General features: G+C 39.4%; 49 protein-coding genes and 5 pseudogenes (1 of these 54 cut by a window edge). 4 read left to right on the top strand and 50 right to left on the bottom strand.

All coding sequences use genetic code 11. The features are described 5' to 3' along the window. From trmFO to LO754_RS04590, 35 genes and pseudogenes are all read right to left on the bottom strand, one after another. Positions 1 to 982: the 5' portion of an FADH(2)-oxidizing methylenetetrahydrofolate--tRNA-(uracil(54)-C(5))-methyltransferase TrmFO gene (gene trmFO, locus LO754_RS04755; protein WP_231785701.1), read on the bottom strand. 332 nt of this gene lie to the left of the window's left edge; only the first 982 of its 1314 coding nucleotides appear in the window; its start codon is at positions 980 to 982; its stop codon lies beyond the left edge, outside the window. Between the two features lie 18 nt (positions 983 to 1000). After that, a pseudogene (gene topA, locus LO754_RS04750) lies at positions 1001 to 3078 on the bottom strand (type I DNA topoisomerase). A gap of 91 nt (positions 3079 to 3169) precedes the next feature. Further along, positions 3170 to 4066 (bottom strand): DNA-processing protein DprA, encoded by an 897-nt coding sequence (dprA, locus tag LO754_RS04745; RefSeq protein ID WP_025218789.1) that lies wholly within the window; start codon positions 4064 to 4066, stop codon positions 3170 to 3172. 221 nt (positions 4067 to 4287) lie between these two features. After that, positions 4288 to 5190: a succinate--CoA ligase subunit alpha gene (gene sucD / locus LO754_RS04740; protein WP_024362047.1), complete on the bottom strand. Its 903-nt coding sequence runs from the start codon at positions 5188 to 5190 to the stop codon at positions 4288 to 4290. A gap of 17 nt (positions 5191 to 5207) precedes the next feature. Further along, positions 5208 to 6368: an ADP-forming succinate--CoA ligase subunit beta gene (gene sucC, locus LO754_RS04735; RefSeq protein ID WP_024362048.1), complete on the bottom strand. Its 1161-nt coding sequence runs from the start codon at positions 6366 to 6368 to the stop codon at positions 5208 to 5210. A gap of 162 nt (positions 6369 to 6530) precedes the next feature. After that, a pseudogene (locus tag LO754_RS04730) lies at positions 6531 to 6830 on the bottom strand (EscU/YscU/HrcU family type III secretion system export apparatus switch protein). Beyond that, positions 6827 to 8722 carry a hypothetical protein gene (locus tag LO754_RS04725; protein ID WP_229388759.1) on the bottom strand — a complete coding sequence of 632 codons (1896 nt, stop codon included), beginning with the start codon at positions 8720 to 8722 and terminating at the stop codon, positions 6827 to 6829. Before LO754_RS04725 ends, LO754_RS04730 begins: the two are co-directional and overlap by 4 nt. 15 nt (positions 8723 to 8737) lie before the next feature. Continuing rightward, a complete protein-coding gene (gene rnhB / locus LO754_RS04720; RefSeq protein ID WP_229388758.1) occupies positions 8738 to 9493 on the bottom strand; it encodes a ribonuclease HII in 756 nt (251 codons plus the stop codon). Positions 9494 to 9773: 280 nt separating this feature from the next. Then, positions 9774 to 10649 (bottom strand): ribosome biogenesis GTPase YlqF, encoded by an 876-nt coding sequence (gene ylqF / locus LO754_RS04715; RefSeq protein ID WP_229388753.1) that lies wholly within the window; start codon positions 10647 to 10649, stop codon positions 9774 to 9776. A 121-nt stretch (positions 10650 to 10770) separates the two neighbouring features. Beyond that, a complete protein-coding gene (lepB, locus tag LO754_RS04710) occupies positions 10771 to 11337 on the bottom strand; it encodes a signal peptidase I (RefSeq protein ID WP_231785700.1) in 567 nt (188 codons plus the stop codon). 106 nt (positions 11338 to 11443) lie between these two features. Beyond that, the gene (gene rplS / locus LO754_RS04705) at positions 11444 to 11788 is read right to left on the bottom strand and encodes a 50S ribosomal protein L19 (RefSeq protein ID WP_024362054.1); all 345 of its coding nucleotides are present in this window, start codon (positions 11786 to 11788) and stop codon (positions 11444 to 11446) included. 126 nt (positions 11789 to 11914) lie between these two features. Beyond that, the gene (gene trmD, locus LO754_RS04700) at positions 11915 to 12643 is read right to left on the bottom strand and encodes a tRNA (guanosine(37)-N1)-methyltransferase TrmD (RefSeq protein WP_024362055.1); all 729 of its coding nucleotides are present in this window, start codon (positions 12641 to 12643) and stop codon (positions 11915 to 11917) included. Then, positions 12643 to 13158 (bottom strand): ribosome maturation factor RimM, encoded by a 516-nt coding sequence (gene rimM / locus LO754_RS04695; protein WP_024362056.1) that lies wholly within the window; start codon positions 13156 to 13158, stop codon positions 12643 to 12645. The genes trmD and rimM overlap by 1 nt, the downstream gene beginning before the upstream one ends. A gap of 222 nt (positions 13159 to 13380) precedes the next feature. Further along, positions 13381 to 13614, bottom strand: coding sequence for a KH domain-containing protein (locus LO754_RS04690; RefSeq protein ID WP_004269410.1), 234 nt, complete (start codon positions 13612 to 13614; stop codon positions 13381 to 13383). A 15-nt stretch (positions 13615 to 13629) separates the two neighbouring features. Then, positions 13630 to 13902, bottom strand: a complete 273-nt coding sequence (gene rpsP, locus LO754_RS04685) for a 30S ribosomal protein S16 (protein ID WP_024362057.1) — start codon at positions 13900 to 13902, stop codon at positions 13630 to 13632. 94 nt (positions 13903 to 13996) lie between these two features. Continuing rightward, positions 13997 to 15355: a signal recognition particle protein gene (ffh, locus tag LO754_RS04680; protein ID WP_024362058.1), complete on the bottom strand. Its 1359-nt coding sequence runs from the start codon at positions 15353 to 15355 to the stop codon at positions 13997 to 13999. 12 nt (positions 15356 to 15367) lie between these two features. Then, a complete protein-coding gene (locus LO754_RS04675; RefSeq protein WP_024362059.1) occupies positions 15368 to 15703 on the bottom strand; it encodes a putative DNA-binding protein in 336 nt (111 codons plus the stop codon). A 190-nt stretch (positions 15704 to 15893) separates the two neighbouring features. Then, a complete protein-coding gene (gene ftsY / locus LO754_RS04670; RefSeq protein ID WP_231785699.1) occupies positions 15894 to 17141 on the bottom strand; it encodes a signal recognition particle-docking protein FtsY in 1248 nt (415 codons plus the stop codon). Further along, positions 17138 to 18241 carry a chromosome segregation SMC family protein gene (locus LO754_RS23670; RefSeq protein WP_488209311.1) on the bottom strand — a complete coding sequence of 368 codons (1104 nt, stop codon included), beginning with the start codon at positions 18239 to 18241 and terminating at the stop codon, positions 17138 to 17140. The genes ftsY and LO754_RS23670 overlap by 4 nt, the downstream gene beginning before the upstream one ends. 197 nt (positions 18242 to 18438) lie before the next feature. Then, a complete protein-coding gene (smc, locus tag LO754_RS23665) occupies positions 18439 to 20718 on the bottom strand; it encodes a chromosome segregation protein SMC (RefSeq protein WP_435892051.1) in 2280 nt (759 codons plus the stop codon). A 3-nt stretch (positions 20719 to 20721) separates the two neighbouring features. Then, a complete protein-coding gene (gene rnc, locus LO754_RS04660) occupies positions 20722 to 21486 on the bottom strand; it encodes a ribonuclease III (RefSeq protein WP_024362062.1) in 765 nt (254 codons plus the stop codon). 274 nt (positions 21487 to 21760) lie between these two features. After that, positions 21761 to 21997, bottom strand: coding sequence for an acyl carrier protein (gene acpP, locus LO754_RS04655; protein ID WP_024362063.1), 237 nt, complete (start codon positions 21995 to 21997; stop codon positions 21761 to 21763). Positions 21998 to 22057: 60 nt separating this feature from the next. Continuing rightward, a complete protein-coding gene (gene fabG, locus LO754_RS04650; protein ID WP_231785698.1) occupies positions 22058 to 22804 on the bottom strand; it encodes a 3-oxoacyl-[acyl-carrier-protein] reductase in 747 nt (248 codons plus the stop codon). After that, complete coding sequence (gene fabD, locus LO754_RS04645; protein WP_025218784.1) at positions 22797 to 23750, bottom strand: ACP S-malonyltransferase; 954 nt, start codon at positions 23748 to 23750, stop codon at positions 22797 to 22799. Before fabD ends, fabG begins: the two co-directional genes overlap by 8 nt. 19 nt (positions 23751 to 23769) lie before the next feature. Beyond that, positions 23770 to 24762: a phosphate acyltransferase PlsX gene (gene plsX / locus LO754_RS04640; protein WP_024362066.1), complete on the bottom strand. Its 993-nt coding sequence runs from the start codon at positions 24760 to 24762 to the stop codon at positions 23770 to 23772. Next, positions 24759 to 25337, bottom strand: coding sequence for a transcription factor FapR (gene fapR, locus LO754_RS04635; RefSeq protein WP_024362067.1), 579 nt, complete (start codon positions 25335 to 25337; stop codon positions 24759 to 24761). Before fapR ends, plsX begins: the two co-directional genes overlap by 4 nt. A gap of 127 nt (positions 25338 to 25464) precedes the next feature. Beyond that, positions 25465 to 27510, bottom strand: coding sequence for an ATP-dependent DNA helicase RecG (gene recG, locus LO754_RS04630; protein ID WP_231785697.1), 2046 nt, complete (start codon positions 27508 to 27510; stop codon positions 25465 to 25467). A 312-nt stretch (positions 27511 to 27822) separates the two neighbouring features. Continuing rightward, positions 27823 to 28743, bottom strand: a complete 921-nt coding sequence (sdaAA, locus tag LO754_RS04625) for an L-serine ammonia-lyase, iron-sulfur-dependent, subunit alpha (RefSeq protein ID WP_231785696.1) — start codon at positions 28741 to 28743, stop codon at positions 27823 to 27825. A 14-nt stretch (positions 28744 to 28757) separates the two neighbouring features. Beyond that, a pseudogene (sdaAB, locus tag LO754_RS04620) lies at positions 28758 to 29419 on the bottom strand (L-serine ammonia-lyase, iron-sulfur-dependent subunit beta). Positions 29420 to 29767: 348 nt separating this feature from the next. Next, the gene (locus LO754_RS04615) at positions 29768 to 31423 is read right to left on the bottom strand and encodes a DAK2 domain-containing protein (RefSeq protein ID WP_231785695.1); all 1656 of its coding nucleotides are present in this window, start codon (positions 31421 to 31423) and stop codon (positions 29768 to 29770) included. Between the two features lie 18 nt (positions 31424 to 31441). After that, positions 31442 to 31804 (bottom strand): Asp23/Gls24 family envelope stress response protein, encoded by a 363-nt coding sequence (locus LO754_RS04610; protein ID WP_231785694.1) that lies wholly within the window; start codon positions 31802 to 31804, stop codon positions 31442 to 31444. A 543-nt stretch (positions 31805 to 32347) separates the two neighbouring features. Continuing rightward, positions 32348 to 33975 (bottom strand): annotated as a pseudogene (locus LO754_RS04605) (M20/M25/M40 family metallo-hydrolase). A gap of 39 nt (positions 33976 to 34014) precedes the next feature. Continuing rightward, entirely contained in the window at positions 34015 to 35385 is a 1371-nt protein-coding gene (locus LO754_RS04600; RefSeq protein WP_231786282.1) for an amino acid permease, read from the bottom strand. A gap of 158 nt (positions 35386 to 35543) precedes the next feature. Continuing rightward, complete coding sequence (locus LO754_RS04595; RefSeq protein ID WP_231785693.1) at positions 35544 to 36305, bottom strand: dimethylarginine dimethylaminohydrolase family protein; 762 nt, start codon at positions 36303 to 36305, stop codon at positions 35544 to 35546. A 17-nt stretch (positions 36306 to 36322) separates the two neighbouring features. Continuing rightward, positions 36323 to 37195 carry a dimethylarginine dimethylaminohydrolase family protein gene (locus LO754_RS04590; protein ID WP_024362076.1) on the bottom strand — a complete coding sequence of 291 codons (873 nt, stop codon included), beginning with the start codon at positions 37193 to 37195 and terminating at the stop codon, positions 36323 to 36325. Positions 37196 to 37407: 212 nt separating this feature from the next. Here LO754_RS04590 and LO754_RS04585 point away from each other — a divergent pair, with 212 nt between their 5' ends. Both LO754_RS04585 and rpmB read left to right on the top strand, forming a co-directional pair. Then, positions 37408 to 38148, top strand: a complete 741-nt coding sequence (locus tag LO754_RS04585) for an IclR family transcriptional regulator (protein WP_024362077.1) — start codon at positions 37408 to 37410, stop codon at positions 38146 to 38148. A gap of 207 nt (positions 38149 to 38355) precedes the next feature. Continuing rightward, the gene (gene rpmB, locus LO754_RS04580; protein ID WP_024362078.1) at positions 38356 to 38544 is read left to right on the top strand and encodes a 50S ribosomal protein L28; all 189 of its coding nucleotides are present in this window, start codon (positions 38356 to 38358) and stop codon (positions 38542 to 38544) included. A gap of 119 nt (positions 38545 to 38663) precedes the next feature. Here rpmB and spoVM read toward each other — a convergent pair whose 3' ends face one another. The 15 genes and pseudogenes from spoVM to LO754_RS04505 form a co-directional block, all read right to left on the bottom strand. Continuing rightward, positions 38664 to 38768, bottom strand: coding sequence for a stage V sporulation protein SpoVM (gene spoVM / locus LO754_RS04575; protein ID WP_103977638.1), 105 nt, complete (start codon positions 38766 to 38768; stop codon positions 38664 to 38666). A gap of 18 nt (positions 38769 to 38786) precedes the next feature. Further along, complete coding sequence (locus LO754_RS04570) at positions 38787 to 39440, bottom strand: thiamine diphosphokinase (RefSeq protein WP_025218777.1); 654 nt, start codon at positions 39438 to 39440, stop codon at positions 38787 to 38789. Continuing rightward, the gene (gene rpe / locus LO754_RS04565) at positions 39437 to 40105 is read right to left on the bottom strand and encodes a ribulose-phosphate 3-epimerase (RefSeq protein WP_024362080.1); all 669 of its coding nucleotides are present in this window, start codon (positions 40103 to 40105) and stop codon (positions 39437 to 39439) included. Before rpe ends, LO754_RS04570 begins: the two co-directional genes overlap by 4 nt. A gap of 2 nt (positions 40106 to 40107) precedes the next feature. Continuing rightward, positions 40108 to 40992: a ribosome small subunit-dependent GTPase A gene (rsgA, locus tag LO754_RS04560; RefSeq protein WP_024362081.1), complete on the bottom strand. Its 885-nt coding sequence runs from the start codon at positions 40990 to 40992 to the stop codon at positions 40108 to 40110. An 11-nt stretch (positions 40993 to 41003) separates the two neighbouring features. Next, positions 41004 to 42971: pseudogene (pknB, locus tag LO754_RS04555) on the bottom strand (Stk1 family PASTA domain-containing Ser/Thr kinase). Positions 42972 to 42973: 2 nt separating this feature from the next. Further along, positions 42974 to 43723 (bottom strand): Stp1/IreP family PP2C-type Ser/Thr phosphatase, encoded by a 750-nt coding sequence (locus LO754_RS04550; protein ID WP_231786281.1) that lies wholly within the window; start codon positions 43721 to 43723, stop codon positions 42974 to 42976. A gap of 6 nt (positions 43724 to 43729) precedes the next feature. After that, positions 43730 to 44872, bottom strand: a complete 1143-nt coding sequence (gene rlmN / locus LO754_RS04545; RefSeq protein ID WP_024362084.1) for a dual-specificity RNA methyltransferase RlmN — start codon at positions 44870 to 44872, stop codon at positions 43730 to 43732. After that, positions 44872 to 46233: a 16S rRNA (cytosine(967)-C(5))-methyltransferase RsmB gene (gene rsmB / locus LO754_RS04540; protein WP_231785692.1), complete on the bottom strand. Its 1362-nt coding sequence runs from the start codon at positions 46231 to 46233 to the stop codon at positions 44872 to 44874. Before rsmB ends, rlmN begins: the two co-directional genes overlap by 1 nt. Further along, positions 46230 to 47171, bottom strand: coding sequence for a methionyl-tRNA formyltransferase (gene fmt, locus LO754_RS04535; RefSeq protein ID WP_024362086.1), 942 nt, complete (start codon positions 47169 to 47171; stop codon positions 46230 to 46232). Before fmt ends, rsmB begins: the two co-directional genes overlap by 4 nt. Before the next feature lies 1 nt (position 47172). After that, positions 47173 to 47667: a peptide deformylase gene (gene def / locus LO754_RS04530; RefSeq protein ID WP_024362087.1), complete on the bottom strand. Its 495-nt coding sequence runs from the start codon at positions 47665 to 47667 to the stop codon at positions 47173 to 47175. 122 nt (positions 47668 to 47789) lie between these two features. Then, on the bottom strand, positions 47790 to 50204 hold the full coding sequence (gene priA / locus LO754_RS04525) for a primosomal protein N' (protein WP_231785691.1): 2415 nt from the start codon (positions 50202 to 50204) through the stop codon (positions 47790 to 47792). Next, entirely contained in the window at positions 50201 to 51208 is a 1008-nt protein-coding gene (coaBC, locus tag LO754_RS04520; protein ID WP_231785690.1) for a bifunctional phosphopantothenoylcysteine decarboxylase/phosphopantothenate--cysteine ligase CoaBC, read from the bottom strand. The genes priA and coaBC overlap by 4 nt, the downstream gene beginning before the upstream one ends. Before the next feature lie 131 nt (positions 51209 to 51339). Then, positions 51340 to 51567 (bottom strand): DNA-directed RNA polymerase subunit omega, encoded by a 228-nt coding sequence (gene rpoZ, locus LO754_RS04515; protein WP_024362090.1) that lies wholly within the window; start codon positions 51565 to 51567, stop codon positions 51340 to 51342. Between the two features lie 4 nt (positions 51568 to 51571). Next, positions 51572 to 52189: a guanylate kinase gene (gmk, locus tag LO754_RS04510; RefSeq protein WP_024362091.1), complete on the bottom strand. Its 618-nt coding sequence runs from the start codon at positions 52187 to 52189 to the stop codon at positions 51572 to 51574. A 43-nt stretch (positions 52190 to 52232) separates the two neighbouring features. Continuing rightward, positions 52233 to 53108, bottom strand: coding sequence for a YicC/YloC family endoribonuclease (locus LO754_RS04505; protein ID WP_024362092.1), 876 nt, complete (start codon positions 53106 to 53108; stop codon positions 52233 to 52235). A 304-nt stretch (positions 53109 to 53412) separates the two neighbouring features. On the opposite strand from LO754_RS04505, the gene LO754_RS04500 reads away from it, so the two are divergent. Further along, positions 53413 to 55107 (top strand): NFACT RNA binding domain-containing protein, encoded by a 1695-nt coding sequence (locus tag LO754_RS04500; protein ID WP_231785689.1) that lies wholly within the window; start codon positions 53413 to 53415, stop codon positions 55105 to 55107. A gap of 731 nt (positions 55108 to 55838) precedes the next feature. Beyond that, entirely contained in the window at positions 55839 to 57524 is a 1686-nt protein-coding gene (locus LO754_RS04495) for a methyl-accepting chemotaxis protein (protein WP_025218772.1), read from the top strand. The last annotated feature ends 147 nt before the right edge of the window (positions 57525 to 57671 follow it).

Here is a 57671-nt window from a genome sequence, read left to right as displayed (position 1 = left end):
ACTGATATGTTTTCTCTAAAACTTTCGGTGAATTAATGAAAGTATTTCTGTGCATTACACCATAGCGTACGATTTCAACATTTTCTAGTCCAGGAATTAGTTGTAGTACTTCCTTTTGCGGCCTCCACTTTAAGTGAGTTTGGAAACCTACTATATTGTAAAGGGTACCCGCTGCATCATCTTGGCGCAATTGTACTACCGCATATGGTCGTTTACCTGTTTTTGGATCTTCAAGCCCTACTGGCTTCATCGGTCCAAATAACATTGTTTTTTCACCACGAGCTGCCATTACTTCGATTGGCATGCAGCCTTCAAAATAAATTTCTTTTTCAAATTCTTTTAATGGCACAACTTCTGCTTCAATCAATGCTTGGCGGAAACGATCGAATTCTTCTTTTGTCATAGGACAGTTTAAATAAGCCGCTTCACCTTTATCATAACGAGATTTTAAATATACTTTATCCATATCGATGCTATCTTTTTCAATAATTGGTGCAGCTGCATCATAGAAATATAAATAGTCGAGACCTGTTAATCCTTGAATTTTTTCAGCTAGTGCTTTTGAAGTCAGTGGGCCTATTGCAATAACCGTAATGCCCTCTGGAATTTCTGTAACTTCTTCATGTATTACTTCCACTAGTGGGTGATTTTTTACCGCTTCCGTTACATAGCCTGCAAACTCATGACGGTCAACTGCAAGTGCACCACCTGCTGGTACTGAGCATGCATCAGCTGCTTTTAAAATAACAGAGTCTAATAAACGCATTTCTTCTTTAATAACACCTACTGCATTTGTCAGTGTATTAGCACGTAACGAGTTTGAACAAACAAGCTCTGCAAATTTATCAGTATGGTGGGCAGGTGTTTGTTTAACAGGGCGCATTTCATAAAGTTTAACTTTTACTCCACGTTTAGCAATTTGCCAAGCCGCTTCACTTCCTGCAAGGTCAGCACCTATTACATTTACAACTAGTTCAGTCATGTTCTTACCATCTTCCTATCATTGTGTTGGTGTCTCTTCATAGTCACATTTCGTACACTGAATTTGTACACCTTTTTTTAATTTTTTCTCTACTAATAATGCACTACATTTCGGGCATGGTCTACTAATCGGTTTATCCCATGATACAAATTCGCATTCTGGATATTGATTACATCCATAAAATAAACGCTTTGTTTTACTTTTACGCTCAACAATTTCACCTGTTTCACAAGAAGGGCATTTAACCCCGATTGGCTTCATAATTGCTTTTGTATTTCGGCAATCTGGGAAGTTCGAGCAAGCCATAAATTTTCCATAGCGCCCCAGTTTGAATACCATTGGTGAACCACATTTTTCGCAATCCTCACCAGCCGGTTCATCTTTAATTACTACTTTCTCCATTTCAGCATCCGCATGCTTGACATGAACTTCAAAGTCTTTATAAAAATCATCGATTACTTCAACCCATTTACGACTACCTTCTTCAACATCATCGAGATCTTGTTCCATTTTTGCTGTAAATTCGATATTGATGATATCAGGGAAAAATTCCAGCATTTGTTGGTGGACAATTTCACCTAGCTCTGTCGGCATAAATCTTTTGGCATCAAGCACAACATAGCCGCGGCGTTGAATTGTATCGAGGGTCGGTGCATATGTCGACGGTCGTCCTATTCCTAACTCTTCCATTGTTTTCACAAGACGCGCTTCTGAATAACGCGGTGGAGGCTGTGTAAAATGTTGCTTCGGTTCGATTTCAAGTGATGTCACCTGATCGCCGATTTCCATTTCCGGTAGAAGTTTCGTCGTTTCTTCTGTTTGATCATCTGTACCTTCAATATAGAGTTTCATAAATCCGGCAAATTTGACCTGTGAACCGTTTGCACGGAATAAAGCATCATTATTCTGAAGATCTACAGCCACTGTATCTAAAACAGCAGGGGCCATTTGACTCGCAATAAAGCGCTCCCAAATCAAACGGTATAAGCGTAGCTGATCGCGACTAAGCACTGTTTTTAACTCATCCGGTGTTCGCATCGTACTTGTTGGACGAATGGCTTCATGGGCATCTTGCGCATTCGATGCTTTTTTGGCCTGCTTTGTTTCTGTCGAGATATATTCTTTCCCATACTTTGTCTCAATATAAGAAACCGCTTCCGCTTTTGCAGTTTCAGATATACGCGTTGAATCTGTACGCATGTACGTGATTAAACCGACTGTACCTTCTTTTTTACCAATATCAATACCTTCATACAATTGCTGTGCCAGCATCATCGTTTTCTTCGCACGGAAATTTAACTTTCGCGCTGCTTCTTGTTGTAAAGAAGATGTCGTAAAAGCAGGCGCAGCATTTCGTTTACGTTCTTTTTTCGTCACATTGACAACTTCAAATGCTGTACCTTTGACATTTTTTAAAATCGACTTTACTTGCTCTTCATTCGATAATTTGATTTTTTCTTTGCCGTTACCGTAATACAGTGCATCGAATGTCTTTTTGCCCTTTTCAAAAGAGCCTTCAATCGTCCAATACTCTTCTGGTTGGAAGTTTTTAATTTCATTCTCACGATCAATGATCATACGAAGTGCAACCGATTGTACGCGACCTGCTGATAAGCCCTTCTTTACTTTTTTCCAAAGAATTGGGCTTATATTATAGCCTACTAGACGATCTAACATCCGACGTGTTTGTTGAGCATCCACTAAGTCCATATTAATGGCACGTGGGTTTTTAAAGGAATCTAAAATCGCATCTTTTGTAATTTCATTAAAAACAACTCGACAGTCTGAATTAATATCAATATTTAATGCCGTCGCAAGGTGCCAAGCAATCGCTTCTCCCTCGCGGTCTGGATCGGCCGCTAGATAGACTTTCTTCACTTTTTTAGCCGCAGACTTCAGTTCCTGTAAAACAGGTCCTTTTCCGCGAATTGTAATATATTTAGGTTCGTAATTATTTTCAGTATCTACACCCATTTGACTTCGTGGTAAGTCACGCACATGTCCAACAGATGCTTTTACTTTATATTTTTTCCTAAATAACGTTCAATTGTTTTTGCTTTTGCTGGTGATTCTACAATCACTAAATAATCCGCCATCTATGTCTCCCCCTTAGCGAGGTCTATTGCTAATTTTTTAAGTTACCTGTTGCAAAATGTATAACAGATTTTAAGATAATGCAACTTTTTTTCAATTTTTGCTAGAAAAGAGCGAAAGTGTTTCAACGATTTGGTGACCATCGCACACGGGTATAGCTCCTTCTATAAGTAATTTATTTGTCCCTTTTGACTGCTCTTTATTAATCGGTCCTGGAACGACAAATACATCTTTGCCTTGCTCTAATGCGCATTCTGTCGTAATTAACGTCCCACTTTTTAGCGCAGCCTCCGTGACAACGATTGCTTGAGTCAGACCACTTATTAGCCGGTTACGCATAGGAAATTGCCATTTTGCCGGTCGCATATAAGGTGGATACTCTGTAACAAGTAAATGGTTTTCTGCCATGTGCTGAGCAAGTGCTTGGTTTTCCTTAGGATAGACATAATGAAAACCATGACCTAACACGGCAATTGTTTGTCCACCAAATTTAATCGTCGCTTCATGAGCCATTGTATCAGCACCTCGTGCAAGCCCACTGACAACCGTATATTCGTGCGCAACAAGCGGAGGGACGATTAAGTCCATTGCCGTTCTTGTATAGGCTGTAGCCTTTCTAGAGCCTATTATAGCTATCCGTTTATCTCTTGCTAGCAGTGCAGACTGACCTTTCACATACAATACAGTAGGTGGACTAGGTATTTCAAATAATTGCGCCGGGAAATATGGGTGATTAAATGGTATGGGGAAAATATTTGCTTGTGCGTAAGCCTCTTCAAATGGCAAGTGTCGAACACGTTGAAAATTCCGAATCATTAGCAGCGCTTTTTGCCATGTTATTTGCAATGCACCCGCAATCTCTTCAGGGTGCGCTTCTTCAAAATAACTCAATACATCCACCGGGGACAATAATTGTTGAAGTTTTTGGAGTGGTAATGGATATATATAATGCATAGCTAGTAATCTCTGTGTATCTACTGAGAAAATCATTTAAAAACCTCCTTTATAATAGAAGAAATTAAATGACCGCAATTTATTTCAGCACAAAAAAAATAGAATATGACCCGTCCTGTAGCTTCGCCTTGTCGACTTTTGTTGTGTGCGTTTAGCATGTAACTGTACAAACACCGCCGTTTGTAAAGCTACGAACAGGTTTACCATCTACCGAGACAGAGAAAAAGATGTAGCCACAATGTGCTACATCTTCCATTTTAATGGGTTTTACATTTTTCGTATAGCCCTTTTTCTTTAATTACCTTAATAAGTGTTTCGCCGATAACAGAAGGTGTTTCAGCAACTTCAATACCAGCTTCGTTCATTGCTTTAATTTTTTCAGCAGCCGTTCCTTTACCGCCAGAAATAATGGCACCTGCATGTCCCATACGTTTCCCTGGAGGTGCTGTTTGTCCACCAATAAAGCCAACAACCGGCTTTGTCATATTTGCTTTAATCCACTCAGCTGCTTCTTCTTCAGCAGTACCACCAATTTCCCCAATCATGACAACTGCATATGTTTCAGGATCATTGTTGAATGCTTCAAGGGCATCAATAAAGTTAGTCCCATTTACAGGGTCTCCTCCGATACCTACAGCCGTTGTTTGACCAATACCAGCTTGCGTCAATTGGTGTACCGCTTCATACGTTAATGTACCAGAACGTGAAACTACACCAACATGCCCTTTTGTATGAATATAACCAGGCATAATACCAATCTTACACTCATCAGCCGTAATAACACCTGGACAGTTTGGACCAACTAGGCGTGTTTTTTTGCCTTCCATAAAGCGTTTAACCTTCACCATGTCAAGGACAGGAATATGTTCTGTAATACAAATTGTTAATTCTAGCTCAGCATCAACAGCTTCTAAAATGGCATCTGCTGCAAAAGGTGCTGGTACATAAATAACCGATGTTGTTGCACCTGTTGCTGCTACAGCCTCAGCTACAGTATTGAACACAGGTACGCCTTCAATTTCAAGACCTCCCTTACCAGGTGTTACGCCTGCTACGATTTTTGTACCATAATCAAGCATCTGCTTCGTATGGAATAGCGCTGTTTCGCCTGTAATCCCTTGTACAATTACCTTTGTATCTTTATTAATAAATACAGCCATTGTTCTCCCTGCCTTCCTTAGCCTACTAGTCCCACAATTTTTTGTGCACCGTCAGCCATTGAGTCTGCTGCCACGATGTTTAAACCTGATGCATTTAAGATTTCTTTACCAAGCTCTACGTTTGTACCTTCTAAACGTACTACTAACGGTACAGATAAACCGATTTCTTTGGCTGCTGTTACTACACCATCAGCGATAATGTTACACTTCATAATGCCGCCGAAAATATTAACGAAAATACCTTTTACATTTGAGTCAGAAAGGATAATTTTGAAAGCTTCTGTTACTTTCTCGGCTGTTGCGCCGCCCCCTACATCAAGGAAGTTAGCGGGGCTACCGCCATAGTAACTAATTGTATCCATCGTTGCCATTGCTAGACCCGCACCATTTACCATACAGCCAATGTTGCCATCTAGTGAAATATAGCTAAGATCATATTTCGATGCTTCGATTTCTTTTGGATCTTCTTCATCAAAATCGCGTAATTCGACAATATCTTTATGACGATACAACGCATTGGCATCAAAATTAAATTTAGCATCTAGTGCTACAACCTCTCCTTGTCCAGTGACAACAAGTGGATTAATTTCTACTATTGAAGCATCTTTGTCGATAAATGCTTGATATAAACCTAACATTAATTTAACAGCTTTCCCTACTAGGTTTGCTGGAATATTCATATTAAACGCCATACGACGTGCTTGGAAGCTTGTTAGTCCAATTACTGGATCAACAACTTCTTTGAAGATTTTTTCTGGATTTGTTTCAGCTACTTCTTCAATATCCATACCGCCTTCTTCTGAACCCATAAATGTTACACGAGAAGTAGCGCGGTCTAATACTAAACTTAAATAATACTCTTTTTGGATATCAGAGCCCTCTTCAATATACAAGCGTTTTACTTCTTTACCTTCTGGACCTGTTTGATGAGTTACTAAAATTTTACCTAATAACTCTTTTGCGTATGTACGCACCTCATCAAGGTTTTTTGCGATTTTGACACCACCAGCTTTACCGCGTCCACCTGCATGAATTTGCGCCTTGACCACGGTTACATTTGAGCCAAGTTCCTTCGCTACCTTCACTGCCTCATCAGGGGAAAAAGCAACTTTTCCATTGGGTACTGCAACACCATATTTTCTCAGAATCTCTTTCCCTTGATATTCATGGATATTCATAATACATCCTCCCATCAAACATTTGCATAAAATTGTTTTACTAACATAATCTATTCTAACGAAAGATTCTGATAAAGTCTACACTTTGTCTTTTGTTCGAATTTTATCTAAAATTATGACGTTTTCTTCTACTTCGTGTACTAAAACAGAGAATTCTTGAAATCAGAATTCTTTATTTTTTCTATATTTTTGCTATGTTGTTGGTCTAGATGATAGATAAAAGCAAACACTTCAGCCACCGCTTGATATAATTCTTCAGGTATTGACTCATTTAAATCTAATTGTCCAAGTAATTGAACAAGATTCGGATCCTCATATATCGGCACATCATGTTCACTTGCACGGTAATATATTTTCAGCCACTTTCCCTTTTCCTTTTGCTACGACAGATGGGCTATCAAATTGTCCTTGTTTATAAGTGAGGGCAATCGCTTCTTTACGCGTCTTTTTTTCTTCACTCATATGCGGAAATCCACCCCACTAATTTCCTCCTGCTGTTGTACTACAGGGGTTGTTTTTTCAAGTTGGGCTTTTTCAAATTGTTTAATAAAGACTCCCGATAGCTGATAATTTTTTTTTGCAAGCCCTAATTTCAATGCTGTTTTTAGAGGTTCTGCCTGAAAAGCAATATCTGAATTTTCATTAAATACTGTGACAGTGACGACACGATTTTGAACTTGCATATCAATTACGGTTTCTTTCATTGACTCCATTTGTAAATAAAACAATATTCGTGCGTAGTTGGCATCAATCTTTCCGTCTTCTTTCATACGCCCATTCCATTGTAACGTGGCATCCATTTTCTTTCCAAAAAATTCAAGGGGCACTTGCATCACGAGCTGGTGTTGATGACCATTTTCTCCTGACACAAGTTGCATCCCATTCATGCGTGTCATTAAAAGCTCAGCTGCTTCCCTTAGTTGTGGCGTTATTTGAGCTTCTTGAAGCAATGTATGAAGCTGTGGTTTTAATTGGTGTGCAATTGCTTGCAAATCCGCTGATTTACTACTAAGCGTAGCCTCGTAACTAATGCCTAAACTTTTCAATACCGTTTTAAGGGCATGCTCCATCGCTTTACTATCCATTGAATTTCGTACATGTGCATCAGCTTCTGTAAGCATGCGTTGAATAGTTGGTTGTGGTGCCTCCGTACTTTGTTTTACAAGATTTCGCATCAGCGCGTCATTTTGTACTGGAATTGTCGACTCTTGCTTAAACAGTGATAATAAATGTTCTTTTACAGAAAGCGCATTACCATCTTGCGTAAATAACCGTTCGGGTGCATTGTGAGCGAACGCTTTGATTAGTTGTTCTTGCATTTGCTTCGCAAAAATTTCCAATGTTTGTTTATTAGTTGGTAATTGGTTAAATCGATCAATCATTTGGTTCAGCTGTTGCTTTTGCTCATTGCTCAATAAATTTTGGCTCGCTGTCCAAGATTTTAGCTGTTCAATAAGCTGTTGCTTATTTTCTGGTTTTGTTGCTAAAATTGTTTGGATTACTTGGCCAGCCTGCTGAAGTTGACCTTGTTGCACAGCTTTTGCTTCATTTAGAGACGACCAATTTTGTAAAGTTGCTTGTTGCGGTAAAATACCCGCTTCTTTTAATAGAGTTAAAGCTTGTAATCGTTCACTTGTTGATGCTGCGTTATTAGTTAAAAGTTGAATCGATTTTGCGAGCAGTAACGTACCTGTTTCTGCCTCGAAGGGTTTTGCAATGGCTAACACTTGTTGCATCAAATTTTGTTTCACATTGGCTTGTAATGCTGTATCCTTCGCTAATAACTGTGTAAAATTATCCATTATTGCCGACATACCAGATGTTTTTTGCCCACTAACAAGTGCTTGAAATACATCTTGCGTCATTGGCATTTTTAGCTCAACCATTTTTTGAAGCGCTTGTAAGGCATCCATCTTTGTCACACCTTCAGGCAATGCCTTCATCCACATTTCAGCTTGCATAAGTTGCTCTTTAGAAATCGGTATTTGAGCCTTAATAAAGTGCGCTAACACCTGTTGCATTTCTGACGTTTTTGGCAAATTCATCGAATCTAGTAGCTGATTTATTTGTTGGTTTGTAGAAACCTCTTGCCCCATCGGTCCTGTAACAACTTTTAACTCTGTTTGAGGGCTTGTCCCTGTTACTTGAAAGAAATGGGCATCCCCTGCTTTTAGCGGTACTTCCAGTTTAGCAATCAGTTTTTGATTGCCTACTTGGACCTCTGCCGTTTGATCTGGATATAATTGTTTAATCGTGCCATGAAATACTTGTCCTTGCTTTAATGCCAGCGGTTGATTTGCTGGAGTTAAAGTAGTTTGTTGCATTTGTATTGGATTAAACGATGTTGCTGTCATCTAATTACTCCTTTCTTACATCGATTTTATAGGTTCAAAAGACTTGCGATGATGTATCGTTGGTCCGAATGTTTCAAGTGCCTCTAAATGTTGTTTTGTACCGTAGCCCGCATGCTGTGCAAAGCCATACATAGGAAATTCTTTGTCCAATTGTTCCATATACTCATCCCTAGCTGTTTTCGCTAAAATAGAAGCTGCTGCAATGGCTAAACTTTTTGCATCGCCTTTAATAATCGAATCCTGTGGAATGGTGATTGGTAGTGTCATAGCATCGACTAGCACATAATCCGGTTTAATGGACAAGGATTCCACACTTGTTTTCATCGATTGCTTTGTCGCTTCATAGATGTTCAGTGCATCAATCGTTTGTGCTGATTGAAAATGAATGAAATAGCTAATGGCATGTTCTTTCACCAATGCTGCAAAAACATTGCGTTTTTCCTTTGTTAACTGCTTCGAATCATTTAATCCTACAAGAGCTTCACAGTTTTTTGGCAAAATAACAGCTGCGGTTACAACAGGTCCTGCTAAAGGCCCGCGCCCTGCTTCATCTACACCTGCGATGAAGGCATTTTCACCACCATAGCACTGATCGAAGTCAATCTTCGCTTGATGCTCTTCCAATAGCTGTCGTTTCTTTTCTTGGCGTTTATTCCAACTATGCCATGCTTTCTGCACACCTGCACGCTCGTCGGTTGCAATTGCCGCCATCCATTCTTGCCAATCCTCAGCTATTTTTAGTGCTGCTGTAATCTCTTTAATCGTTTTCATCATTTTACTCCCTTTATCTTACTCTATATCATTTATCGGCAATATCTACTATTCCTAAAAGAAAAAGGCTAGGACAAAAGGAAAAAGTGTTAGATTGACGGCAATCAATCTAACACTTTTTTGCATTGCTGTAAATGTTCGTTACGGTGTTTGCTTTTCACCTGATACCTCTTTCACTATGTGCACCTCTGTAGGATTTACCAACTAGTGCTCTCGGTTAGTGGAAGTTACAAGCAATTTTGTCTCTTTTAAAGGTTTGTCCCTATCACTTTTTCACACATTATTGCTGTGTCGCTTCTTTTTCAAGCTGTTCATCAACAAAGTCAAATGTTAGCTTTCCTAATAGTAATCCACGAATATCTCGTACGATTAGCTGGGCTACTTGATCGTAGTCGATTTCTCCACCTGCTCCAAAAACACGACGAAGCTTGCCGATATGGTCAAACGTTTCCACTAAGTCGTCATGCATAAACTGAAAACCATAGCGTTCTTCCATACGTGTTGGATAATGTGTCGATAAAAATTGTAACCCATATACCGCCAAATCTTCCATGTTAGTAATGGTATCTTTAATAGCACCTGTTAAAGCCAGCTTATAGCCTACTTCTTGGTCTTCAAACTTAGGCCATAAAATTCCTGGTGTATCTAGTAATTCTAATTCCTTGCCGACTTTTATCCATTGTTGCGCCTTTGTCACACCAGGCATATTGCCTGTTTTCGCAATATTTTTCTTTGCTAAGCGATTAATAAGTGTGGATTTTCCCACGTTTGGAATTCCAACAATCATTGCTCTGATGGCTCTCGGCTTCATCCCTCTTGACTTCATGCGGTCAAATTTTTCTTTTAATATTTCTTGTGCCGCCTTGGTCACAAGTTGTAGTCCTTTTCCTTCAAGCGAATTGATTGCCACTGCTTTATGGCCATGCTGTGCAAAATATTCTACCCATTTGCGTGTTTCGTGCTCATCCGCCATATCTGATTTATTTAAAATAAGTAGACGCGGCTTTTGGTTAATGACCTCATCAATCATCGGATTTCTCGAAGATAATGGTAAGCGAGCATCGATTAATTCAAATATAATATCTACTAGCTTTAATTTTTCTGTTACTTCACGGCGTGCCTTCGCCATATGCCCTGGAAACCATTGTATAGTCATTTCTATACCTCCTAAATAAGAAAAGCGCATTCGCCCAATTCAGTGCGAATGCCTTAAAATCGAATAAGAAAACGTATGCTCTTAGACGTCAAGAAAGGGAGTATTAGCCCCCTTTCAAACATTACTTCACAATTTTAATATCACTATACAGTAAGAAAATAAGGCTTGTATTACCTATAATTTCTTTTTGATCGACAATACCTATGTGACGGCTATCTTTACTATATCGACGATTATCGCCCATCACAAACACATAGCCTTCTGGAATTACATCATGCAGTGATGCATCAATGTCATTTAACGTAAAATCTTCCGTTAATGTACCTTCAGTAATTTCAGCTTTGTATGCATCTAAATAAGGCTCATCTATCGGTTCTCCGTTAATGTATAACTGATCGTCTTTATATTCCAATGTTTCACCAGGTAAGCCAATTACACGTTTAATGTAGTTTTTTTGCTCTGGTGCATGGAACACCACGATATCAAAGCGCTTAGGCTCTCCAATTTTATAACCAATTTTGTTGACAATCATTCGGTCGCCATCTTCAAGGGTTGGCATCATGGACTCACCGTCAACTGCAATTGGTGTAAATAAAAAATAACGAATAACTGCTGCAATCGCAAATGCAATTAAAAGAGCCTTTGTCCATTCCCATAATTCATTCTTTTCTTTCACTTGTTTTTCCATTATGAATTGCCCCCTTGTCTATCTTCATTTTAGATGATTATTATTTAAGATGACAAGCAAAAAGAAAAGGAGCTTGCAATACAAGCCCCTCACTTTTAAGTCATAATTATCGAATTTCTTTAATACGAGCAGCTTTACCACGTAGGTTACGTAGGTAGTAAAGTTTAGCACGACGTACTTTACCACGACGTACAACTTCTAAGTTAGCGATTTTTGGTGTGTGTACAGGGAATGTACGTTCAACACCTACACCGTAAGAAATTTTACGAACTGTGAAAGTTTCGCTAATACCGCCACCACGACGTTTGATAACTACACCTTCGTATACTTGGATACGTTCACGAGTACCCTCTACTACTTTCACGTGTACCTTAACAGTATCACCAGGACGGAAAGCTGGTAGATCAGTGCGAAGCTGAGCTTTAGTAATTTCTGTAATAATGTTTGACATTGTTTTCTCTCCTTAGACAGATGCTCTTGCACGCAATGTATGCCACAGCGGAACACCGTAATTCAGCACTTCACATAGAAGCACAGATTAGATGTTATCACATATATGGCATGCAAGCAAGCATCTTTATTGTTGTTTTTTAAGTTTTTCCAAATACAATTTTTGCTTGTCTGTTAATGGATAATGCTCGAGTAAATCAGGTCGACGCTCGAATGTTCTTTTTAACGATTGTTCTTCGCGCCATTGTTCGATTTTCGCATGATTGCCTGATAATAATACTTCTGGTACTTGCATGCCTCGGAATTCAGCAGGTCGCGTATAATGTGGATGTTCTAACAGACCCGTTGAAAAAGAATCTTGGATATGGGAATCTGCTTGTCCCAACACGCCAGGTAAAAGGCGTACGACACTATCGATAACCGTCATCGCACCTAACTCACCACCTGTTAACACAAAATCACCAATCGATATTTCATCGGTAACGAGGTGCTGACGAATGCGTTCATCGTAGCCTTCGTAGTGACCACATAAGAACACTAATTCACTTTCTTGCGCTAGCTCTTCCGCTTTTTTTTGGGTGAAACGTTCACCCTGCGGACACATTAAGATAATACGTGGCTTTTTACCCGCTGTAATAGCCTCTACAGCACTAAACATCGGCTCTGGCTTTAACACCATCCCTGCACCGCCACCATACGGATAATCGTCTACCTGATTATGCTTGTTGCCAGAAAACGCACGAATATCTGATACTTCTAGCTTTACAGCCCCTTTTTCTTGAGCTTTTTTTAGTATCGATGCACCAAATACACCCGAAAACATATCTGGAAATAGACTTAATACGTGAATATGCATCATAGTAAGCCTTCCATCACATGAATAACAATTTTCTTTTCTTCCACATCAATATTTTTGACGATGTCTTCAATATATGGAATGTAATGCTCTTTTTTAGCACCCTTCACTACCCACACATCATTGGCACCTGTTTGCAGAATATCTTTGACTTCACCAATTGTTGCACCTTCTTCAGATACAACCGTACAGCCTATAATTTCATGGAAGAAAAATTCATTTTCTTGTAATAAATCATCAGTCATCTGATCTTTCGTGATTTTGAGCATTCCTTCTTTGAACGGCTCGACAAAGTTGATATTATCCATACCTTCAAATGTTAACAAAATAAAGTTTTTATGACGGCGTACGGATTGAATTGTTACCCACGTTGGCTTTTTATCGTCTTTTTTAAACGCTGCAAGCTTATTCCCGACCGCAAAGCGTTCTTCTTCAAAATCTGTCGTCGATAAGATACGCACTTCACCACGAATTCCGTGCGTGTTCACAATACGACCTACATTAAACCATTCCATTCACTTCACCTCTATACCGTTATATATCCGTACTATATAAAAAAAGGAAGGAACCAGCAAGCTCCCCCCTCTTCTATCCAGATTTTACGCTACACATTTACAGCTCCTACGAATTCTAGCAACAACATAGTCGTTAAAATTGTTCAGTGCAAAATGGCGACAGGTTGCATAATTGCTACATTGTTACCTTATTGCGCGTAAACGAGCGTGAAAATCTTTTTATCAATCCAATATATCGACGTAAGTCTTTTTTTGATGGTGACTACCTGCCGCTGAATAAACAATTGTACGAATCGCTTTCGCTACTCGCCCTTGTTTGCCTATGACTTTCCCTCGATCCTCTGGATGAACAAAAAGTTTATAAACAATTCGATTTGCATTTTCGTCCGTCTCAATACGGACTTCTTCTGGATAATCGACTAACGGTAAAACGATTGCTTCAATCAGCTGCTTCAAAGACGTCTCCCCCGATTATTTACTGAATTTTTGGTTATGGAATTTTTCCATGATACCTTGTTCTGAGAACAAGTTACGCACTGTATCTGATGGTTTTGCACCGTCAGCTAACCATTTAAGAGCTTTCTCTTCATCAATGTTTACAGTAGCTGGTTGAGTTAGTGGGTTGTAAGTACCAACTGTTTCGATTGAACGACCGTCACGTGGTGAACGAGCGTCTGCAACTACGATACGATAGAAAGGAGATTTTTTAGCTCCCATACGTTTTAAGCGAATTTTAACTGCCATTTTAATAGCACCTCCGAATAAGTTTCACACAAGATAGTATATTATCAATGTTTATGTTGTTTGTAAAGTGTTTTTTCTTAACACCTATAAAATATTATTTAAACAATGAATCAAAGCCAGGTAATTTCATCTTTTTCTTGCCTTTACCTGTCGCCATACCTGTCATTTGCTTCATCATTTTTTTCATTTCGTCAAATTGTTTTAACAAACGGTTGACCTCTTGAATAGACGTACCTGAACCTTTGGCAATGCGCTTTTTACGGCTACCATTAATGATTTCGGGATTTGTCTTTTCAGCAGTTGTCATAGAGTAAATAATGGCTTCTACACGGCCCATTTGCTTATCATCTACTTTGACATTGTCTAAGCCTTTAATTTTGCCTGCACCTGGTAGCATTTTCAATATTTCGTCGAGCGGACCCATTTTTTTCACTTGTTGTAATTGCTCAACAAAATCATCGAGTGTAAAGCTTTGCGTTTTGAACTTTTCTTCCAGTTCTTTCGCCTTTGCTTCATCGACGTTTGCCTGCGCCTTTTCAATTAGTGATAACACGTCACCCATGCCTAAAATACGAGATGCCATACGCTCCGGATGGAACGGTTCAAGCGCATCCAGTTTTTCGCCCATACCGACAAATTTAATTGGTTTCTGTGTCACCGAACGAATGGATAATGCTGCACCACCGCGTGTATCGCCATCCAGTTTTGTTAAAACAACCCCTGTAATGCCGACAGCCTCATTAAAACTTTCCGCAACGTTTACAGCATCTTGCCCCGTCATGGCATCTACCACAAGGAAAACTTCATCAGGCTCTTTTAACGCACGGATATCCTTTAATTCTTGCATTAAATCTTCATCGATATGCAAGCGACCTGCTGTATCGATAATGACAACATCATGATGTTCTTCTTTCGCCAGTTCAATTGCCTGACGAGCGATTTCAACTGGTGATACATCTGTGCCTAAAGCAAAAACAGGTAAAGATAATTGCTTTCCTAATGTTTGTAATTGCTGAACCGCAGCAGGGCGATAAACGTCCGCAGCAACTAGTAATGGTTTACGGTTATATTTTTTACGTAAAATATTTGCTAATTTCCCAGTTGTTGTTGTTTTACCCGCACCTTGCAAACCGACCATCATAATGACAGTTGGTGGCTTTGTATTAAATTTAATCGGGCTTTGTTCGCCGCCCATCAGCTCCGTTAACTCGTCTTGAACGATTTTAATAACTTGTTGACCCGGTGTTAAGCTTTGCATAACATCTACACCAACAGCGCGTTCACTTACTTTTTTAACGAATTCCTTGACTACTTTTAAGTTAACATCCGCCTCGATTAAAGCAAATCGGACTTCACGCATCATTTCTTTAACGTCTTGTTCCGATACTTTACCCTTACCTTTAATCTTTTGGATCGTTCCTTGGAGTCGTTCCGCTAATCCTTCAAAAGCCACTGCTTTCGCCTCCTAATCCCATTCTTTCAACTGTTCAATAAGCGCCAACTGCTCCTCAACCGGCATACTTTTTTCTGTAATTCCAGCTGTAAGGCGCGCAAGCATTTGCGTACGTTGTTGAAATTTTTCCAGTAAACATAGTTTTTCTTCATATTCTTCAAGCATCGCTTCAGTTCGACGAATATTATCATAAACAGCTTGACGTGAAACTCCATATGATTCAGCGATTTCTCCAAGTGAGTGATCATCTAAATAATACAGTTCCATATAACTTCTTTGCTTATCTGTTAGTAATGCTTGATAAAAGTCGAAGAGAAAGTTCATGCGTGTTGTTTTTTCAAGTAGCATCGAGTTTCTCCCCCCGTTGTTAGTCATTTGTATCATAACGAAAAGCGCCCGTCTGTGTCAAGGTAATCTCCTTGTCTAAAAGCATTCTATTAGCTGAATAACGTTATTTCACCATTAGCTAGTATTTCTCTTTTAAACAATGTGTTTCACCTTTTAACAGTCGAGCGACCATGCTTTCAACTACAATCTTTTACTCTTCGCTATTTTGTAGTTCCTTATCTAAGCCTTCAGCAAATAAGCCGTATACATAGCGTTCTGCATCAAATGGTTGTAAATCATCCATTTTCTCGCCAAGACCTACAAATTTCACAGGAATGTGTAATTTATTTCGAATGGCAAGCACAATACCACCTTTTGCGGTACCATCGAGTTTCGTTAAAACAATTCCCGTTACATTTGTTACTTCTTTAAATGTTTGTGCCTGCACAAGTGCATTTTGACCAGTCGTTGCATCTAGTGCTAGTAACACCTCATGAGGAGCATTCGGTATTTCCCGTGAAATAACTCGATGTACTTTTTCAAGTTCATTCATTAAGTTCACTTTGTTTTGTAAACGGCCCGTAGTATCACAAATTAAGACATCTGCTTTACGATTTTTCGCAGCACGTATTGCATCATACATAACCGCTGCTGGATCCGAACCTTCTGATTGCTTAATAACCTCGCAACCAACACGGTCTCCCCAAACTTGTAATTGGTCAATTGCCCCTGCACGGAACGTATCTCCTGCAGCTAAGACAACTGTTTTCCCTTCCGATTTTAGACGATGTGCTAACTTACCTATTGTTGTTGTTTTCCCAACACCGTTTACACCTACGAATAGAATAACCGTTAACTCACCATTAGGTTGCATATTTAGTTCGATTAAGTCTTCTTCCCCTTGCTCGTAAATTTCCACAAGTTTTTCAGAAATAATCGTTTGGATACCATTTGTATCTTTAATATTTTTGCGCTGTACTTCAAAGCGTAATTTATCCATTAATTCCATTACTGTTTCAAAGCCAACGTCTGCTTGTAATAATAGATCTTCTAGTTCTTCAAAAAAGTCCTCGTCTACTTTACGGTAGCGTGCCACTAAATCATTGACCTTAGAAGTAAAGGAATTACGGGTTTTTTCAAGACCCGCTTTAAATTTTTGTGTAATAGACCAAGCTGAAGGTTTTTTTTCTTTTACAGGTTCCTCTACAATCGCAATTCCCTGCACTTCTTCCTGTTTTTCTTCCTCCACAACATTCGAAGCTTGTGAATCAATGAAGTCCTCACTTGCTGATGATTCTTCTACTTTGTCTTGCAGCTCTTCATGACTTGATTCCTGTTGAACTGGCTCTACCGTATCTTCAAGCTTTAATTCGGTAGATGACTCTTCGACTAAATTTTCTACTTTTTCTTCTGTTGGATTTCCAATTAGCTTATCTTTTAAACGTTTAAAAAAACTCATGCTTGTTCGCTCCTTTGCTCCGCAAGTACGGGTTCATCTTCTAATTTTACTGATACAAGTTTTGATACACCTGATTCCTGCATCGTAATACCATACAGTACGTCAGCTCCCTCCATTGTACCTTTACGGTGTGTAATAACAATGAATTGGGTATTGCGACTAAACTTTTTCAAGTATTCGCTGTATCGAACAACATTTGCCTCATCCAATGCCGCTTCTACTTCGTCGAGTATACAGAACGGCACAGGTCTAATATTTAAAATGGAGAATAGTAAAGCAATCGCGGTAAGTGCACGTTCACCACCAGAAAGTAAACTTAAATTTTGCAACTTTTTCCCTGGCGGTTGCGCAACAATTTCAATGCCCGTATCAAGCATATTGTCAGGATCCAGTAATACTAAATCTGCCTGACCGCCCCCAAACAATTCACGGAATACCCGTTTGAACTGCTCTCGAATGGCAAAAAATGTTTCACTAAAGCGTATTGTCATTTCTTCATCCATTTCTTTAATGGCTTCGTGTAAAGTATCCTGCGCTTCCAGTAAATCCTCACGTTGCTCTGTTAAAAAAGAATGTCGTTCTTGGACACGCTCAAATTCTTCAATCGCACTTAAGTTTACAGGACCTAATTCTTCAATAGATTTTTTCAATAACTTGACGCGACGTCGCATATGCTCTTCATCTTCAATAGTTAAAGCGACTTCAAGTGCCTCTTCAAACGTTAGTTGATAGTTTTCTTCGAGCTGATTTTTAAAATTACTCATCTCAAATTCTACTCGATTGCGCTTTAATTCATTCGCACGTATTGCTTCAATGAAGCCTTTATGTATACGTTGCAATTCCTTTAGCTGCTCTTCTAACGTTGTTAATTCCTGTTGTTGCGCCGCTTTTTCCCCCTTTTTATGGGTAATTGTCACTTGTAACGTTTCTCTTCTAGCTTTCCAAGTTGCGACCTGCTCTTCCACTTCTTCATCACTCAATAATTTTGTCGATTCATCAGATTGAAGCCAGATTATTTCCTGAGAAATATTGTCGACTTTTTGGCGAGCTTTGTTTAATTGTAGGGCAAGTTCAGCGGTCGCAATTTGTACTTGCGACATTTGCTCCTGCATTACCGCTAACTCTGAACGTTTTTCTGCCGTTTGTTCGCGCAGAACATCTTTTTCTGTTTCACTTTGTAGTTTAACTTTACCTAATTGTTCTACCGTCTCGTTTATCGCTACTAATTCTTCAGCTAGCGCTGCTAAACGTACAGTAGCTACTTCCTTTTGAGCAAGCAGCGCTTCCTCACGTGTTTTTACATCTTGCGTTTCATTTGAAGCAAAGGACACTCGGGCGGATAGACTTTTTCTACAACCTCTAATTCTCGAAGGCGACTTGCCTGTTGCATTTCTTCTTTCCGCAGTTGTTCGCCTTCTAGTTTTAATTGTTCTACTTTGTCACGTAATGTGGCCAATGTCTCTTTTTCCGTTGCTACAGCCTGCTCTGCACTATAAATCGACGTTTCTAATGCTTCTAGCTTAGCTATCAGGCCATCGAGCTCGGCTTTTCTTGTAAATAGGGAAGATTGTTGTTTCGCTGCACCACCCGTTAAAGAACCTCCAGCATTGACAATATCCCCTTCGAGCGTTACGACACGGTAACGGAAACCACATAATCGCGCAATTTGACTTGCCCCTTCTAAATGCGCTGCAACGATGACATTGCCAAGCAAATTTTCAACAATGGAGCGATTGTCCTCATCGAACGTGACAAGGGCATCTGCCATTTGTACGAACGCCGGATGCTCCGTAGCAAGCTGAATGGCTGACGGATTAATTTTGCGTGATTTCATAACCGTTTTTGGTAAGAATGTAGCACGCCCCGCTCTTTTTTGCTTTAACCAACGGATAGCTTGTTGGGCGTTCTGTTCGTTCGTCGTCACAATATGTTGGGAGGCGGCACCTAAGGCCGTTTCAATCGCTTGCGAATATTTGCCATTGACCTGAATCAATTCCGCCACTGCGCCTTCAATACCAAATAATTCACCTTTATCACGCGCCAGTAATACTTCCTTAACACCATGGAAGAAGCCAGAGAAATCAGCTTCTAGCTCTGCTAATGTATCTTTTCTAGCTTTTAATTGTTGTTGGTGCTGATACGCCTTATACAGCATTTCTTGCTTATCATTAAAAGAAAGATTCACTTTTTTAAACTGCATTTGCAATGCTTCATATTGTTCGAGCTTCTGTTGCAATGCAGTCGTTGTTGCTGTATGTAGGCCAACAAGTGTTTCTTTCTCCGCCACAACTTCAATCAATTCTTGACCAATCTCATCCGTTTGGTCTGTCATACGAGCTGCCATTGCTTTTTGTTGTGATAGTTGTTGTTCGATATTTTTTAATTCATTTTTGACTGTTGCTTCTTCGTTTAATGAATCGATATAGCGGTTTTTATGCTCTTCCATTTCCTGTTCAATTTCTGTAACTGAACGGTTTAAGGATTGCTCTAATTGCTTAATGATTTGCTTTAGCGTTAAAACTTCTTGTTGTTTTTCTACAAACAATTGTTTTTTCTCAAGTTCTTGCGCAACTAATACCTCTACTTCATTTTGCGCTTCAAGTAATGATGTATTCAACTGCTGTAATTGATTCGTTGCATTTTGGCGTTTTTCAGCCATTAAAGCTTTACGACCATCCCAACGTTCCATTTCCATCGTTGCATCTACAAGCTCAGATTGTGCAGCATCCAATAAAACATCCAACTCTTTTAAATGTTTCCGAATATCCGTCGTTTGGGTTTCTAGCGCTTGAATATCCTTTGCTTGTTTTTGCTCTGTTTCAGATAGCTGCGCATACTCTTCTTTCAATGCATGCAAAGATTGTGCACAATTTTTTAAATCGTGCACAAGGATCGCAATATCAAAATCCTTTAGTTCCGTGGACATTTGTACATAGTCTCTTGCGCTAGAAGCTTGTATTTGCAAAGGCTCCAAACGGCTATCCAACTCATGTAAAATATCTAAAACACGGTAAAGGTTTTCATCTGTTTCTACAAGTTTATGCTCTGCTTTTTTCTTTCGTAGCTTATATTTTAAAACACCAGCCGCCTCTTCAAATATTGAGCGGCGATCGTCCGGGCGGCTATTTAAAATTTCATCGACACGGCCTTGTGAAATAATTGAAAAAGCCTCTTTCCCAAGTCCCGAATCCATAAACAAGTCCGTAATATCCTTCAGGCGACACTGCTGGTTATTTAATAAATATTCACTATCACCTGAACGGTATACGCGTCTTGTTACGCTGACCTCTGTATACGAAAAAGCAAGTTGCTCATCAGTATTATCTAAAATTAATGTTACCTCTGCAAAGTTTAGTGGCTTTCGAGAGTCACTCCCAGCAAAAATAACATCTTCCATCTTTGCCCCACGTAACGACTTTGCCGATTGCTCCCCGAGTACCCAACGAATAGCATCAGTTACATTACTTTTCCCACTGCCATTAGGTCCAACAACAGCTGTAACACCTGGTACAAAGTCAATACCAATGCGCTCCGCAAAAGATTTAAAGCCAATCACTTCGAGTCGTTTTAGGAACATCTATTAAGCCTCCTCTTTAGCAGTATGCTCACGCATTGCGCGCATCGCACATTGTGCTGCTTGTTGCTCGGCTTCTTTTTTTGATTTCCCTCGACCAATACCAAGCTCTTGTCCATTTAATAACACGCTTGATACAAAGGTACGGTTATGCGCTGGGCCTTTTTCATCAATAATTTCATAATGAAGTAAACCGTTATTTGTTTGCTGTACCATTTCTTGTAGTTGGCTTTTAAAATCCATCACATGCGAAAAAGCACCGACTTCTACCTTTGGGAACACGATTCGTTCTAAAAATGTCACGACCGTTTGCAAATCCTGATCTAAATAAAGAGCACCTACAAATGATTCAAAAACATCTGCAAGTAGCGCTGGGCGTTCCCGTCCACCTGTTAATTCTTCACCTTTTCCAAGCAATACAAAGCGACCAAATCCTAATTCATTTGCAAAAATAACAAGGGATGGTTCACAAACGATTGAAGCTCGCAATTTTGTTAATTCGCCCTCACTCATATGCGGGTATTTCTCAAAAAGGTATTTAGAAACAGACAGTTCAAGTACAGCGTCGCCTAAAAATTCGAGACGCTCATTATCCGTAAACAATTTACGGCGATGCTCATTCACATAAGATGAATGCGTGAATGCTTGATACAATAAATTTTTATTAATAAATGTGATGTTTAATTCATGCTGTAATAGCTCGAATTGATTGCGTACTTTTTCAGGAAGTACGCCTGATTTCTGCATAGTTCCTTTTCTTCTCATAGCCATTGAACAATCTGCCTTCCTAATAGTTTCTACCGTCTTAGTGTACCTTTTTCAAGGCATTTATGCAAAAGTATTTCGGCATAAATACAATGTTTTGGAAGTTTTTTCGTATTTTTTTAACAAAAATAAAAAAAGGTACGTCCATCGTTCGAAAAACGAACCATTTCGTACCTTTAAAATACATCAAAGCATATAAGCTTTTGCCATTATGCTTTGATGTAAGTCTACAATGGTATCAGATTTTGTATTATCAAAATCTGTGTCATCTACCAGAAAATTAGTTAATTTTACCTTCGATGTATGAAATAGCAGAACCAACTGTTGAAATTTTTTCAGCATCTTCATCAGAAATTTCCATATCGAATTCGTCTTCAAGCTCCATTACAAGCTCAACAACGTCTAATGAGTCTGCACCTAAATCATCACGGAAAGAAGCTTCTAGTGTAACTTCACTTTCCTCAACACCTAAACGGTCTACGATTACTTTTGTTACGCGCTCTAATACTGTAGTCAAAACGTTCACCTCCCCTCAAATGATTATACAAAAAATTAAAAATTATGCTATAGCATATTATTACATCACCATGCCGCCGTCAATATGTAGCGTTTGGCATGTCATATAGTTTGCATCTTCAGAAGCTAAAAACGCAACTGCTTTCGCAATATCCTCAGGTTGCCCAAGTTTAGCGAGAGGAATTTGTGTCAGCATGCCTTGTTTTAAATCTTCTGGTAGCTGTTCTGTCATTTCAGTTTCAATAAAACCTGGAGCAATGGCATTCACTAAAATATTACGTGACGCAAGTTCTTTTGCCGTCGTTTTTGTTAAGCCAATGACGCCTGCTTTTGCCGCTACATAATTTGCTTGCCCTGCATTACCAGCAACACCAACGATAGAAGAAATATTAATGATGCGCCCTGCACGCTGCTTCATCATTTGACGAGTGACTGCTTTTGTACAAAGGAATACACCTTTTAAGTTTGTATCGAGTACATCGTCCCATTCTTCTTCTTTCATGCGCATCAATAAATTATCGCGAGTAATTCCTGCATTATTTACTAAAATATCAAGCGCGCCAAATGTTTTGACTGCCGCATCCATTAATGCAGTAACTTCCTCTGTTTTGGAGACACTTGCTTGAACGGCAATCGCCTCTCCACCATTTGCTTGAATTGTCGCAACTACTTCCTCTGCTTTTGCCTGTGAGCCGCTATAGTTAACAACAACCTTCGCACCTTCATCCGCAAGCTTCAATGCAATTGCACGTCCAATTCCTCGTGAAGCACCTGTTACAACCGCAACTTTACCTTCTAATTTACGCATTGATTGTCCACTCCTTCGACGCTTCTATTACCGCTTCTAATGACGCTTCATCATATACACAATATGTTGCCACTGAACGATCTATTTTCTTAACTAAACCACTTAACACTTTACCAGGACCACACTCAATAAATACATCCACGCCTTGCGCAATCATTTCGCGAACGGATGCTTCCCATTGTACAGCGCTATACACTTGTTCAACTAATTCTTGTTGAATAGCTGGTACATCTTGTAATTCTTTCGCCTTCACGTTGCTAATTACCGGAATTTGTGGTTCCGATAAAGTAATTTCGGCTAGCGTAGCTTGTAATTGTTCTGAAGATGGTCGCATTAATTCTGAATGGAAAGGTCCACTTACTACTAACGGAATTGCACGTTTTGCACCCGCTTCTTTTGCAGCTACAGAGGCCTTATCAACGCCTTCCTTAGTACCAGAAATAACTATTTGTCCTGGACAGTTGACGTTTGCAACTTGAACTACATCACCTTCAGCTGTAACTTTAGCAGTTACTGCATGTAACGCCTCAAGCTCCATTCCAAGAATAGCTGCCATTGCACCTTGCCCTGCTGGTACAGCTTCGTTCATGTATAAACCACGTTTATGAACAACAGCTACAGCATCCTCAAACGAAAGCACACCTGCGATGACTAATGCACCGTATTCTCCAAGAGAGTGACCCGCAGCATAATGTGGCGTAATGCCTGCAGCACGCAATTTTTCAGCAACCATAACACCTGTCGTTAATAATGCTGGTTGCGCATGGTATGTTAGCGTTAACTCTTCAGCAGGTCCTTCTAACATTAATTTAGATAAGTCAAAACCAAGTGTCTTGTTAGCACTTTCGTAGAAGGCCTTACTTTCTTGCGAATTGCTTATAAATTCTTGACCCATGCCAACCGTCTGTGAGCCTTGGCCTGGAAAAATAAATGCAATTTTCGTCATTTCTTACTAATCCCCTTTGTTAATCAATTTCTAAGTGACGTACTGTATCGGTAATAGTTGATATCACTGTATGCTCTACCATCGTATTGGCTTGACGGATTGCACTATAGATTGCTTTCGCATTGGATGATCCATGCGCTTTAATTACAGGTGCTTGTAAACCAAACAAACCTGCACCGCCATACTCTGTATAGTCCATTTTATTTTTTAAGTCACGTAAATTATTTTTCATTAACATTGCTGAAATTTTCGTTTTGGTAGAAGACATAAATGCCTCTTTTAGCATTGTAAACAATGCACCCGCTGTTCCTTCTATTGACTTCAGCACCATATTGCCTGTAAATCCATCTGTCACAACGACGTCTGCTACCCCATCAAGTAAATCACGCGCCTCAACGTTGCCGATAAAATTCAAGTCCGCTTCTTTTAATAAGGCAAAAGCGGCTTTCGTTAAATCATTGCCTTTTTTATCTTCAGTTCCGATATTTAAAAGACCAATACGCGGCTTTTGTAAACCGCCTACCTTTTTGGCGTATATATCACCCATAATCGCATATTGCAGTAAATGTTCTGGTCGGGCATCTGCATTCGCTCCTAAATCGAGCATTAAAAATCCTTTGCCATCAAGTGTCGGTAATGTCGTAGCTAATGCAGGTCGAGCAATACCTTCAATACGCCCTACCTTAAACAAACCACCTGCCATTAATGCACCTGTATTTCCCGCGGAAAGACAGGCATCTGCCTTCCCTTCTTCCACTGCATCCATCATGCGTGCCATCGATGAATCTTTTTTACGTCGTACAGCACGTGCAGGGTCATCTGTGCCCTCGACCACTTCTTCACAATGAATAACCGTTAAGCGGTCATGCATTTTCAAATAAGGGTCAAGCTTTTCTTGCTGTCCATATAACTGAATTTCCAAATTTGGAATTTGTTCTAATGCTAATAATGCACCTTCCACTACTGACTTTGGTGCATTGTCGCCACCCATTCCATCAAGTGCTAATTTCATTCTTGTTCACCTTTACCTTTCGTGCGGTACATATCGAATTCACCAACCAAAACTGTTTCACCATTTACAGTAGATACAATTTCTACTTTTGTACGATGGCGTTCATCATCTCTTCCAACAACGACCGCCTTAGTAATAACACGATTTCCGGCTTTTACAGGTTTCACAAATGTAATATTGGAGTGCACTGTTAATGCAAGCTCATCATCAATTACCGCTACAGCTAATGAGTTTGCTTGTGCAAATAAATGATGTCCACGAGCAATGCCATTGCGCTGAAAAACGTGCTCATCTTTTACGTCAAAAATTGATAATGCACGATTGTCTAATTCTATATCAATAATTTCACCGATTACTTCGTCAATCGGTAACGATTTCACTTCATTTTCATAAGTTTTCGAAGCCACATCTTTAATTCGTTCACGCAATTCGGGAATTGCTAATTCCATACGATCCAATCGAATGGTTTGAACACTTACCTGAAATTCCGACGCGAGTTGTTCATCTGTGACGAATGGATTTTCCGCAATCGTTTCAGATAATAATCGCTGTCGCTCTTTTTTCGTTCGTCTCAACGTCATTCGCCACCTTTTGAGTTGTTATTAGCACTTGGTACTAATATCAGTATATAGAGTATAAAAAAAGAATGCAAGACTTGTTTTCAAAAACAAGCTCTCACATTCCTTATTACACAACGCTACATTAATCAAATCGTTCGCCTTGAAGGACGCCAGACTGTTGTAGCATTTCACGCAAATATCGATACATCTCATCATGCCAAAATGCATCTGTATCAATCATTTCTGTTGCATCTTTTCGTGCCGTCTCCAGGGTTCTATAATCATGTACTAAATCGGCTACTTTAAAATCAGGCAAGCCGCTTTGCTTACGGCCTAAAAAGTCTCCTGGTCCACGAAGCTCTAAATCTTTTTCAGCTAGTCGGAAACCATCATTTGTTTCGGTCATAGACTGCATTCGCTCTTTACCCTCATCCGATTTTGGATCAGCAATTAATATACAGTAGGATTGATGCTCACCACGTCCTACACGACCGCGGAGCTGATGTAGCTGCGCTAAGCCAAAACGTTCCGCATCGTAGACTACCATAAACGTTGCATTGGGCACATTTACGCCGACCTCAACAACAGTCGTAGATACTAAGACGTGAATATCGCCCTCGCTAAAACCTCGCATTATCGCATCTTTTTCATCTGCTGGTAAGCGACCATGCATTAACCCAACTTTAAAGCGTCCAGTAAAATACGATGCGAGTTGCTCATAAATCTCTACGGCATTTTGAACATCCAGTTTATCCGACTCTTCAATCAAAGGACAAATGGCATATGCTTGTCTACCTGCTGTCAGCTCTAACTCTAGTTTAGCTAATACGGAACCCAATTGTTCTTTTTTCATCCAATGGGTTTCAATTTCTTTACGCCCTGCCGGCATTTCATCAATTAACGAGACGTCCATTTCACCAAACGCTGTAATCGCCAGTGTTCGTGGGATAGGCGTAGCCGTCATAAAGAGCACATCAGGGTTTTCTCCTTTATCACGTAAAATTCTACGTTGCTCCACACCAAAGCGATGCTGTTCGTCCGTTATAACAAAGCCCAGTCTCTTGAAGAGAACATCAGGTTGGATCAGAGCGTGGGTGCCTATAACAATATCAATTTCTCCATCAGCCAGTGCGGCTAATAGTAGACGGCGCTCCTTCGTTTTCGTTGAGCCTGATAATAACGCGACACGTACACCAAATGGCTCAAACCAAGCAACTAAGTTTTCAGCATGTTGCTCTGCTAATATTTCCGTCGGTGCCATTAGCGCCCCTTGAAATCCAGCTGTCACAGCAGCATATAAGCAAATAGCTGCCACAACCGTTTTTCCCGACCCAACATCGCCTTGTAGCAAACGATTCATGCGATGCGGTGCTTTTAAATCTTTACATATTTCATTGACAACACGCTTTTGAGCACCTGTTAACTCGTACGGCAATGAAGCAATAAATGCCCGTAGTTTTTGCAAGTCGAACTGTATAATCGTACCGTGTTCAGTATCCTTACGTATTTTACGTAATGCTTGAATACGGAGCTGAAAGTTTAATAACTCTTCATAAGCAAAGCGTCTTCTAGCTTGTTTCGCATGCTCAGCATTTTGTGGAAAATGAATACCTTCCAACCCATCGCGTATTGACACTAATTTATAGGCATCCTGCAAATGCTGTGGAATCGCATCTGGTAATACCGCACCAAAGTCATCTAACACCTGTCGCATATATTTACGAAACCGTTTTTGTGGAATTAAACCTCTCAAGCTATAGACAGGTTCAAAGTCTACTTGGTCGATTTTCGGTCCAAAAGTGACGGTGGTGCCATTAATAACTTGTCTACCTCTATCCCATTTGCCCGTCACTGTCACAATAGTACCTGGTATAAGCTTTTGCTTTAAATAGTTTTGATTGAAAAATACGACTTTTACTAAATGGCGCCCCGCAAGCACGGTTACTTGCAAGCGAGATTTGTTGCGTCCTAAAAACAACACAGTCGGCTCACGTTCTACTTTACATTCAACGGTAACTCGCTCATTATGTGGTGTTTGCGCTAAATCCTTTAAACGGAAATCCTCATGCCGATGTGGAAAGGTCCATAAAATATCGTTTACCGTCTCGATACCCAATGTTTCTAAGTGTGCTGCGGTTTCTTTCCCGACTCCTTTTAATTCGGAGACAGAACTGCTTAATTCAGTCACCTGTCACAACAGCTCTTGAGATTTGTTGTGTCACAAATCTCAAGAACCTACCTCCCTTCTATGTCAATTGTTTTATTGTTATTCGTAGATACATCCGTTCTCATTTTAACTGTATCATAAATCTTTTCTTTCGTGTCGACACAGTAACTTTCAAATTGCACTTATTCGGGCGCTATCGCCACTAAGCCAGTCGTAATCGCCACGAAAATCACTTCTATCGGCACGAAACCTTCAGGTCCCCGCTGTAGCGGATTACAACGACATAACAAAAAAGCGTTAGATTGATTGCAGTCAATCTAACGCTTTTACAATCTACTCTATTGAGATTCTTGCTTTTAGTATGCTTTGTAAATCGCCATTATTAAGAATCGCATTGCTAATTGCTTTGCCTGTTGGCGTCGCCGCTAGTCCACCACGCGCTGTTTCTTTCAAGTTCGGGCTCATTGACTGACCGATGCGATACATCGCTCCAATGACTTCATCACATGGAATACGACTTGTAACACCTGCTAAAGCCATATCTGCTGCTACAAGCGAATTCGCTGCCCCCATTGCATTACGTTTAACACAAGGCACTTCGACTAAGCCCGCTACTGGATCACAAACGAGACCTAGCATATTTTTCAGCGTAATAGCAAATGCTTCTGCACATTGCTGTGGTGTCCCTCCTGCCATTTCCACTATTGCCGCCGCCGCCATACCAGCTGCCGAACCAACTTCAGCCTGACAGCCACCTGCAGCACCCGAGATAGAAGCATTGTTCGCTACCACAAAACCAAAGGCGCCTGAAGTAAATAAATAGCGAATCATTTGCTCACGCGTTGGGTTTAGCTTATTTCTTACTGCAAATAAAGTGCCTGGCACTACTCCCGCAGAACCGGCTGTAGGTGTTGCACAAATTGTGCCCATAGCAGCATTTACTTCATTCGTAGCAACTGCTTTACTGACCGCATCCAATAATAAATCTCCAGAAAGCGATTTGCCTTGTGCAATATAATTTTGAAGTAGGACAGCATCACCACCAGTTAAACCTGTAACAGACTTTACTCCTTGTAAGCCTCGTTCAACTGCTTCCTCCATCACTGTTAAGTTTTGATCCATTTGTTGCATAATTTCTTCGCGTGTTCGACCACTTATTAGTATTTCTTGTTCAATCATTAGCTCAGAAATTTGCTTTTCTTCACGCTCCGCTCGTTCTACAAGCTCACGGACATTATGAAATAATACATCCATTTTGCGACACCCCCTTAGTTATTAATTTTCGATACTTTTGTAATATGTGGTATTAATGAAATTTGTTGAAGTACTTTGTCCTCAATATTTTGATCTATCTCAATCACCATTAAAGCCGTTAAGCCACGTTCGATACGTGAAACTTCCATATACTAATATTGACATTATGCATTGCTAAGCAATTTGCCACATTGGCAATACAGCCCGCGCGGTCATCATGTACAACAAGAATGGCAGGCATGCCACCCGTTAAGCGAAGCTTGAAGCCATTGACCTCGCTTACTTCAATTTTTCCCCCGCCAATTGAAATACCGACAATTGACATTTCGCCATTATCGTCACCAAATACTAATCTCGCTGTATTCGGATGCTCTGTATTAGCTGTTTCCGGAATAAATTCATATTGCATGCCAGCTTTTTCTGCATGCTCAAAAGCCGTTTTAATTCGCTCATCAAATGTATCAAAATCTAATAAACCACCAATTATTGCTACATCTGTCCCATGCCCTCTGTATGTTTCTGCAAACGAACCATATAGGTGGATTTTCACCCATTTCGGCTGTCTGCCAAATAAATCTCTTGCAACACGGCCAATACGCGCTGCACCTGCTGTATGAGAAGAAGATGGACCAATCATAACAGGTCCAATAATATCAAAAACCGATGTAAACTTCATACAAGCACCCCTCTATTCTATTCATATAATAATTTTACTTTTACTTATATCATGCTTGATAGTTACTATAAAAGTAAAGCACTACTTTATCAACTTTCAGAAAATTAAAACGACTATAATTTCTTAATCATTTATATTATTTCTTTATTGTACTCCCTACAAATACAAGCACTCTCAAGAGCTGATATTCCAGCATTTACAAGTTAACTGTCCTTTGAAGAAATACACAAAACAATCTATTTTGCTTATTTCTCCTTGTATTCAACGCTGGCATTCCTTTTACCATAAACAAAAGCAGTACACAACTTGTGCACTGCTTCGTCTACTCGTTCACTCTGCTACCTAATATTATTCTACCGAAATAATATATGGATATAATCCTTGTTTACCATTAAATAACTCCACTTCGACATCTGGATAGTTTTCTTCGATAAATTGGATTAATTCAGAGGCTTTTTCTTCAGACGTATCTTCGCCATAAATAATTGTTACGATTTCCGTATTTGCATCTACTAAATCTGTAATAACTTTCTCAGCAGCGTCTTTTAACGCTGGTGTAGAGAGCACAATTTTCCCTTCAGCAAGCGCCATAAAATCGTCTTTATGAATTTCTACGCCATCAATCGACGTATCACGCACTGCATAAGTGACTTGCCCTGTTTTTACATGAGCAAATGCTTCTGTCATCGCTTTTTGGTTTGTTTCAACTGTCGCTTCTGGATTAAATGAAAGAATGGCTGCCATCCCTTGAGGAATTGTTTTTGTTGCCACAACTGCAGCTTCAATACCCAATAACTCTACAGCTTGCTCTGCTGCCATTACTATATTTTTGTTGTTTGGTAAAATAAGTACTTTTTCAGCACCAATTTCCTGTACAGCTTTCACAATATCTTCAGTTGAAGGGTTCATCGTTTGTCCGCCCTCAATCACATAAGAAGCACCAATCGAGCGTAGTAATTCAGCCACACCTTCTCCCATTGCAATCGTAACAATCGCATAAGGATGCTTTTCAGCTTTTTTCGCTGGAGCTGGCGCAGATGCTTTGTGATCCTCGCCAACGATAGCGGAATGTTGCTCACGCATATTATCAACTTTGATTTTAATAAGACTACCATATTTTTGCCCCATCGCTAAAACAGCGCCCGGTTGCTCAGAATGAATATGCACTTTCGCAATTTCTTCATCTGAAATAACAAGCAACGAGTCACCTAATGGGTTTAATTCATTACGGAATTGTTCCTCACTGAATGGCTCTTTATCCTCTTCAAAACGAACCATAATTTCCGTACAATAGCCAAATTCAATATCTGCAGTATTCATAAAGTCTTGGGCTCTATGATGTTCGGCATTAATTAAATCATCTAATGTTGCATCATTTTTCTTTGGTAGTGGCTCGCCTTTTAAAGAGGCTAAAAAACCTTCGTAGACAAATAGTAATCCTTGACCACCACTATCCACGACGCCTACTTCTTTTAACACCGGTAACAGGTCTGGTGTGCGCTCTAGTGAAGCCTTTGCTTCCGCAGTAAATGCTTCCATAACAGCAATGATATCGTTTTCACTTTCAGCAACTTCTACACCTTTTTTAGCCGCTTCTCGTGCAACAGTTAAGATTGTTCCCTCAACTGGTTTCATTACTGCTTTATAAGCTGTATCGACACCAGCTTGGAAAGCACCAGCAAATGCTTTTGCATTAATTGTTGCTTCTTTTTCTACAAATTTACCGAAACCTCGGAATAGTTGCGATAAGATTACACCTGAATTCCCACGTGCACCCATAAGCAATCCTTTTGATAACGCTTGTGCCGTTTTCCCAATATGTTGTGACGCTTGAAGTTCGGTTTCCTTAGCACCAGATGTCATCGATAAGTTCATGTTTGTCCCTGTATCCCCATCTGGTACTGGGAATACATTTAAAGAATCTACATAATTTGCATTTTGGAATAGGTGATGAGCACCCATTTGCACCATTTCAGCAAATTTTAATCCGTCTAAAGACTGCATTCGAATTTGTTCCTCCTCTTACTCATTCGCTACACGAACGCCCTGCACAAAGATATTGACAGATTTAACGCTCATACCTAATGTTTTATCCACTGTATATTTCACTTTCGACTGTACTTGATAAGCAACTTCCGAAATTTTAGTCCCGTAACTAACAATAATATACATATCAATATGTAAATCTTCTTCTTGTTGTCGAATTACAACACCTTTTGCAAAGTTCTCTTTACGTAAAATATCAGTTAGACCATCACGAATTTGATGTTTAGATGCCATGCCAACAATACCGTAGCATTCTATAGCAGCGCCACCAGCAATTTGTGCAAGTACATCTGTTGAAATATCAATTTGGCCTAATTCATTATTTAATTCAATTGACATAGAAATGCCCCCTTGGCTCTTTTTGACTAAATTATATTGTACCACTTCGGGTATACATTAAGCAACCTAAGTTGCCTTGAAAGCGCTTTGTGTCAACGTTTTTAGCGTTCCATTCCTACCCAATTAGCTTACAACATTTATGGTTCTCTGTTCTGAACGACCTATTAAACAGCATTTCCTTAAATGTCACGGTCGAAACATTGTCATTAAATATCTATGTATTGGTAGACAAAAAAGCTGATGTATTTAAACATCAGCTTTTTTGTGGGATTCTGCTAACACCTAAGATGCTCTCTTTACTACTGGTGTTTCAGTTGTTTCGCGGGTATTTCACTACTCCGCGGGTATTCACTTTCTTTTCGCGGGTATCTCTCTTTACTCCGCGGGTATTCACTTTCTTTTCGCGGGTATTTCACTCTACTCTGCGGGTATTCACTTTCTTTTCGCGGGTATTTCACTCTACTCCGCGGGTATTCGCTTTCTTTTCGCGGGTATCTCTCTTTACTCCGCGGGTATTCACTTTCTTTTCGCGAGTATTTCACTCTACTCCGCGGGTATTTCACTCTCTGCTGCATATAAGCTTTTTATAAGTGTTTCAATCATCACAGGCATTTCTTTAAATGCACTATCTACATGTAAACGCTCTGTCTTTTGATGTGCATCTTTGCCGAATGGCACATTTAACACTGGTACTTTAAGGCAGACATGGCTTCAAATGGAATACTATACGTATCACCATAAACAGGTGTGTTGCGCTCAAATGCAGCCCAGCCATTGGAATCATCTGAATAATTGACATAACTTAAATCACAAATGCCATTGAAATAGTGTATTTGCTCGACTTCAATAGCAAATGTTTTGGCTGTTTTCTTCATTAATTCGATTGATCGCTTGACGAGCGGATGCTGTGAAGAATTAATAGCTGGGTAATAAGGAGGTGCGTATAACAGCACCGTTGCTGGTGTTAGCTCCTGACATCGAATCATCAATTGATCTACAATACGAATCGACTTCTCCCGATCATCCCACGCTGTATTTTCTAGCACTTGGTTTTTAATATGCTTTACTTCCTCTGCGCCAAGTTTTTGAATAGCATGCTCTAAAACTGCCTCATAGCGAAGTACATTTACTTTCCCAACACCTTGTACTTGTTCGCGTTCACAAATTTGCTTATATTGCATATTACAAGCAGCCATTGCCTCCAATGCAACTTGTTCAAAAATTTCCATAACCTCTGTTGCCGTCCGCTTTAACAAAAATACATTATAAAGTGCGGCTGCACGATATGGCGTCTGTGTAGAATACTCCATTTTTAAATCCTTTAATTGTAAGGATACTGGCAATGGTGTACTTTCACCGAGATCTGTTTCGCGGAAAACTGGATTCCACTCCATATGCTGTGTCATAAAGGATGCAATATAGTTGGCTGTCATACCTTTTAACGGCTCACCTACATGCGTCTCTTTTCCATAAAATAAAGCAGCCGGCATAATCTTACCGATTGTCCCTGAATATATATATTCATTTATATCAGAAGGCCCTTGTGAAAACGAAGGTTCACTATTTAAATATAACTTATAGGTTAAACCGTATTGTTCACGCAACCTTACTAACTCGACTACGGCTGCACGCATACCAGCAGAATTGACTTCCTCATCCGGTACCGCTGTTAAAATTAGATTGATTGGTCATTGTTCAATACTCGCTTTTTCAATCAATTGCAAGTGTAAAGCGAGTCCCATTTTCATATCCATTGTGCCACGACCAAATAAATAATTACCCGACTCTAAATCAATTCTAGCCGCCTCTGGCAAATCTTTTTTATATTTAGGTTCCATTAGCATACTCGTCAACTCTTCTGGCCGACAAGCAAATGGCTCAAGCTCTCCATATTCCTCTGTATGAACCGTATCGAAATGACTAATTAGGACTACTGTTTCAGTAGCCGTTGGATGCTTGTACAATGCTGTAACCGCATGGCGACCGAGTCCCGCATCATGCAGTTCTATTAAGTTAGGATTATCTTGAAAATAAGAAAGCGTTTGCAACAGCTCTCTTAATTTAAAGGCGAATTCATTTTCACCTGCTGTTAATGTTCTGCTTTCCCAGCTTACAATTTCACATAATAATGCTCGCAGTTTGTCTGGTGTATTCCATAAATAATTGTTCATATTTAAAATCTCCTTTATCCACTAAAAATGAAATATCCATTAAGCATTCAGTGACTTTTCTTTGTCAGAAGTGATTGTACTCACTTTACTCAATTTCACTTTATAAAATAGCATACACGCTACAAAGAACCCTATGCCATATAACAACCCTATTCTTTGAGTCGGATCAAACGCTAAAAACACTAATATAATGACACAAAAAACAATACAAAATATTGGAATTAATGGGTACAATGGTGTTTTAAATTTCAAATCTGCCACATTGCCTCCCCCTTTTACATAACGGTATCGGAACATTAATTGAGACATGGCAATACCCATCCAAGAAATAGTCACCGAAATTCCCGCAATAGACATAAGCAACACAAATACTGCGTCAGCTTCCATCACACTTGTTAATAACGATAGCAGTGAAAATAGCATCGTAAAAATAAGCGCATTTAATGGCACTTTATTTTTTGTTAATCGACCAAAGTACTTTGGAGCCATGCCTTCTTTTGACATCGACCATAGTAATCGTGTGGAAGCATATAAGCATGAGTTCCCTACAGACAATATCGCTGTCAAAATAACGAAATTCATAATGCCCGCCGCATATGGAACACCCGCAATTTTCATCAATGTAACAAAAGGACTTTCAAGTAGCCCAAGTTCAGATGATGGAAAAATGGCAGACAGTACTATTATAGAAGCAATATAAAATACGATAATTCTGAACAAGATTGTACGTATTGCTCTTGGAATGTTTTTTTCTGGGTTTTCTGTTTCACCAGCAGCAATTCCTACTAGCTCGGAACCTTGATACGAGAAAATAACATTCATCATCGTGACAAAAATAATCGTAATGCCTGCAGGGAATAATCCTGTCGGTGCTAAATTCGTTAAATGTGGAGTCAGTAGATCAGCCAAAGGAATCAAGCCAAAAATAGCAGCTACACCAATTATTATAAAGGCAATTACAGCCACTACCTTAATGCTTGCAAACCAGAACTCTGCTTCTGCGAAACCTTTTGTTGTTAAAGCATTTAATGTAAACAAAAGCACCATAAAGACAGCACACCATATCCAAATCGGCACATTTGGGAACCAATGCTGCATTAATATGCCCGCTGCTGTAAACTCCACCCCCGCGGTGGCAGCAGATCCAACAAAGTACATCCAACCTAACGAAAAGCCTGCTGACGGACTGATAAATCGTGTTGCATATGTTTGGAAAGAACCTGTGACAGGCATATACACTGCCAATTCACCCAGACAGTTCATCACCATATATAAAATTAAACCACCAAATAAATAACCAATTAGTGCTCCACCAGGGCCTGCTTGATTAATTGTAAAACCTACATTTAAAAATAAACCTGTGCCAATCACACCACCAAGTGATAACATCAATAAATGTCGACTCTTCATAGAACGCTTCAATACATTATTATGCTGTTGCTCCCCTTTGCTCAACGTGTTTCCCCATTTCCGTATTTTGTCAAATTATTAAATATTCAGATATTTAAAGTACTAAAACACCCAATCAATTTTCCCCTACAAATTGATTGGGCATGTTTTTTATTGACTTAAAATCGTAGTGATAAACAGCTCAATCCGCCATCATGCTTTCTAAATTCAGACATTTCAAGTTCAATCGTTTGATAGCCTAAGTCATTTAGTTTGCGATTAGTATCAGGATAACCGGCTGGAATAATGATAGTATCGTTTACTTGAATGCAGTTTGCAGAGTATTCATCTTGTTGTGGAATAACAATTTTCTCATAAGATTCAAATGCTGGATGATCGATAAACTCTCCAGCTACAACCATACGATTTTGTCCAACGTACGCGATGCCCGTTTTTAAATGGAAGAAATTTCGTAATGGAATAATCGTCGCTTCATAGCCTTCCCTTTCAACGATTTCTTTAAATTGTCGTGCGCCTTCTTCATTTGTACGATCTGAAATACCTACATAAAATTTCTTTTCAGCTTGCAAAACATCACCACCATCCAGTGTTCCAGGTGCTTCAATATAATATAGCTTGTCATAGAAATTTTTAACTGCTGGTTCAATTGCTTCAATTTCACGATTGCGTGCTGCCGCTCCTGGATTTGTGATAATAGCAAATTCAGAAGTTAGTACCGCCGTATCTTCTACAAAAGTTGCATCTGGGAAAGCTTCATCTGCCTCAAGTTGAGTAACCTCTACACCACATTTTTTTAATGCTTCTACATAGCGTTCGTGCTGTTCAAATAACTTTTCTAAAATAGGTTTTCCTAGATCACTTGTTGTTAAGCCGTTAACAAAACTATTGCCTGGTGTTTTTACAATCACATTTTTAAACATATCATCCATCTCCCTTTTTATCCTCTGACTACTGGGCAAGTTAGACATGTAGGTCCACCTGTGCCTTTTACCGTAATTTCGTTACCTTTATATTCATATACCGTTGCACCCGCATCTAATAACTGCTGTTTAGTGGAAGGATTACCTTCAGGAATAACACATACTCTCGGCGCTAACGCTAACACGTTACAGCCTAAAGTATCATACTCAGCTTTTGGTACTTCCACTAATTGAATTCCTCTTTCAATCAGAAGCTGACGGAAAAATACTGGCATTAAACGCGAATGTACAACAGCCAAATCCTTGTCTACCATACTAATAAAGGACATTAGATGTAAGCACTCTGCTTCCCCTAAATCATGAGGGAGTTGCACAACGATAAATTCATCGACCATAGTTGCTGTCATTTCCTTAATTTGACGAATTGCTTCATCGTTCGTGCGATATCCTCGACCAACTGCAAGCGTACGGTCATCAAGCCAAACCAGATCCCCTCCATCTGAAACAGCATCACCCGACAATTCACCGATTATTGCAATCCCTTTGTCTTGTAAAAATTCCTTATAAACAACTGCCTCAGGTTGTCTTAACTTTTTACCAGATTTCAAAATAATTGCACCATGTGGTGTGAATTTTACAGGATCATGCGCATAAAGCGAATCTAATCCTACTTCATTTGACGCTGGTAAATAATCAATTTGTTCAACATACTTCTCTAGAACGGCTATAAACTCAGCATATTCTGTAAGAGCCTCCTGATAGTTAGGTTCTGATAAATAGTTGAAAGTTTTCCATTCATCCGCAAGATGCTCTTGGCTTTTAAAAGCGTCTTTTGGATGTTTAATAATTACGTGTTTTAAAGGTGCATACATGGATGAACAATAATGCATACCTTCACCCCTTTTCCGTGTAGTGGAAAACGTTTCCGTTAAGAGGAAAGTTTATATAAAAAATATAGGCGTTTTATGATATACTGTCAATATATTTAGAAAAATTTTAATATTATCTTTTTCAAAGAGAAAACTAACTATGGGCGACAACGAAGGAACTAGACGAACAGGAAGAATAAAAATAAAATAAGATTAGAGGAGGTGGGACAATTATGCAATTATTAGAACGAGCAATGACAATTGCGAAAGTGTTAGCTTCAGAAGCATCCGAAGGCAGTTTGTCTATTTCAGAGCTTTCCACCAAATGCGATTTACCATTGAGTACATTACATAGAATTTTAAAAGCGATGATTGCACAAGGAATGATTGAACAAGACACGCAAACGAAGCATTATCGTCTCGGCACAATATGGATGGAGTTAGGTTTGCAAGTGTATGATACGATGGACTATATTAGCAAAATTAGACCAGAATTAGAAAGACTCGCAAGAGAAGTTGAGGAAAGTGTTTATTTAAGCAAACCTGCGGGGCTAGATACAATTATTATCGAACGTATTGATAGTGCAGCCAACCCGATTCGTATTTATGATCAACTAGGTATTCGCATTCCAATGCATATTGGGGCAGCCAATAAAGCGTTGTTAGCCTCTTTACCGACCGTAGAAGCAAAGGAAATTATGCAGCAACTCGTTCCTATTGATGAAATGGCTGACTTAGAAGCGCAGTTAGAACAAATTCGATTACAGGGCTTTGCTATTAGCCACGGGGAGCGAACGGCAGGTACCTCCTCAGTCGCTGTAGCTGTTTTTAATGGATTTGGAGAAATTATCGGTGCGGTCAGTATCGGTTTTGTTAGCTTTAACGTCAGCGAAGAACATATCAACTTCCTTACACAACGTCTTGTAGAAACAGGAAAACGCGTCTCTACAAAACTTGGCTATCGTGGGAAATAATCTATTAAAAAATTCACTGTGCAATGAATTGAGCACCCATTGTTCAGTGTTTTTTCATAGCTGTTTTTGCCTGTAAAGGTTTTTTTCTTGAAAGGTTATGTGAAAACTATTGCACTGAACGACTTGGTATGTTAAATTATTATGGTATGTGAAATACCGAACTGAAATAATAATCTTTCAGCATCAACTGTAAGGAGGGAATACAACATGCCAAAACAATGTGTAATCACTGGACGTAAAGCTCGTACTGGTAACAACCGTTCCCACGCTATGAACGCTAACAAACGTACTTGGGGCGCTAACCTTCAAAAAGTTCGTATCCTAGTTAACGGTAAACCAAAACGTGTATGGGTTTCTGCTCGTGCTTTAAAATCAGGTAAAATCGAGCGCGTTTAATAGCCGCTTCTAAAAAATCGATTTCGCATAAAGCGTAAATCGATTTTTTTCTTTCATTTTTCAAGGCACACTACCAACCGCCTTTATATAGCTATTAAACAGGAAAAATCCGACTGGCATCAGTCGGATTTTTTAGCTTCTTTCTTATCTTTTTTAAATAGATTAATACACGTACGCGTAATGCTACTAACAAATTTCGGCAGTTGGAACGTATATACTTTCAGGACTCTCTCCCCCTTACGCTAATCTATGCTTCTTATCATTAAACATATGCCTTGCGTGAAGGATATAGACCCTGAAGTGCCTATTATTTCATTACTTGTAAATCGAGTTGAACCTAACGAAATTTCTTCGTTCGTTGTTTCGTATTTTACATGCCTTAAAGTAACGCCCTGTATTGGTTGCTCATGGGCAAAAAAAGACAAATAGCGATAACGCTCATCCGCTTGAATTGTGTGCGTGCCTGGCACCAAAAACTGTATCATGTTCGCATGGTTGATAATTTTCAACACAAGATCAGGATGTTCAAGCTGTAATCGATAAATGGAACGCACAGCTGCCTCATAATGATCTAAGCGCCCACCTGTAACCCCTGTTAACACAATTTCGCTAGGAGCGAAGGTTAACGCTTTTAACAGCGCTAAATCCGTATCGGTTTCATTTTTTTCTTCACGGAAGCGTTGGGCATCATCCGCATGTTTCATAACATATTGATATTCCTCTTGTGATAACGAGTCAAAGTCGCCAACAATAGCATGCGGTGTAATACCTTGCTCAATTAAATACAGTGCACCTCGGTCCGCACCAATAAATAGAATATCATGTTGTCTACTATACGCATCAAAGGAACATAGCTCCTCTTTCGGACCGCCTGCACAAACGACAACAGTAGTCATCCTTTAATCGCTGCCTCACCAGCAGCTAAAATCTCTTGAAGTGCCGCTGTACGATCTTCTTTACTATAAATCGCTGAACCTGCTACAAAAATAGTGGCACCTGCTTTTGCACATGGAACAATTGTTTCGGCATTAATACCACCATCAATTTCAATCGCAACGTCTAAATTACGCTCTTTAATAATTGTGGATAATGCTTCAATTTTAGGTACAACAGAATGAATGAATTTTTGACCACCAAATCCAGGATTCACTGTCATGAATAACACCATATCAATATCTTGTAAAACGTGCTGAATCGTTTCAATCGGTGTATGTGGATTTAAAACGACACCTGGCTTAACACCGTAAGAACGAATTAATTGAATTGTACGATGTAAATGGCGGCAAGCCTCTACATGTACCGTAATATAGTCTGCTCCTGCTTTGGCAAATTGTTCAATATATTGATCTGGATTCTCAATCATTAAATGAACATCTAATGGTAAATCAGTTAAAGGACGAATCGCATCCAACACAATGGACCCAAATGAAATATTCGGTACAAAATGACCGTCCATTACGTCGATATGAATAAGCTTTGCACCTGCTCGTTCTACGTCTTTTACTTCTTCTCCTAGTTTAGCAAAGTTTGCTGCTAAAATTGATGGTGCTATTTGTATCATGATTAATACCTCGGCTTTCGATCCATAATTTCTTGCATAAATTGTTCATAATGTTTGTAACGGTACTCGCGTATTTCGCCAGCTTCGACTGCAACTTTAACCGCACATTTTGGTTCTTTTAAATGCAAACAGCCTCGAAATTTACAATCCTCAGCAATTCGCGTTATCTCTGGGAAACATGCCCCTAGCTCTTCTTTTTCAATTTCATCAAAATCAAACGAACTAAAGCCAGGCGTATCCGCCAATAAACCATCACATACTTCTATCAGCTCAACATGGCGGGTCGTATGCTTTCCTCGCCCTAAGCTCTGTGAAATAATGCCTGTTTTTAAATTTAAATCAGGTATTAACGTATTGAGAAGCGTCGATTTCCCAACACCAGATTGTCCCGCAAGCACCGATGTCTTTCCTTTTAAAATCGGCTGAAGACGTTCTACTAACTCTTCTTCGCCTTTATAAGTTTGAAGCACCGTATACCCTATGTTTTCATAATCTGCGATATAGCCCTGTAATTCCTCACGCTCATCGTCTTGTAATAAGTCCATCTTCGTCAGACAGATAATGGGGTGGACATGAAATGACTCTAAAACGACTAGAAAACGATCCAGTAAAATCGTATTGAAGTTCGGCTCTTTTACTGAAAACACTAAAATGCCTTGATCGATATTGGCGATTGGCGGACGAACTAGTTCATTTTGACGATCAATAATTTTTTGAATCGTACCATCCGAGCCTTCCGTTTCAAGTGTATACTCTACAAGATCACCGACGAGTGGCGATTCTCCCCGATTGCGAAAGACGCCACGTCCTCGGCACTGTATAAGTTCCTTCCCATCGTAAACATAATAATAACCACTTAACGCTTTACGGATTTGGCCATGCGCCATCCAATTCCCCCTTATTTAACATCATCGTAATTAAAACTATCCGACTCAATAATTTCTGAATCACGGATAATTTTATAAGCCGCTTCTTCGCCTTCTACAATGACAAGTTGTATTTTGTATTGTTGGTCACTAGTAATGGTGAATTCATCAAAAGCTTTCACCATTGTATGATTTTTATCTTGAATTTCAATGCGGATTACTTGTTCAGCACCTTCTTCAGTTGGCTCATATGGAATTAAAACATTTTTAATAAATGTTTTCACTGGTTTTTCTGCAGGTCCTTTACTTAAAACAACTGCAATGGTATCACCTTCCATTAAGCTGGTACCTGGTTTTGGCGTTTGCGAAATTACACTACCTGCTGCAACAGTATCATTATACTCTTCGCGAACAGTGCGCCATTTCAGCCCTACTCTTTTTACGTAATCATCCATTTGAGCTTTCGTATAATTCGCTACACTATCAACTGTTATCATTTTTACACCTTGGCTAATCGTAAATGTAATCGTTGCATCTTTTGCGATTATTTCTGCTCCTTCTTGCGGATCTTGCTCAATAATTTGCCCTTCAGGCAGTTTGGAATGTACATAATTTTTTTGGATGATTAACTTATCCTTTAACAAAGCTTCAACTTGACTAATTTGTTGTCCAGTATAGTCATCAATTTTAACTGTTTCGACACCAAGACTAACTATTAATTCGATTTCAGTTCCTTGAACACGCTTCGCATCTTTTTCTGGATCGGTTTCAATGACTTTGCCCTTCTCAATATCTTCAGAATTTCGCTCTTCTTTTGTTCGGCAACAACAAAGCCAGCTTCTTGTAATTTCTTTGTCGCATCTTCTACCGTTAAATTGGTCACATCAGGTACGGCAATTTTTTCGGACTAAATAAATCTGTTGCAAATAAAAAGAAAAGGAACATCGCAATCACGACGATGAATAACCCTGCCACATACTTTACCACTTTTTCTTTTGTTTGACCGGCTCTACTTTTTCAACAGGCTTTTTCGCTTCTACCTTCTTTTGTGCGATAGGTTCCATTGCTCTTGTTTTAGTCAAATCTTCATCTTTTCGGATAAACTGTTCCTTAATGATTGGGATAGCTCTTGTCGCATCATTATCAATAGGAATTGTAAATTTTGGTTCATTGATACGAGCTGATGATAATACTGTTTCCAAGTCCTCTTGCATTTCTTCTACCGTAGCATAGCGATGGGATGCATCTTTAGCAGTGGCCTTTAAAACGACATTTTCAAGACTTTGTGGAATGGTACCATCAAATGCTCGAACAGATGGCGTCTCTGATTGCAAATGTTTAAGGGCAATTGAAACAGCCGACTCACCAGAGAACGGCAATTCGCCAGTAAGTAATTCATATAAGACAATTCCAAGCGCATAAATATCTGATTTATTTGTTGCTGTTCCACCACGTGCTTGCTCTGGTGATAAATAATGGACAGTGCCCAACACAGAGTTTGTTTGGGTGAAAGATGTGGCACTTAGCGTCATAGCTATTCCAAAATCCGTTATTTTCACATTTCCTTCCGCATCCATTAAAATATTTTGCGGTTTAATGTCACGGTGAATAATATGATTTTCATGGGCATTGGCAATCGCTGACGTTAATTGCTTCATAATATGCACACTTCGAGCAGGAGAAATCGGTGCAAATTCCTGTATGTACTGCTTTAACGTCTTTCCTTGAACATATTCCATGACGATATAATGTAAGTCTCCATCATCACCTACATCATAAATACTAACAATATTCGGATGTGTAAGGCTTGTAACTGAAAGTGCCTCACGTTGAAAACGTCGATGTAATTCATCCTCATTGGTAAAATCATAGCGTAATATTTTTATCGCTACGTCCCTATTTAATATCATATCATGCGCCAAGTATACATTGGACATGCCTCCGCCACCAATGAGTTCTATAATTTTATAGCGGTCACTAATTCGTTTTCCTACAAGCATACTTACACCTCCTCATCTTGCCTTGTGAGTAACACGAGGGAGATATTGTCTTCCCCCCCGCTTGCATTTGCTAGTTCCACAAGCTTTCGCCCTTTTTCTTCAATTACATCTGGATAGGTAATGATAGATGCCATTTCATACACTGATAGTTTATTACTTAAACCGTCAGAACAAATGAGTAAATACGATTTTGGCGCTAGCTCTACTTCATAAAAGTCTGGTTCAATAGTTTCCTCTGTTCCAACAGCTTTTAAAATGAAATTTTTCTTCGGATGCGTCAATGCTTCCTCTTCGCTAATTTCACCATTTTCAAGCAGAACATTAACATAGGAGTGATCTCTTGTTATTTGTTGTGCGCCATCATCAAAGAAATAATACACGCGACTATCACCTACATGTGCAATGAAGCAATAATTCCCTTCAATTAACACGGCGATAAACGTCGTCCCCATTCCTTTACAGTCTTCATGTGATAAAGAATAGTTAAATATATTTGTATTTAAAAGCTTAACTGCTTGTCGTAACCATTCTTTTTTTGATGTCATAGTTGCAAAATGATGTGCCTCTGCTTGTAAAAATACCGTTTCCATTTGTTTCATTGCCATATCACTCGCTACATCGCCAGCATTATGACCACCCATGCCATCTACCACAAGTGCGAGTGCGATACCATCTGGACGTTTAAAAAATGCAGCGCGATCTTCATTAATTGCTCGTTTTAAACCAATATCACTTTCGACTGTGTATTTCATCACTGGTCACCTCGTTTCTTCAGATCTCTCTTTCGCACGTAATTGTCCGCAAGCCGCATCAATATCTGAACCTTGCTCTCTACGGATTGTTACGTTAATACCATTTTTCTTTAATGTTTTCTCAAAAGCAAAAATTTTACTACGAGATGTGCGAATATAATCACGTTCTGGTACGTAGTTTACAGGAATTAAGTTCACATGGCATTTAATCCCTTTTATAAGAGCAGATAATTCTTCTGCCACTTCAACTGAATCATTTTCACCAGACATTAAACCATACTCAAAACTAACACGACGTCCTGTTTTTTTCGTATAGTAACGAACGGCTTCCATCAGTTCATCTAATTTGTAGGCACGTGCAATAGGCATTAGTTTTTGACGCGCCTCTTGGTTCGGTGCGTGCAAGGATACAGCAAAGTTAATTTGAAGCTGTTCATCAGCAAATTGATAAATTTTTGGTACAATGCCCGATGTTGAAACGGTAATATGACGTGCTCCAATGTTTAAGCCCTTTTCATGATTGATTACTTTTAGGAAATTCATCATAGCATCGTAATTATCGAAAGGTTCGCCTATGCCCATAATAACGATATGAGATACGCGTTCGTTTACTTCATCTAAAGCTTGCTGTACTTTGACAACTTGCTCTACAATTTCCCCCGCTAGTAAATGGCGTTTTAAACCACCTAACGTAGATGCACAGAACGTACAACCAATTCGACAGCCCACTTGCGTTGTGACACAAACAGAGTTGCCATATTCATGGCGCATTAAAACTGTTTCAATGGAATAGCCATCTTGTAATTGGAATAAAAATTTAATCGTACCATCTTTTGATTCTTGTTTAATAATCGTTGACAATGTTGTTAAAGCAAAACTTGCCTCTAACTTGTCACGTAATGCTTTTGATAGATTAGACATTTCTTCAAATGTTTTTACTCGTTTATTGTATAGCCAATCAAAAATTTGTGCAGCGCGGAATGCTTTTTCCCCATTTTCTTTTAGCCATTCTTCTAATTGGTGCGGTTGTAATGAATAAATAGATTCTTTTAAATTCGGTTTTTCTTTTTTCGCTCGTCGAACAGGCTGATCTTCCGCTTCCTCGACTAAATCATTAATACGTTCATTAAATTGCTCTTGATCCACCATTAGTTGGATTCTCCTTTTTTACGAAAGGCCGCGACGAAGAAACCATCGCTGCCGAAGTCTTGTGGAAAGACTTGAAGCATGCCATTTGCTTGCTTTTCCGTTAATTTTGTTGGTAAAGATTCTAGTTGTATAGCTTCCATTTCTGGATGCTCTGTTAAAAAGGCCTCAACAGTGCCTTCGTTTTCTTGTTTATCGACTGTGCATGTACTATAGACAAGCTTGCCATCTTGTTTTAATACTTTCGTTGCCGCATCAAGTAGCGCCAGTTGAATTTTTTGAAGATTTTCTAAATCCTCTTCACGCTTCGTATATTTAATATCCGGCTTACGACGCATAACCCCTAAGCCACTACATGGTGCATCGACTAACACCGCATCGAACGATTCCAATTGTAAAAAGTTTGGAGCCTTGCGTCCATCAATCGGAGCCGTTTCTACAATATCCAGTCCTAGACGTTCTGTATTATGGTCGATTAAATCTAATTTATGTGGGTGTAAATCCGTTGCCAAAATAGAACCTTTATTGCCCATTTTCTCCGCAAGATGCGTCGTTTTACCACCTGGTGCTGCACACATATCTAAGACGCGCATACCTGGAGAAGGATTCAACACATTTGCAGGAATCATGGAGCTTTCATCTTGAATGGTAATCACACCATCTTGAAACGCTTTTGTACGAGCAGGTTGCCCATTTGTAACATGAAGACATTCTGGCATTAGGTCACTTTGCTGTACTGTTAAGCCTTCCGCTTGTAAACTGGCAATCGCTTGTTCTGGTGTTGCCACGGTTCTATTGACGCGCACCGTTTGCACCGGCGGAACATTATTTTCGTGAAGCATTGCTGTCGCTACTTCCAGACCATAATTATGAACAAAGCGTTCAACTAACCATTGTGGATGACTCGTTTCAATAGCAAGACGTTCGATAGGATCTGTTATATCCTCTATTGCTCTTACGCCTTGACGCAAGATAGAACGCAAAATACCGTTTACTGTCGAAGCAATACCTTGGTGTCCACGACGTTTTGCAATTTCTACCGCTTCGTTTACGGCTGCATGCGGTGGTATACGTGTTAAATAGTGCATTTGATATAACGACAAACGCAGTAGCCAACGCACCCAATGATCTAGTTTACCACGAATAAATGGCTCTAAATAGTAGTCAAGGGTCATTTTATATTGAAGCGTCCCATACGTAATTTCTGTTAAAAGTGCACGATCCTTTGCTTCTATTTTATGGCGTTTAATCGTTTCGTGTAAAAGTAAATTACTATATGCTTGGTTTTTATCTACTGCTAGTAGGATAGAAAGTGCGGCATCTCGTACATTGCCATCCCAAATTACTACGCTTTTTTTACTCATTTAAATTGGTCCCCGATCTGTAATTTCGAACCTGTGCCTCGCAAATAGTCCTCTGCCGTCATTCGTTTTTTTCCTGCTGGTTGAATATCGTATAATGCTAGCGCTGTCCCATTGCCAGCCGCAACTTCAAAATGATCCTTTGCAATTGCTACCACTGTACCAGGTGTCACGTTATGTTTCGCTTGTCCAACTTGTGCCCACCAAATTTTAAAGTTACCTTCTTCAAATGTTGTATAGGCTACTGGCCAAGGGTGTAATCCTCGCACTTGATTGTAGAGAGTCGTGGCATCCTTTGCCCAATCAATTCGCTCTTGTTCCCGCGATATATTGCTGGCAAATGTCACTTGTGTTTCATCTTGTACTGTCCGGCTATTTGTTCTATTAATAATAGAAGGAAGTGTTTCTTTTAATAGCTCACACCCTACAACACTTAGTTTATTAAATAGACCACCTGTATGGTCATCTTCTTCAATAGCAATTGCCTTTTGAGATATGATATCGCCTGCATCTAACTTCTCCGCCATATACATAATCGTTACGCCTGTTTCTTTTTCACCATCGATAATAGCTTGGTGAATTGGCGCTCCACCTCGATATTTCGGTAAAAGGGAGGCATGCACATTAATGCAGCCAAGCGGCGGTGCATCGAGCAATTCTTTCGGTAAAATTTGCCCAAAAGCTGCTGTAATAACGATATCCGGTTGTAAATCCAGTATTTGCTGTAATTCCTCAGAGCCACGTAGCTTTTCTGGTTGAATAACAGGCAATCCTAATTCCAATGCTGCTGCTTTAACAGGTGGCGGTGTTAGCACTCGCTTACGCCCAACTGGTCGATCTGGTTGCGTCACAACAGCCTTGATATCATAGCCCTCATTGTGTAGCATACGCAAAATTGGCGCTGAGAAATCAGGTGTCCCCATAAAAATAATTGACGTCATATTATTCCTCCTCTTCTGCGTACATTTCTTCTAGCTCTTCTTCTGTCACAATGCGCTTAATTTTAGAATCAAATAATATACCATCTAAATGATCGATTTCATGTAAAATCGCTCGCGCTTCAAAGCCACCAGCTTCAAGCTCATAGACACGCCCTTCTCGGTCACAAGCTTCAATTTTCACATAATCAGGACGTTCAACTTCACCATATAATCCTGGGAAGCTTAAACACCCTTCGATATCCACTTCTGCTCCGTCTGTTTTAATAACAGTAGGGTTAATCATTTCTAAAATATCTCTTTCTTCACCTAGCTCGACAATTGCCACGCGTAGTCCAACATTAATTTGTGGTGCGGCAATCCCAACGCCATCATATTCCACCATCGTGTCGTATAAATCATCAAGTAATGCAATAATATCTTCGTTAATTTCTGTTACTTCAGCACATGGTGTAGATAATACTTTTGCTGGATGTTCGATTACTTTTTTAATCGCCATTTTTCGTTCCTCATTTCTATTATATAAGACGCTCTCTTGCCTTCATTTCACTCTTAGGCAAATCGCCATTTAAATCCATTATGCGGTAGTCAAGCTTGCTCGAAAAGAGCTATTGCGCCTTTTTATATCGTAGACGGGTCTAAATCAACCGTCATTAATATCCCCTGTTTAATCCATTCTGCTCGATACATCGCAAGTAAACGTTGCAAGACAGGTATCAGATTTGGTTCAATTTTATATTTTATCAAACATTGATAGCGATATCTATTTTGGAGGCGGCTAATACTCGCAACTGTTGGGCCAATAATGGACACTTGATTGGATAAATTTCCTCGAAGCCAATCTGTTGCACGTCCTGCATACTCTGCTGCCATCATGACATCTTCATGCGATACTTGTATAAGTGCAACGAAATAATAAGGTGGATAGCCCGAACGACGGCGTAAAAACATTTCCCGTTCATAAAATGGCTCGTAATCTTGTACTTTAGCTAATTCAATTGCATAATGCTCAGGCGTATAAGTTTGGATTACGACTTCACCCGCTTTATCATGACGACCTGCTCTACCACTTACCTGTGTAAGTAATTGAAAAGTCCGCTCCGCAGCACGGTAGTCTGGTAAATGTAATGATGTATCGGCACTAAGCACACCAACAAGTGTAATATTAGGAAAATCAAGTCCCTTTGCAATCATTTGCGTACCGAGTAAAATATCAGCTTGCCCCTCACCAAATGCTTGCAAAATCTCTTCATGTGCCCCCTTGTGCTTTGTTGTATCAACATCCATTCGTAATACCCTTGCTTCTGGAAATAATTTATAGATTTCTTCTTCTACCTTTTGTGTCCCTGTACCAAAATATCGAATATGCTCACTTTGACATTGCGGGCAAATTTGTGGCACATGCTCTTCATAACCACAGTAATGACACTTAAGTTTTTCCGTTGTGCGATGATAGGTTAATGAAATATCACAGTTCGGACATTGCACGACCGTCCCACAATCTCGACATAGCACAAAGGACGAATAACCTCTTCGATTTAAAAACAACACCATCTGTTCTCGTCGTTCAAGTCGCGTTCGTATCCCTTCAATTAGTAGTTCCGAAAACATCGAGCGGTTTCCTTTTTGAAGTTCCTCTCGCATATCTGCAACATATACAGTTGGCATTGCTTGATGCAGTGCACGCTGTTTTAACGTTAATAGTGTATAGACCCCTTTTTTCGCACGGGCATATGACTCAAGAGCGGGTGTCGCACTACCTAAAATAACAGGACAACGGTAATATTGGCTTCGCCAAATGGCTACATCTCTCGCATGGTAACGGGGTGAATCTTCCTGCTTGTAAGTCGATTCATGCTCTTCATCTAAGATAATTAGCCCTAAATTAGTAAAGGGTGCGAAAATTGCTGAACGGGCACCTACTACAACCCTTACTTTCCCTTGTTGAATTTTACGCCACTCATCATACTTCTCTCCAACAGATAACCCACTATGCATCACGGCAACCATCTCACCAAAACGACTACGAAAACGCTCCGTCATTTGGGGCGTTAACGAAATTTCAGGCACTAACATAATAGCTTCCTTGCCGTCATTTAAAACCTTTTGAATCGCTTGCAAGTAAACTTCCGTTTTGCCACTACCTGTAACACCTTGCAATAAAAAGGTGGCAGCAGATTGTGTATCAATAGAATGCGTAATTGCTTTTAATGCAACGGCTTGTTCGTCCGTTAATTGTAAGGACTGTGTACGTGCAACATCCTTTGTAAAAGGATCGCGATACACTTCTTCTTGTATAAAACTTGCTGCGCCTTTTTCAATAACCGCTTGTAATACAGCAGCCGAGACAGCAGTTGCTTCATAAATTTGCTGTGGTGTAAAAACTTCACCTAAATGCGAAGCCATCCATTCAATTAAAGAACGTTGCTTCGCAGCTCTTGATGCCTCTTGCATAGCATTGCTTAATGCTTGTTCGTCCTCAGTTATCTTTACCATACGAACTTCTTTTACATTGCCTTGTTGCTTCACGACATTTTCTATTTTTACAATTTTATCGGCAATTAACGTTTTTAAGAGTGGCAATAATCCTGCCCGTTCAAATTCCTTAAAGTTTGCCTGTTGTCGCTTCCCAAAAATTTGTTGGACAGCCATTGGCAAAATCGTTTGATGATCGAGTAATTTGACGATTTTTTCATACTTAGCTCGTAATGCGGAGGGTAGCATTACTTGCAAAGCATCAATTTCATAGCAAATTGTTTCATTTTTAAGCCACTTTGCCATCAACAACATTTCTTCAGTAAAAACAGGCTCTATATCTAAAATTTGAGCAATCGGCTTTATTTTATTAGTTGGAACATCTGTCTCATGTTTTAAACCTACAACAAATCCTAGTACATTTCTCGGTCCAAATGGTACTTTTACACGACAGCCTTTCTCTATAACAGCTACCCATTCTACAGGAACCGCATAGTCAAATGAGCGATCTACATGGTATGTTGAAACATCCACTATGATCTCTGCGTATAAAACGTTCATTGCGACTCACCTTTTAATATATGATGCCATAAAACTTTTGCAAATTGTGTCGTATCTGAAATATTGACAATTTGTCCGTTTATTGTTGCTGTTTGACTATAGTCAATCCATTCATCGGCTATTACTTGTAACACCGGATTCCCTAGCACTTTTTGTCCAAATGTCACTGCCTCTGTACCTGCAATGGATAGAGTAGGGGCACTTTCAATTGTTGGTATGTTGGCTGCGTGGATAAATAAGAGCTGTGCGTTTTGCTTTTTAACGTTCTCTACTTGCGTTATAAGGTCATACGCATTTGTTCCTTCTTCACCTAAAAGAATGACATGTGCCCCTAGTGCTTGCGCTTCTCTCGCTAACGCTTGTCCAACCTTACCATTGGCCTTTGTAGTAATTACATGCTGATTATCCATAGGGACATAACTTGCTCCGGCTGTTACAAGCACCGTTCGTCCTGCTAATGGCTTTGGAGCGAAAAAATACTTTTGCACAAGTGCCGTAATTTTCTCTGGCTCCTCTAAACGACCTTTCCCAACATAGCCACATGCTAAAAAGCCTTCTGACGGTTCGATAAATTGATAACCATCTGTTGCTAGTTGTGCCAAATTGCGCTTAACCGCTGGATGATCATACATATGGACATTCATCGCGGGTGCAATCCAAACAGGTACAGTAGTAGCAAGTAATGTCGTTGTTACCATATCGTCTGCAATACCGTTTGCTAGTTTGCCAATCACATTGGCAGTTGCAGGAGCGACTAATATTAAATCTGCCCAGTCAGCTAAATCTATATGGGCAATGACATTCGAATCTTTTTCATCAAATGTATCGAAGTAGACATCATTTTTTGACATGACTTGAAAGCTTAGCGGATTGACAAACTGCCGGGCTGATGCTGTCATAATGACCTTTACACGGGCACCCGCCTGCGATAGTTTACTCACTAGCGCGACAGCTTTATAAACCGCAATACCACCTGAAACACAAAGTAAAATATTTTTATTCATCTACAATGTCGTCCTTTCAAACGATAAGCTCCCAAAGGACAATTTCCTCGGGAGCTCTCGGCATTTTTGTATAATCAAAAAATCACTGCAGATTTTAACATTAACTTGGCAAAAGCTTTATACCATCAATGTTAGATTTCGTCTTCGTACACAGCGGACTCATCCTGTGATACTTTTGTAAGTACACCTGCTGCTACCTCTTCAAGTGCTTTTCCTACATATTTATAGGAAACATATTTGTGTAGGCGCTCAGTACCTTCTACTTCTTGCATTTGACGAGCACGTTTTGATGCTAAACTTACTAAAGAATATTTTGAATCGATTTCTTTTTTTAAGGCATCTACTGATGGGTATAACATTGGTTTATTCTCCTCTCAACATTGACAAATATCTTTTTTCAACACGTTCTCTTCGACAATGCTCGGCTTTAATAATCGCATTTATACGATCACAGGCATTTGTCACTTCATCATTTTCAACTACATAATCGTATAAGCTCATCATTTCAAGCTCTTCACTTGCAGTTGCAATGCGCTTTGCAATAACATCCGCTGTTTCTGTCCCACGGCCAACTAAACGATCTTTTAATTCCGTTAAACTTGGAGGGGCTAAGAAAATAAATAAGGCATCCGGTGCTTTTTTACGAATTTGTGCTGCTCCTTGTACTTCAATCTCCAAAAATACATCACGACCAGCATCAAGTGTTTCATTTACATAGGCTAACGGCGTGCCATAGTAATTGCCTACAAATTCAGCGTGTTCTAATAAGCCACCTTGGTCAATTAACGTTTCAAACTCTTCACGTGTCTTGAAAAAATAGTCTACACCATCTACTTCACCTTCGCGAGGATTTCGTGTTGTCATTGAGATGGAATACTCATAATTCGTATTCGGTTGAGAAAATAATTCTTTTCGCACTGTCCCTTTTCCTACACCAGACGGGCCTGACAGAACAATTAATAATCCACGTTCTTTTATCATTTATTCTCTATATCTCCCTTAATTTATAACAGATGCAGGCATGTTATTCGATATTTTGAACTTGCTCACGCATCTTTTCTAAAATTGTTTTTGCCTGAACTACTGCAACGGCTGCTTCTGTCGATTGATTTTTAGAACCTATCGTATTGATTTCACGATGGATTTCCTGCATTAAAAAGTCTAATTTACGCCCGATTGAAACGGTTTCTAGTAACGTTTCTTCCAGTTGGTTAAAATGACTATCTAATCGATCCAATTCTTCCGTTATGTCCACTCGTTCTGCAAATATCGCTACTTCTGCGAGTAAACGATCTTCTAAAAGCGCTACTTCTGCAATTTCAGCAATCCGTTCTACTAAACGTGTACGATATTTTTCAACAGCAAGTGAAGAACATGAACGTATTTGATTCACTTGTTCCATTAGCTGTTCTTTATATTGTACAACAACATCTTGCAATTCTTGCCCTTCACGCTCACGCATTTGAATCAACTGTCCAATGGCTTCTGTTACCGCATGTTCCACAGCACCTAATAAATCTTCTGGCGTTAGTTGCGGCTTTTCTTGTACCAATGCTTTCTCAAGCGCTAGTAGCTCCTGCATCGTCCATTTTTCTTCTAGCGGTACTTTACTTGCTAATTGTTCTTTTGCCTTACGATACGCTTCAATTAATGACCAATTAATTTCAATAGATTGCTCGACATTTTCTAAATCTTTTACATATACCATCACATCAATTTTCCCTCGGGATAAAGCTTGTGAAATTAATTTCTTCGCAAAAACTTCTGCTTCAAGCCATTCTTTCGGAAATTTTGCATGAATTTCTAAAAAACGATGGTTGACCGAGCGTATTTCTACGGTTAACTGAAAGTCTCTTGTTGTTGTGACACCTCTGCCAAAACCAGTCATACTACGCACCAAGGTTCGTCACACCTTTCTTTGCATACTGGGATAATTATAACATAAGCTCCGTCATTTATGACGTCTCTCCACAAAAAAATCGCTAGAGCAAAAATTAATTCTACCACATCTGAAGCTATATTTTAATATTCACCTAAAAAATGCTATGATAAACATACTAAAAAAGCATTCGTGCTTGAAATGGCTGTTTTGGGAACACTTTATAAAATTATGAATTGCACCATTGTAGTTCGTTTTAGCAGACCTTTTCAGCGCAAATACGAAAACACAATGATGCAATATATCGTTGGAAAGAGGAATTAAAATGGCATTTGATGGTTTATTTACTTATTCAATGACAACAGACCTACAAAAATTAGTAACAGGTCGTATTACGAAAATACATCAACCTAACGCTCAGGAAGTTGTTTTACAAATCCGTGCAAATGGAGGGAACCATAAATTATTATTTTCTATCCACCCTTCCTATGCACGTGTACATCTTACAGAGCAAACAATCGAAAACCCTGCTGAGCCCCCTATGTTTTGTATGCTTTTACGTAAGCATCTAGAGGGTGGTTTTATTTCTTCTATTAAACAGCATGAGTTAGATCGTATTATTATAGTAGAAATCCAAAGTAAAAATGAAATCGGTGATCCCATTGTACGGGAACTACATGCAGAAATTATGGGTCGCCATAGTAACCTGTTATTAATTGATACAGAACAAAATAAAATTATCGACAGTTTGAAACATTTATCACCTTCGATGAATAGTTTCCGAACAATATTACCAGGACAGCCTTATATCGCCCCACCTGCACAAAATAAATGGCAACCTCTTACGGTCGATGATGAGCAACTAGCTGCATTTTTCGCAGAGCCAAAAACCGCTAAAGATATTGTGTCGCAATTTATTGGCTTTTCTCCATTACATGCAGAGGAGTTATTATTTCGCTTAACCGCCACGTCAAACAAAGTCGGATGCTTCAAGGACTTTATGGCAGATTTTAATGATGGTGGCAAAGAACCGATGTATGTTTACGCGCATGGTAAAACATACTTCTCCCCAATTGCTTTAACACATTTACAAGGAGAGAAAACTGCCTACCCAAATGTACATGAGCTTCTTGACCGTGTATTCTTTGCTCGCGCGGAGCGAGATCGTGTGAAGCAACAAGCAGGTGATTTAGAACGCTGGTTACAAAACGAAATCGACAAACTATCATTAAAAATCAAAAAACTGACGAAAGACTATGAACGCGCCTCCAAACTAGATCAGTTCCAATTGTATGGGGAACTATTGATGGCCAATATTTACGCTTTTGAAAAAGGTGTGAAGGAAGTGACCGTCACAAACTATTACAGTGAATCTGCTGAACAAGTGACGATTCCGGTAAGTGAGCGTAAAACACCGATTGAAAATGCACAAAGTTATTACACGAAATATACGAAGGCTAAAAATGCCCTTATTATGGTGCAAGAGCAACTCGAAAAAACGAGAGAAGAAATAACCTATTTTGAGATGTTAGCGCAACAAGTGCAACAAGCATCGCCTGGTGATATCCAAGAGATTCGTGAAGAATTAGCGGAACAGGGCTATTTAAAACTTCGTCACGCTAAGAAAAAGAAAAAACAGCTTAAACCTGAACCCGAACATTATCTATCATCTACAGGAACGCCCATTTCTGTAGGGAAAAACAACAAGCAAAATGATATGCTGACATTTAAAATAGCAAAGCGTACAGATATTTGGCTACATACAAAAGATATACCAGGCTCTCATGTAGTCATTCACAACGCTAATCCCGATGATACGACATTGCGAGAAGCTGCAACACTTGCCGCCTATTTCTCAAAAGCACGTGACTCATCTTCTGTTCCGGTAGATTATACAGAAATAAGACAAGTGAAAAAACCTAATGGTGCCAAACCAGGATTCGTTATTTACTTCGAACAAAAAACATTGTTTATAGATCCCGACGAAACGGTTATTTTACAATTAAAGAAACAGTCTTAATAATACAATAGAGGCTGGGACAAAAGAGAAAAGGTGTTAGATTGATGGCAGTCAGTCTAACACCTTTTTTGCTGCGCCGTTGTTGTTGGCTCGGCGGTGCTTTCCGCTCAGCACAGTAAGCCGCAACCCTCGCTAACGCGCGGAATGCCAGCGTCTTACGCTGTGTGCGTTCTGAGCAGGAGTCACCGCATCCGCTACCAACAACTAGTGAACCCTTCTAATGTTTTATTTATTGCAAATGCAAGAATAGATAAGTTCTCCATAACAAAAAATTTATTGTTCCTTATATTTTTTTAGTTATATTTCAGCCACTTCTTTTGTTATGCCGTTGCTATCCGCAAGGGGATTGCTTTACGCAGGTACACCGCAAGGCGCTACAACATGTAATATGCTCTTCTATTTATCCTCATTACAAAAGAAAAAATAGCTAAGTACTTGTGCATACTCAATAACAATCTTGCACCGAAATCCTACGATTTTATAAAAATTTTATCGTTATGTCCTAGCCCCAATTTTTTTCAGTTGTTCATCCACAGCAATCCGTACTATATAACGATAAAAATTTGTGTCCATTTCAATTTTCACAGGCAATGTGCCCTATCATAAAATAAAAAGATTTTAAGCATGAATATTCTGAACTGTTTCTATGTCCGCTTATTGACTTCTCGCTTCTACGATGTCTTAATTTAACTATAAAAAATTTTAAAGCATTTTAGAAAGGGCGTATTACTATGTCTGTTGGCAAAAAATTAAGCTTCGGTTTTTTCTCAATTATTTTGATCTTATTTATGTCTTTGCTTATTTTGTTCAACCAATTTTCCAATATTGAGAAGAAAGTTGAAGCTGCATTAGAAGACCGCGTTTCCCAAGTAGAACTGTCAGATAGTATTCAATTTGAAATGGCGATGCAAGGTCTTTTTATTCGCGCAATGTTTATAGAAGATACAGCAAGTAATAAGGATAGTTTAATTAAACACGCTGGATTGTTAGATGAGCACGTTGCCGAAATTGCAAAAAAAGCAGATTCGCCCGAAATGGTTGAATATGCCAAAGAACTTGATACATATAACGATGCTTTTAACAAAGCAGCTGATCGTGCTTTAGCTTTACATGATGAAGGAAAATTAGATGAGGCGTTAAAAATAGTCAATAGTGATGCACAACAAGCAAACCGAGGACTACTAGAAGTCTCAAATAAAGTTGTCGATTACCAAAAAACACAGCTAGAGAATATTACAGCAGAATCTAAAGAAGCAGTAAAAAATTCACAAATCATTTCGATTATCGCGATTATTATTGGTGTAGCACTTGGCATATTCTTAATGCTTTATGTACATCGCAAAGTTACTACCCCTTTAAAATCAGTTGTAGCCGCTGCCAACAACATTGCAAACGGTGAATTATATCATCAAGATATTACCAACCACTCTAAAGATGAAATTGGACAACTGGCGATAGCCTTTAATACGATGAAAAGTAACTTAAGTAATTTAATGACACATATTCAAAATAACTCAGAACATTTAACAGGCGCAGCCGAGGAGTTAACGGCTTCTACTGAAGAAGTTTCTGCTACAACAGAAGAAGTTTCTTCACGCATTCATGAAACCGCCGCCGCGGCCGAAACCGCAACAATTGCTGCAAAGGAAAGTGCTGCCGCAATGGATGAAACAGCTACAGGTGTACAACGTATTGCAGAAGCAACACAACAGCTTCACCATAGCGCCATCGCTACATCAGAAACAGCCAATACAGGGAACAATATAATAGAAGAAGCCCAACAGCAAATGAATGTAATCAATGATTCTACTCAACTTATTAACACACTCGTTCAAAAACTAAGTAAACAATCAGTAGAAATCAGCAATATTACAGAAGTTATTACAACAATTACAGATCAAACCAACCTGCTCGCTCTAAATGCCGCTATCGAAGCAGCACGCGCAGGTGAACACGGGAAAGGCTTTGCTGTTGTAGCAGATGAGGTGCGCAAGCTAGCCGAAGAATCAAAACAATCCGCTAATAAAATTGTCGCTTTAACACAAGATATTCAGCAAGATACTAAAAATGTAGAAAAAGCAGTAGTCGACGGTCTTCATTCTGTAAATGATGGTGTTAAAATGATTGGAGAAGCAGGTATTGCTTTCGAATCCATTGTCCAAGCAATTACGACGATGTCCGATCAAATAGAAGATATTTCAGCAACATCAGAAGAAATATCTGCCAGCGCTGAACAAGTAGCCGCATCAGTTGCTGAAATTGCTTACGGCGCTTCAGCAAGTGCGGATAATACAAAGATTATTGCCGAAGCTATGAAAGAACAAGCAGCTACAATTCAACAAGTAAACTTCGTTGCAACAGAATTAAGCGAGAAATCTTTAGAATTACAAAATCAGATTCACCAATTTAAGTTATAAAACAATAAGTAAACATTCTAGGTAAATGCTGATAACGAGACAGCGTTTATTCTAGAGTGTTTTTTTACACGATTTTTTAGAAATAATTGGATAATCCGAATGATAAAACGTGAAATTTAGATATGAAATCATTTTTATACAAAATTT

The sequence above is a fragment of the Lysinibacillus sp. GJ-1 genome, from assembly GCF_021166035.1.
Classification (GTDB): Bacteria; Bacillota; Bacilli; order Bacillales_A; family Planococcaceae; genus Lysinibacillus; species Lysinibacillus sphaericus.
Note: the sequence above shows the minus strand (reverse complement) of the source record. Positions and strands in the feature narration are given on the sequence as shown.

Coding starts and splice junctions, on each gene's coding strand:
- rpmB (WP_024362078.1), top strand. CDS start 38,356: ATGCCAAAACAATGTGTAATCACTGGACGTAAAGCTCGTACTGGTAAC.
- trmD (WP_024362055.1), bottom strand. CDS start 12,643: ATGCATATTCACGTATTAAGTCTATTTCCAGATATGTTTTCGGGTGTA.
- rsgA (WP_024362081.1), bottom strand. CDS start 40,992: ATGGCGCATGGCCAAATCCGTAAAGCGTTAAGTGGTTATTATTATGTT.
- def (WP_024362087.1), bottom strand. CDS start 47,667: ATGGCGATTAAAAAAGTAATCGAACATCCAGCAAAAGTATTATCTACA.
- rpsP (WP_024362057.1), bottom strand. CDS start 13,902: ATGGCAGTTAAAATTCGCTTAAAACGTATGGGAGCTAAAAAATCTCCT.
- plsX (WP_024362066.1), bottom strand. CDS start 24,762: ATGAAATTAGCACTTGATGGAATGGGTGGCGACAATGCACCAAAGTCA.
- fmt (WP_024362086.1), bottom strand. CDS start 47,171: ATGACGTCAATTATTTTTATGGGGACACCTGATTTCTCAGCGCCAATT.
- LO754_RS04585 (WP_024362077.1), top strand. CDS start 37,408: ATGCAATTATTAGAACGAGCAATGACAATTGCGAAAGTGTTAGCTTCA.
- rsmB (WP_231785692.1), bottom strand. CDS start 46,233: ATGAGTAAAAAAAGCGTAGTAATTTGGGATGGCAATGTACGAGATGCC.
- LO754_RS04495 (WP_025218772.1), top strand. CDS start 55,839: ATGTCTGTTGGCAAAAAATTAAGCTTCGGTTTTTTCTCAATTATTTTG.
- sucD (WP_024362047.1), bottom strand. CDS start 5,190: ATGGCTGTATTTATTAATAAAGATACAAAGGTAATTGTACAAGGGATT.
- LO754_RS04590 (WP_024362076.1), bottom strand. CDS start 37,195: ATGCATTATTGTTCATCCATGTATGCACCTTTAAAACACGTAATTATT.
- smc (WP_435892051.1), bottom strand. CDS start 20,718: ATGTTCCTAAAACGACTCGAAGTGATTGGCTTTAAATCTTTTGCGGAG.
- rpe (WP_024362080.1), bottom strand. CDS start 40,105: ATGATACAAATAGCACCATCAATTTTAGCAGCAAACTTTGCTAAACTA.
- fabG (WP_231785698.1), bottom strand. CDS start 22,804: ATGCGTAAATTAGAAGGTAAAGTTGCGGTTGTAACAGGTGCTTCACGA.
- rlmN (WP_024362084.1), bottom strand. CDS start 44,872: ATGGTGGATCAAGAGCAATTTAATGAACGTATTAATGATTTAGTCGAG.
- LO754_RS04725 (WP_229388759.1), bottom strand. CDS start 8,722: ATGACAGCAACATCGTTTAATCCAATACAAATGCAACAAACTACTTTA.
- LO754_RS04610 (WP_231785694.1), bottom strand. CDS start 31,804: ATGTCAATTGAATTAAATAATGAATTAGGCCAAATTGATATTTCAACA.
- gmk (WP_024362091.1), bottom strand. CDS start 52,189: ATGATAAAAGAACGTGGATTATTAATTGTTCTGTCAGGCCCGTCTGGT.
- lepB (WP_231785700.1), bottom strand. CDS start 11,337: ATGGAAAAACAAGTGAAAGAAAAGAATGAATTATGGGAATGGACAAAG.
- rpoZ (WP_024362090.1), bottom strand. CDS start 51,567: ATGTTATACCCATCAGTAGATGCCTTAAAAAAAGAAATCGATTCAAAA.
- LO754_RS04675 (WP_024362059.1), bottom strand. CDS start 15,703: ATGCTACTTGAAAAAACAACACGCATGAACTTTCTCTTCGACTTTTAT.
- ylqF (WP_229388753.1), bottom strand. CDS start 10,649: ATGACTATACAATGGTTTCCAGGGCATATGGCGAAGGCACGCCGTGAA.
- LO754_RS04600 (WP_231786282.1), bottom strand. CDS start 35,385: ATGAAGAGTCGACATTTATTGATGTTATCACTTGGTGGTGTGATTGGC.
- LO754_RS23670 (WP_488209311.1), bottom strand. CDS start 18,241: ATGTCGCAAGTACAAATTGCGACCGCTGAACTTGCCCTACAATTAAAC.
- LO754_RS04615 (WP_231785695.1), bottom strand. CDS start 31,423: ATGCAGTCTTTAGACGGATTAAAATTTGCTGAAATGGTGCAAATGGGT.
- sucC (WP_024362048.1), bottom strand. CDS start 6,368: ATGAATATCCATGAATATCAAGGGAAAGAGATTCTGAGAAAATATGGT.
- priA (WP_231785691.1), bottom strand. CDS start 50,204: ATGAACGTTTTATACGCAGAGATCATAGTGGATGTTTCAACATACCAT.
- LO754_RS04570 (WP_025218777.1), bottom strand. CDS start 39,440: ATGACTACTGTTGTCGTTTGTGCAGGCGGTCCGAAAGAGGAGCTATGT.
- rplS (WP_024362054.1), bottom strand. CDS start 11,788: ATGTCAAACATTATTACAGAAATTACTAAAGCTCAGCTTCGCACTGAT.
- ftsY (WP_231785699.1), bottom strand. CDS start 17,141: ATGAGTTTTTTTAAACGTTTAAAAGATAAGCTAATTGGAAATCCAACA.
- coaBC (WP_231785690.1), bottom strand. CDS start 51,208: ATGAATAAAAATATTTTACTTTGTGTTTCAGGTGGTATTGCGGTTTAT.
- LO754_RS04550 (WP_231786281.1), bottom strand. CDS start 43,723: ATGAAATACACAGTCGAAAGTGATATTGGTTTAAAACGAGCAATTAAT.
- rnhB (WP_229388758.1), bottom strand. CDS start 9,493: ATGAAAACGATTAAAGAGATTACAGCAGCACTAAAAATAGCTGAGGAT.
- rimM (WP_024362056.1), bottom strand. CDS start 13,158: ATGGAATGGTTTAATGTAGGTCGTATTGTGAACACGCACGGAATTCGT.
- fabD (WP_025218784.1), bottom strand. CDS start 23,750: ATGACGAAAATTGCATTTATTTTTCCAGGCCAAGGCTCACAGACGGTT.
- LO754_RS04500 (WP_231785689.1), top strand. CDS start 53,413: ATGGCATTTGATGGTTTATTTACTTATTCAATGACAACAGACCTACAA.
- sdaAA (WP_231785696.1), bottom strand. CDS start 28,743: ATGGATGTATTATTTCATAATGTCCGTGAGCTTGTAGAACGAGCGGAG.
- dprA (WP_025218789.1), bottom strand. CDS start 4,066: ATGATTTTCTCAGTAGATACACAGAGATTACTAGCTATGCATTATATA.
- rnc (WP_024362062.1), bottom strand. CDS start 21,486: ATGGCTATGAGAAGAAAAGGAACTATGCAGAAATCAGGCGTACTTCCT.
- LO754_RS04595 (WP_231785693.1), bottom strand. CDS start 36,305: ATGTTTAAAAATGTGATTGTAAAAACACCAGGCAATAGTTTTGTTAAC.